This window comes from Rhodanobacter aciditrophus, assembly GCF_042679525.1.
Classification (GTDB): Bacteria; Pseudomonadota; Gammaproteobacteria; order Pseudomonadales; family Marinomonadaceae; genus Marinomonas; species Marinomonas aciditrophus.
In genome coordinates, this window is record NZ_JBHTMN010000017.1 from 57,672 (window position 1) to 115,342 (window position 57,671).

The 57,671-nt window shown below is 47.0% G+C and carries 50 protein-coding genes, 1 tRNA gene and 1 pseudogene (1 of these 52 only partly in view); 27 read left to right on the top strand and 25 right to left on the bottom strand.

What is annotated here, in order from left to right:
* Positions 1-598 carry the 3' portion of an MJ1255/VC2487 family glycosyltransferase gene (locus ACFQ45_RS14705; protein WP_377369017.1) on the top strand. The gene continues 479 nt to the left of window position 1, outside the view, so only the last 598 of its 1,077 coding nucleotides appear in the window; its start codon lies beyond the left edge, outside the window; its stop codon occupies positions 596-598.
* Positions 599-669: 71 nt separating this feature from the next.
* Here the strand turns inward: ACFQ45_RS14705 and ACFQ45_RS14710 are convergent, their stop codons facing one another.
* Complete coding sequence (locus ACFQ45_RS14710) at positions 670-1,569, bottom strand: dienelactone hydrolase family protein (RefSeq protein ID WP_377369019.1); 900 nt, start codon at positions 1,567-1,569, stop codon at positions 670-672.
* A gap of 126 nt (positions 1,570-1,695) precedes the next feature.
* Here ACFQ45_RS14710 and folM point away from each other — a divergent pair, with 126 nt between their 5' ends.
* Positions 1,696-2,469, top strand: a complete 774-nt coding sequence (gene folM, locus ACFQ45_RS14715) for a dihydromonapterin reductase (protein WP_377369021.1) — start codon at positions 1,696-1,698, stop codon at positions 2,467-2,469.
* A 53-nt stretch (positions 2,470-2,522) separates the two neighbouring features.
* Positions 2,523-3,206 carry a GTP cyclohydrolase I FolE gene (gene folE, locus ACFQ45_RS14720; protein ID WP_377369023.1) on the top strand — a complete coding sequence of 228 codons (684 nt, stop codon included), beginning with the start codon at positions 2,523-2,525 and terminating at the stop codon, positions 3,204-3,206.
* 68 nt (positions 3,207-3,274) lie between these two features.
* Here the strand turns inward: folE and ACFQ45_RS14725 are convergent, their stop codons facing one another.
* Positions 3,275-4,144, bottom strand: coding sequence for a carboxylate/amino acid/amine transporter (locus ACFQ45_RS14725; RefSeq protein WP_377369025.1), 870 nt, complete (start codon positions 4,142-4,144; stop codon positions 3,275-3,277).
* A gap of 194 nt (positions 4,145-4,338) precedes the next feature.
* Between ACFQ45_RS14725 and ACFQ45_RS14730 the strand changes: the two genes are divergently transcribed.
* Positions 4,339-4,423: transfer RNA gene (locus ACFQ45_RS14730), tRNA-Leu, on the top strand.
* A 123-nt stretch (positions 4,424-4,546) separates the two neighbouring features.
* On the opposite strand, the gene ACFQ45_RS14735 is transcribed toward ACFQ45_RS14730, so the two are convergent.
* Together ACFQ45_RS14735 and ACFQ45_RS14740 are read right to left on the bottom strand one after the other, a co-directional pair.
* Positions 4,547-5,779: an MFS transporter gene (locus ACFQ45_RS14735; protein WP_377369028.1), complete on the bottom strand. Its 1,233-nt coding sequence runs from the start codon at positions 5,777-5,779 to the stop codon at positions 4,547-4,549.
* Between the two features lie 127 nt (positions 5,780-5,906).
* Positions 5,907-6,815, bottom strand: a complete 909-nt coding sequence (locus ACFQ45_RS14740) for an AraC family transcriptional regulator (RefSeq protein WP_377369030.1) — start codon at positions 6,813-6,815, stop codon at positions 5,907-5,909.
* Between the two features lie 202 nt (positions 6,816-7,017).
* Between ACFQ45_RS14740 and exaC the strand changes: the two genes are divergently transcribed.
* On the top strand, positions 7,018-8,535 hold the full coding sequence (gene exaC, locus ACFQ45_RS14745) for an acetaldehyde dehydrogenase ExaC (protein ID WP_377369032.1): 1,518 nt from the start codon (positions 7,018-7,020) through the stop codon (positions 8,533-8,535).
* Positions 8,536-8,613: 78 nt separating this feature from the next.
* Here the strand turns inward: exaC and ACFQ45_RS14750 are convergent, their stop codons facing one another.
* The 6 genes from ACFQ45_RS14750 to ACFQ45_RS14775 are packed head-to-tail and all read right to left on the bottom strand — an operon-like array spanning position 8,614 to position 14,559.
* Positions 8,614-8,880, bottom strand: a complete 267-nt coding sequence (locus ACFQ45_RS14750; protein ID WP_377369034.1) for an amphi-Trp domain-containing protein — start codon at positions 8,878-8,880, stop codon at positions 8,614-8,616.
* Positions 8,880-10,205, bottom strand: a complete 1,326-nt coding sequence (locus ACFQ45_RS14755) for a metallophosphoesterase (RefSeq protein ID WP_377369036.1) — start codon at positions 10,203-10,205, stop codon at positions 8,880-8,882. Before ACFQ45_RS14755 ends, ACFQ45_RS14750 begins: the two co-directional genes overlap by 1 nt.
* A gap of 27 nt (positions 10,206-10,232) precedes the next feature.
* The gene (locus ACFQ45_RS14760) at positions 10,233-10,931 is read right to left on the bottom strand and encodes a histidine phosphatase family protein (RefSeq protein ID WP_377369038.1); all 699 of its coding nucleotides are present in this window, start codon (positions 10,929-10,931) and stop codon (positions 10,233-10,235) included.
* Complete coding sequence (locus ACFQ45_RS14765) at positions 10,928-12,001, bottom strand: HprK-related kinase B (RefSeq protein ID WP_377369040.1); 1,074 nt, start codon at positions 11,999-12,001, stop codon at positions 10,928-10,930. The genes ACFQ45_RS14760 and ACFQ45_RS14765 overlap by 4 nt, the downstream gene beginning before the upstream one ends.
* Positions 12,002-12,026: 25 nt before the next feature.
* Positions 12,027-12,926 (bottom strand): GAK system ATP-grasp enzyme, encoded by a 900-nt coding sequence (locus ACFQ45_RS14770; protein WP_377369041.1) that lies wholly within the window; start codon positions 12,924-12,926, stop codon positions 12,027-12,029.
* Positions 12,919-14,559 carry a phosphotransferase gene (locus tag ACFQ45_RS14775; RefSeq protein WP_377369043.1) on the bottom strand — a complete coding sequence of 547 codons (1,641 nt, stop codon included), beginning with the start codon at positions 14,557-14,559 and terminating at the stop codon, positions 12,919-12,921. The genes ACFQ45_RS14770 and ACFQ45_RS14775 overlap by 8 nt, the downstream gene beginning before the upstream one ends.
* Positions 14,560-15,120: 561 nt before the next feature.
* Between ACFQ45_RS14775 and ACFQ45_RS14780 the strand changes: the two genes are divergently transcribed.
* The 4 genes from ACFQ45_RS14780 (at position 15,121) to ACFQ45_RS14795 (ending at position 19,067) form a co-directional block, all read left to right on the top strand.
* The gene (locus tag ACFQ45_RS14780; protein WP_377369045.1) at positions 15,121-16,689 is read left to right on the top strand and encodes an inorganic phosphate transporter; all 1,569 of its coding nucleotides are present in this window, start codon (positions 15,121-15,123) and stop codon (positions 16,687-16,689) included.
* 103 nt (positions 16,690-16,792) lie between these two features.
* Entirely contained in the window at positions 16,793-17,491 is a 699-nt protein-coding gene (locus tag ACFQ45_RS14785; RefSeq protein ID WP_377369047.1) for a hypothetical protein, read from the top strand.
* Between the two features lie 70 nt (positions 17,492-17,561).
* Positions 17,562-18,350: a hypothetical protein gene (locus ACFQ45_RS14790; RefSeq protein ID WP_377369049.1), complete on the top strand. Its 789-nt coding sequence runs from the start codon at positions 17,562-17,564 to the stop codon at positions 18,348-18,350.
* A 99-nt stretch (positions 18,351-18,449) separates the two neighbouring features.
* Positions 18,450-19,067, top strand: coding sequence for a LysE family translocator (locus tag ACFQ45_RS14795; protein WP_377369051.1), 618 nt, complete (start codon positions 18,450-18,452; stop codon positions 19,065-19,067).
* Between the two features lie 20 nt (positions 19,068-19,087).
* On the opposite strand, the gene ACFQ45_RS14800 is transcribed toward ACFQ45_RS14795, so the two are convergent.
* The 3 genes from ACFQ45_RS14800 to ACFQ45_RS14810 form a co-directional block, all read right to left on the bottom strand.
* Positions 19,088-21,025, bottom strand: a complete 1,938-nt coding sequence (locus tag ACFQ45_RS14800) for a DNA topoisomerase III (protein WP_377369053.1) — start codon at positions 21,023-21,025, stop codon at positions 19,088-19,090.
* Positions 21,026-21,183: 158 nt separating this feature from the next.
* Entirely contained in the window at positions 21,184-21,669 is a 486-nt protein-coding gene (locus tag ACFQ45_RS14805) for a universal stress protein (protein WP_377369055.1), read from the bottom strand.
* 75 nt (positions 21,670-21,744) lie between these two features.
* On the bottom strand, positions 21,745-21,906 hold the full coding sequence (locus ACFQ45_RS14810) for a hypothetical protein (RefSeq protein ID WP_377369057.1): 162 nt from the start codon (positions 21,904-21,906) through the stop codon (positions 21,745-21,747).
* A 149-nt stretch (positions 21,907-22,055) separates the two neighbouring features.
* On the opposite strand from ACFQ45_RS14810, the gene ACFQ45_RS14815 reads away from it, so the two are divergent.
* Positions 22,056-22,676 (top strand): FKBP-type peptidyl-prolyl cis-trans isomerase, encoded by a 621-nt coding sequence (locus tag ACFQ45_RS14815; protein WP_377369059.1) that lies wholly within the window; start codon positions 22,056-22,058, stop codon positions 22,674-22,676.
* Positions 22,677-22,750: 74 nt separating this feature from the next.
* Here ACFQ45_RS14815 and ACFQ45_RS14820 read toward each other — a convergent pair whose 3' ends face one another.
* From ACFQ45_RS14820 to purB, 3 genes are all read right to left on the bottom strand, one after another.
* On the bottom strand, positions 22,751-23,170 hold the full coding sequence (locus ACFQ45_RS14820; protein ID WP_377369061.1) for a GNAT family N-acetyltransferase: 420 nt from the start codon (positions 23,168-23,170) through the stop codon (positions 22,751-22,753).
* A gap of 4 nt (positions 23,171-23,174) precedes the next feature.
* A complete protein-coding gene (locus ACFQ45_RS14825) occupies positions 23,175-24,368 on the bottom strand; it encodes a JmjC domain-containing protein (protein ID WP_377369063.1) in 1,194 nt (397 codons plus the stop codon).
* A 71-nt stretch (positions 24,369-24,439) separates the two neighbouring features.
* Positions 24,440-25,813 (bottom strand): adenylosuccinate lyase, encoded by a 1,374-nt coding sequence (gene purB, locus ACFQ45_RS14830; protein ID WP_377369065.1) that lies wholly within the window; start codon positions 25,811-25,813, stop codon positions 24,440-24,442.
* A gap of 205 nt (positions 25,814-26,018) precedes the next feature.
* On the opposite strand from purB, the gene ACFQ45_RS14835 reads away from it, so the two are divergent.
* From ACFQ45_RS14835 to ACFQ45_RS14885, 11 genes are all read left to right on the top strand, one after another.
* Positions 26,019-27,620 (top strand): methyl-accepting chemotaxis protein, encoded by a 1,602-nt coding sequence (locus tag ACFQ45_RS14835; RefSeq protein ID WP_377369067.1) that lies wholly within the window; start codon positions 26,019-26,021, stop codon positions 27,618-27,620.
* Positions 27,621-27,850: 230 nt separating this feature from the next.
* Complete coding sequence (locus ACFQ45_RS14840) at positions 27,851-28,831, top strand: dipeptidase (RefSeq protein ID WP_452600466.1); 981 nt, start codon at positions 27,851-27,853, stop codon at positions 28,829-28,831.
* Positions 28,832-28,929: 98 nt separating this feature from the next.
* On the top strand, positions 28,930-29,475 hold the full coding sequence (locus ACFQ45_RS14845; protein ID WP_377369069.1) for a DUF5943 domain-containing protein: 546 nt from the start codon (positions 28,930-28,932) through the stop codon (positions 29,473-29,475).
* 49 nt (positions 29,476-29,524) lie between these two features.
* The gene (dgcA, locus tag ACFQ45_RS14850; protein ID WP_377369071.1) at positions 29,525-31,588 is read left to right on the top strand and encodes a dimethylglycine demethylation protein DgcA; all 2,064 of its coding nucleotides are present in this window, start codon (positions 29,525-29,527) and stop codon (positions 31,586-31,588) included.
* An 86-nt stretch (positions 31,589-31,674) separates the two neighbouring features.
* Positions 31,675-33,588, top strand: a complete 1,914-nt coding sequence (locus tag ACFQ45_RS14855; protein WP_377369073.1) for a (Fe-S)-binding protein — start codon at positions 31,675-31,677, stop codon at positions 33,586-33,588.
* Positions 33,588-34,847, top strand: a complete 1,260-nt coding sequence (gene etfA, locus ACFQ45_RS14860; protein ID WP_377369075.1) for an electron transfer flavoprotein subunit alpha — start codon at positions 33,588-33,590, stop codon at positions 34,845-34,847. The genes ACFQ45_RS14855 and etfA overlap by 1 nt, the downstream gene beginning before the upstream one ends.
* Positions 34,837-35,607: an electron transfer flavoprotein subunit beta gene (etfB, locus tag ACFQ45_RS14865; RefSeq protein WP_377369077.1), complete on the top strand. Its 771-nt coding sequence runs from the start codon at positions 34,837-34,839 to the stop codon at positions 35,605-35,607. Before etfA ends, etfB begins: the two co-directional genes overlap by 11 nt.
* Positions 35,608-35,621: 14 nt before the next feature.
* Positions 35,622-35,858 carry a hypothetical protein gene (locus ACFQ45_RS14870; RefSeq protein ID WP_377369079.1) on the top strand — a complete coding sequence of 79 codons (237 nt, stop codon included), beginning with the start codon at positions 35,622-35,624 and terminating at the stop codon, positions 35,856-35,858.
* A 395-nt stretch (positions 35,859-36,253) separates the two neighbouring features.
* Entirely contained in the window at positions 36,254-37,831 is a 1,578-nt protein-coding gene (locus tag ACFQ45_RS14875; protein ID WP_377369081.1) for a BCCT family transporter, read from the top strand.
* 249 nt (positions 37,832-38,080) lie between these two features.
* Complete coding sequence (locus ACFQ45_RS14880; protein WP_377369083.1) at positions 38,081-38,560, top strand: DUF3015 domain-containing protein; 480 nt, start codon at positions 38,081-38,083, stop codon at positions 38,558-38,560.
* Positions 38,561-38,622: 62 nt separating this feature from the next.
* Entirely contained in the window at positions 38,623-40,482 is a 1,860-nt protein-coding gene (locus ACFQ45_RS14885) for an Lnb N-terminal periplasmic domain-containing protein (RefSeq protein WP_377369085.1), read from the top strand.
* 74 nt (positions 40,483-40,556) lie between these two features.
* On the opposite strand, the gene ACFQ45_RS14890 is transcribed toward ACFQ45_RS14885, so the two are convergent.
* The gene (locus tag ACFQ45_RS14890) at positions 40,557-41,828 is read right to left on the bottom strand and encodes an aromatic ring-hydroxylating oxygenase subunit alpha (RefSeq protein ID WP_377369087.1); all 1,272 of its coding nucleotides are present in this window, start codon (positions 41,826-41,828) and stop codon (positions 40,557-40,559) included.
* Between the two features lie 314 nt (positions 41,829-42,142).
* Between ACFQ45_RS14890 and ACFQ45_RS14895 the strand changes: the two genes are divergently transcribed.
* The 4 genes from ACFQ45_RS14895 (at position 42,143) to gbdR (ending at position 47,382) form a co-directional block, all read left to right on the top strand.
* The gene (locus ACFQ45_RS14895) at positions 42,143-43,270 is read left to right on the top strand and encodes an FAD-binding oxidoreductase (protein ID WP_377369090.1); all 1,128 of its coding nucleotides are present in this window, start codon (positions 42,143-42,145) and stop codon (positions 43,268-43,270) included.
* Between the two features lie 27 nt (positions 43,271-43,297).
* Positions 43,298-45,187: a DUF294 nucleotidyltransferase-like domain-containing protein gene (locus ACFQ45_RS14900; RefSeq protein WP_377369092.1), complete on the top strand. Its 1,890-nt coding sequence runs from the start codon at positions 43,298-43,300 to the stop codon at positions 45,185-45,187.
* Positions 45,188-45,190: 3 nt separating this feature from the next.
* On the top strand, positions 45,191-45,901 hold the full coding sequence (locus tag ACFQ45_RS14905; RefSeq protein WP_377369094.1) for a 3'-5' exonuclease: 711 nt from the start codon (positions 45,191-45,193) through the stop codon (positions 45,899-45,901).
* Positions 45,902-46,278: 377 nt separating this feature from the next.
* Entirely contained in the window at positions 46,279-47,382 is a 1,104-nt protein-coding gene (gbdR, locus tag ACFQ45_RS14910; RefSeq protein ID WP_377369096.1) for a choline metabolism transcriptional regulator GbdR, read from the top strand.
* 120 nt (positions 47,383-47,502) lie between these two features.
* Here gbdR and ACFQ45_RS14915 read toward each other — a convergent pair whose 3' ends face one another.
* From ACFQ45_RS14915 to ACFQ45_RS14940, 6 genes and pseudogenes are all read right to left on the bottom strand, one after another.
* Positions 47,503-49,722: an NADP-dependent isocitrate dehydrogenase gene (locus ACFQ45_RS14915; RefSeq protein WP_377369098.1), complete on the bottom strand. Its 2,220-nt coding sequence runs from the start codon at positions 49,720-49,722 to the stop codon at positions 47,503-47,505.
* 282 nt (positions 49,723-50,004) lie between these two features.
* Entirely contained in the window at positions 50,005-50,634 is a 630-nt protein-coding gene (gene hflD, locus ACFQ45_RS14920) for a high frequency lysogenization protein HflD (RefSeq protein ID WP_377369100.1), read from the bottom strand.
* Between the two features lie 14 nt (positions 50,635-50,648).
* Positions 50,649-51,758 carry a tRNA 2-thiouridine(34) synthase MnmA gene (mnmA, locus tag ACFQ45_RS14925; protein WP_377369102.1) on the bottom strand — a complete coding sequence of 370 codons (1,110 nt, stop codon included), beginning with the start codon at positions 51,756-51,758 and terminating at the stop codon, positions 50,649-50,651.
* A gap of 94 nt (positions 51,759-51,852) precedes the next feature.
* Positions 51,853-52,233 carry an NUDIX domain-containing protein gene (locus tag ACFQ45_RS14930; RefSeq protein WP_377369104.1) on the bottom strand — a complete coding sequence of 127 codons (381 nt, stop codon included), beginning with the start codon at positions 52,231-52,233 and terminating at the stop codon, positions 51,853-51,855.
* 97 nt (positions 52,234-52,330) lie between these two features.
* Positions 52,331-52,870 (bottom strand): annotated as a pseudogene (locus tag ACFQ45_RS14935) (pseudouridine synthase); the annotation flags it as partial.
* A 95-nt stretch (positions 52,871-52,965) separates the two neighbouring features.
* On the bottom strand, positions 52,966-53,208 hold the full coding sequence (locus tag ACFQ45_RS14940) for a cold shock domain-containing protein (RefSeq protein ID WP_377369106.1): 243 nt from the start codon (positions 53,206-53,208) through the stop codon (positions 52,966-52,968).
* 277 nt (positions 53,209-53,485) lie between these two features.
* On the opposite strand from ACFQ45_RS14940, the gene clpS reads away from it, so the two are divergent.
* Both clpS and clpA read left to right on the top strand, forming a co-directional pair.
* A complete protein-coding gene (gene clpS / locus ACFQ45_RS14945; RefSeq protein ID WP_377369108.1) occupies positions 53,486-53,833 on the top strand; it encodes an ATP-dependent Clp protease adapter ClpS in 348 nt (115 codons plus the stop codon).
* Positions 53,834-53,853: 20 nt separating this feature from the next.
* Entirely contained in the window at positions 53,854-56,118 is a 2,265-nt protein-coding gene (clpA, locus tag ACFQ45_RS14950; RefSeq protein WP_377369110.1) for an ATP-dependent Clp protease ATP-binding subunit ClpA, read from the top strand.
* Positions 56,119-56,199: 81 nt separating this feature from the next.
* Here clpA and infA read toward each other — a convergent pair whose 3' ends face one another.
* Both infA and aat read right to left on the bottom strand, forming a co-directional pair.
* Positions 56,200-56,418 (bottom strand): translation initiation factor IF-1, encoded by a 219-nt coding sequence (infA, locus tag ACFQ45_RS14955; RefSeq protein WP_055461515.1) that lies wholly within the window; start codon positions 56,416-56,418, stop codon positions 56,200-56,202.
* A gap of 123 nt (positions 56,419-56,541) precedes the next feature.
* Positions 56,542-57,288, bottom strand: a complete 747-nt coding sequence (aat, locus tag ACFQ45_RS14960; protein WP_377369113.1) for a leucyl/phenylalanyl-tRNA--protein transferase — start codon at positions 57,286-57,288, stop codon at positions 56,542-56,544.
* Positions 57,289-57,671: the final 383 nt, after the last annotated feature.

Consider the following 57,671-nt stretch of genomic DNA (forward strand, 5'->3'; position numbering starts at 1 on the left):
AAAGCCTATCTTGCCGCCAATTATTCAGCGGCACCCACAAATGGGGCATCCTCAAGATGATCAAGTGTTGGTCTATTTACCCTTTGAAAACAGTGAAGAGGTCATGGAGTGGCTAGAGCAGGTACCAGAGTATCGCTTTCGATTACATTGCAAGGATATTGAGCCCGGGTGCTATGGCAATGTAGAGGTGTTTCCGTTTAGTCGAGATGGCTTTCAAAAGAACCTTCAAGAATGCCAATCAGTATTGTGTAACGCGGGTTTTGAGTTGAATTCAGAAGCTTTGTATCTTGGACGTCGTATATTAGTGAAACCACTTCATGGGCAGGTTGAGCAGCTTTCCAATGTGATTGCTTTAGAACACTTAAAGTTTGCACAGGGAGCCTATGAGCTGAATGGCTCGGTGATCGCCAGTTGGTTGGCATCTTCTAAAGTAGTGAAGGTGGATTACCCTGATGTGGCGAAAGCTATCGCAGAATGGATCGCTGCCGGAGCAGAAGAACCCCTAGAAAGCATCAGTGAGCAACTGTGGCGCTCCATGACTGCCACCAAGAGCGTGGACTTCCATCAGCTCCCGATAAGTATGTCTATTGCAAGCTAAAGCGCATAGCTGGCAAAAGTTGGATCTAAACAAAAAAGGGCCCTTGAGGGCCCTTTTTTCATGCTGAGAATTTAGCTTAAATGGCTGTTGAAGAAGGATAGGGTGCGTTCCCATGCGAGCTCTGCACTGGCTTCATCGTATCGAGCTGTGGAGTCATTATGAAAGCCATGGTTAACTCGTTCATATTCATGGGCAGTGTAATCCACACCGAGTTCTTTTAGGGCCGCTTCGTATTCAGGCCAAGTGGCATTTACGCGCTGGTCTAGCTCAGCAAAATGGAGCAAAAGAGGGCCTTTCATTTGTGATAGATCTACTGTTGGTGGCGTGCCATAGAAAGGTGCTGCGGCGTTAATGACGTCTGGCATGGTGGCTGCCAGTTGATTGGACACATATCCCCCAAAACAAAAACCTACCACACCCACTTTGTCAGTGGTCAGTTCATGGGCTTTTAGGAATCGCGCTGCATCTGAAAAATCCCCCAGAATCTTGTCACGATCAAGCTCTCGTTGCATGGCGCGTCCTTGATCGTCATTACCTGGGTATCCACCTAAGGGGAATAGAGCATCTGGCGCAAATGCCACATATCCCGCCTTTGCTGTGCGGCGGGCCACATCTTCAATATAGGGGTTTAAGCCACGGTTCTCATGAACCACTAAGACCGCTGGCGCTGGGGTTTCTGCGGTAACGCCTTTGGGAATGACAAGATAGCCACGGGCTTTACCGTGACCATTCGGTGCGTCAATCTCCACATATTGAGCAGTGATATCAGGATCGTTGAAGGATACCTGCTCTGCTAAAGCGTATTTTGGGATTAAAGCAGATGAAATCGCTGATACAGTTAACCCGGCAACCCCTAAAGTAGACACGCGACGCAGAAATGTTCGTCGATCAATGTCACCGTGGGCGTATTCGTCATACCAGTCAAATGCTTGTTGTGGGATCTGCAAAGGGCGGATCTCTTGCTTATTCATGATGACGCTCCTGTCGAAAGGCAATAGTTGTGGAAAAGAGTAGTATTCAAATTAGACTAAAACTTGAACCAACACCTTATTTACTACGTAAATATCCTAAGTATGGATTCATTGAGTGCGCTTACTATGACAATAGAAACAACTAATTTGTGCCCCGCAAATGAGACTGCGACACTGCCAATATTGGTAACAGGTGGAGGGCGACGGCTAGGATTAGCCCTAGTGAATGCTTTGTTAAAAGAAGGGCAGACTGTTATTACCACCTATCGCACCCACACGGCTGTGATTGAAGATTTAAAAGCACAGGGGGTCCATTGTATTCAGGTGGACTTTAACGAGGCTGATGACGTAACCAGACTTACAGATGAGGTTTTAGCCGAGTACCAAGGCGGTCTCAGGGCTGTCATTCATAATGCTTCGGATTGGGTATCTGAGGAAGATGGTGGTGACCCGATGGCGTTAATGACACGTATGTGGCAAGTGCATGTTGCTGCGCCGTATCAAATCAATTTGGCGCTGGCACCTTTACTTGAGAAGGCCGAGTCAGCCTTGGGTGAAGCAACGGACATAATACATTTAACCGATTATGTGGCGGAAAAGGGGAGTGATAAGCATATTGCGTACGCATCTAGTAAAGCAGGCCTTGCCAATTTAACGTTATCCTTTGCCAGTAAATTGGCACCAAAGGTTAAAGTAAATGCCATTGCGCCATCCCTATTAATGTTTCATCCGGGAGACAATGAGGAATATCGGCAGAAAGCGTTAAATAAATCGATATTATCTATTGAACCGGGTGAACAGGAAGGGGTTGCAGCGGTACAATATGTCCTAAGTAGTCGTTACATGACTGGGCGGACATTGTCCTTAGACGGAGGTCGTCATTTGGCTCGGCGAGGTTAAACGATCCACCTTTGACGTCATGAATGAACGAATTAGCTAGTTAGGGTATTGATATGAAAACTGCGACGGCAGAAACCAACAAAGTAAGCACACTTCCTCTATCAGATGAGGCCGCACGCGTGCGTGATGCCTTGATTAAGCATGGTCTAGAAACGCCAATGATCGAAAATGGGCTTTCTACAGAGGAAAAATACCAACGTATCAAGGCGGCATTTGAAGATGTGGTATACACACTGGGTCTTGATATTAATGACGACAGCTTGTCCGAAACGCCACACCGTATCGCCAAAATGTACGTTAAAGAGATTTTCTCTGGTTTGGATTACAGCCAGTTTCCGAAGATCACTGTCATTGAAAACAAGATGAACGTGGACGAGATGGTAAAGGTCAGTGATATTTCTTTCACCAGCACCTGTGAGCATCATTTCGTCACCATTGATGGGTTGGCAAAAGTCGCTTACCTGCCAAAGAACAAGATTATTGGTTTGTCTAAGATCAACCGTATTGTACGTTACTTTGGTCAGCGTCCTCAGGTACAAGAGCGACTGACTCAGCAAGTACTGGTGACGCTGCAGACCTTGTTGGAAACCGATAACGTTGCGGTCAGCATTAATGCGACCCACTACTGTGTAAAAGCGCGTGGTGTGATGGATGCGAGTTCTTCGACCCAGACAACCGCTTTAGGTGGCTTGTTTAAACGCAGTGACAAAACTCGTAGTGAATTTTTGGCGAGCTAGTTGCCTAGACGTCTATAAAAAAGGGAAGCCATGGGCTTCCCTTTTTTGTTTAAGGCTAAGAGCTTGATTTAAGCCGCCACGGGTTGGCGATTTTTAGCAAACCATTGGTTGATGTACAGGGCGGAGATGATTACCGCACCGCCAATGACCAAGCGCACAATATCTGCATCTCGGTTCCAGAACACTAGATTTACCAAGATACCCGCAGGAATCAGTAGGTTGTTTGCCACAGCTAGTGCCCCCACATTGACCAAGGTGGCACCCTTGTTCCAAGCGAAATAACCTAAACCGGATGCAATCACGCCGAGGTAAACCAGAATGCCCCATTGCAATGAGGTGGTGGGAAGTTTTTCCATGTTGCCAAGGGCTAAAAAGCAAGGAACGACGACAATGAAAGCGCCGATGAAGAACCAGCCAAACAGCGTCAGCTGTGGCAATTGCGTCTGGCTGCTTTCAATCAAGCGCTTGTAGGCAACCTGACCTAAGCCAAAGCAAAGGTTTGCTCCTTGAACCATCAAGAAGCCTTGTATGAAGCCTTCATCAATACCTTGGTAGCGAATAGCTACCGCACCCGCTACGGCGATCAGAGCGCTGATGATAAAACCCACATTAAAGCGTCGTTCTAGTAAATCATTGATCAGAGTGATGTAGATAGGCGTCATCACTGTAAAAAGCAGCACTTCTGGTACCGATAGAAACAAGAATGATTGATAGTAAAAGCCATACATAGCCCCCAACTGGATTGCACCAATGGCCATCAGTTTTAGCGCAACAGGGCGAGGGGTTTGACGAAACTTGATGAAAGGTAAAAATACCAACATGGCGAGAGAAACTCGCATCAATACTGAAAACCAGGCATCCACTTGGCCAGCAAGGTAAACACCGATTAGGCTAAAGGAAAAAGCCCACAAGCCTGTTACGGCCAACAAAATCCACATAGTAACGACTCCTAAAAACAATGGCGGCATTATAGGGATTCGTATCTTATTTTGATAGTAAACTCATGGGTTAATGTTGGTTTACTAATGTGTGTTGTGTGAGTTTTGACAGTGGGTGTTAAAAATATTTAAAAATATTTCTGATAATCTCTTGACCCAAAAAATTTCATCCCTATAATGCACCACCATTCCAAGCGGGAGTGGTGGAATTGGTAGACACGCTGGATTTAGGTTCCAGTGCTTCACGGCGTGAGAGTTCGAGTCTCTCCTTCCGCACCAAATTTAAAAAAGCCGATCTATTTAGATCGGCTTTTTTTATGCCTGTCATATAAGAAACCAATCGCTAGGGCGTGTTTGAGCGTCACGAAAACCTGAACGAAAAAGCGCCCGAAGGCGCCTTTGTTATGCTTTATTCTCTGTTTCGTTTTCCAAGCTATTGCGGTGCAGTAGGTTAGGGAACAGATACATCCAGACCCCCACCACAGCAAGAGTTCCCACACCCCCAATCACTATGGCGGGAACGGTTCCAAAGAGCGCAGCGGTGGCGCCCGATTCAAATTCCCCTAACTGATTTGAACTTCCGATGAAAATTGAGTTAGCGGCACTGACCCGACCGCGCATATCATCTGGCGTTTCAAGCTGTACCAAGGTGGAACGAATCACCACACTGATCATGTCAGAGGCCCCTAGTACAAAAAGTGCGACCAGTGACAGGATCAAATGTTGTGACAAACCGAATACTATCGTCGCCACACCAAATATGGCGACGGCCCCGTACATGATCTTACCGACACTGTGTTTTAGGGGATGGCGGGCGAGGTAAATCGACATGAGTAATGCCCCCACCGCCGGCGCGCAGCGCAAGAGGCCCAATCCCCAAGGCCCAGTGTGTAAGATATCTTTCGCCACTATGGGTAGCAAGGCCGTTGCCCCACCTAGTAACACAGCAAACATGTCCATGGAAATGGAGCCAAGGATCAGCTTGTTGTTTTTAATGAACCGTAAGCCCCCCAAAAGATGGGCAAGATCCACAGGAGTCTTGTGTTTTACCACATAGTTATAGCGCAAGAAGAACATGATCAAGCATGACACAAGAAAACAAGTCATGCTGGTTAGGTAAAGAGTTGAGGCCCCCAAGAGGTAAATCAAGCCACCTAAGGCTGGCCCCACAATCACGGAGATTTCTCTCGCTGAGGCAATGGCACTCACGGCCCGCGACAAATATTGCGAGGGTACTAGGTTGGGTAAGATGGCCTGACTTGCTGGCATCTCAAACGCTCTGGCTGTTCCTAAAAGCACAGCGCAGGCGTAAATCATATTAGCCGAAAGGGTATCGGTGAGATTGCCAAAGGCAAGAATCCCCACCGTAGAAGCCATGGTTAAACGTGTACAGATACAGATAATGCGGCGGTTATAACGGTCTGCCACATGGCCGATGACCAAGGTTAATAACAGATGAGGTAAAAATTGAAACAAACCGACCAACCCTAGCGCTAATGCGCTGTTGGTAAGTTCATACATTTGCCAGCCAATTCCTACGGACAGCATTTGGAAGGCGAACGACGAGGCAATCTGCCCCACCCAAAAGTGAACAAAGTTACATTGCTTGAACAACGAGGTGTCGAGCGATGACATGGAATCCCTTAACGAAAGGTCTGGTGAAACCCAGTATGCGGTTAGTTAATTAAGTCAACTATACAAAGTTGCTGTCATAGAGGCCATAAAAAAGAGCCTCCAAAGAGGCTCTTCAGTTCGTTTTTGCTTAATTTACTGAGTGCTGGGCTTGTCTTGGGGTGATGCCAAAATGTTGATGGAAGCGACGGCTGAAATGGCTCAGGCTTTGATATCCCAGCTCAACACTGACTTCGGTTACAGACCGACGTTGTTTTAGTCGCTGTAACGCAATGGCCATGCGACGCTGGTGTTGATATTCATTAGGCGTGCAGCCTAGGTGGCGTTTGAATTCTTGGTAAAAACGGCTGCGGCTCATGCAAGACAAACGGCTAATCTGATCGATGTCTAAGGGTTGAGAAAGATTGTTTTCAATGTGGTTCAGCGCTTGGGTGAGGCCACTGGCATCGGGCATGGCTTTGGTAAATTGCAACAAAGCTTCTCGACCGTGATGACGCAAAATGCGTGTGACCAGTTCACTGACACCAAAATCTACCAGCAAGTCACGGTCTGGATCGTTTTGCACAAAGTCACTGACTAGCCGGTCGATGACTTGTTGCGTGGCTTGAGTATGAAGCGTATGCAGTGGCTTATTGGGATCCAGTGGTGCGATCTGTGATAACCCATTCGGATTCATCACATCGTTCATGCGATCGCAAATTTGCGCGATACGTTCTTTGGAAATCTCAACGGTCAGACAGGTAGTTGGTAGCTCTAAACGTGCCTCAGGGAAATCGATAAACACCTCTTCATCTGGGGCAAGGATGAAGGATTCATGGGGCATAAAAGGGATGTCTTCTTGGTAATGGGTATGCATTACCTTAGCGCCTTTGATCATGCCACAGTAAAGCAGAGAATCGGCTTTTAAACTGACCCGTTGGGCTTGCTCATAGGTATCGTAAATACTGAGCTCCGCATGGGGGCCAGCAAAACACACGCGGTTTTCTACCAGCTGAGTAGGCTGTCGTAGCGTGTTTAGGTTGGCTAAATTCTGAGTCATACACACCCCTATTATTTGTTGTTTTGGCGGTGATGTTTCGCGTAAAGACACTCATCATGTACCTAAGTATAGAAGCTGGTCAATAAGATATGGATTCAGAGACAACTTATTTAGACTCTCAGGCAAGTATCTTGTTTTGCATCCGTCTACATTGAAGTCATACACATGACATCCAAACAACAAAAACAATGGAGCAAACAGTATGATCTACGCTAAACCTGGTTCAGAAGGCAGTGTTGTTACCTTTAAGGAACAATACGGAAACTTCATTGGCGGCGAATGGGTCGCCCCAGTTAAAGGCCAATACTTTGACAATATTAGCCCTGTTGATGGCAAAGCATTTTGCCAAATCCCTCGTTCCACAGAAGAAGACATCAATCTTGCCCTAGATGCTGCCCATGCAGCTAAGTCCGCATGGGGTAAAACCTCCGTTCAAGCACGTTCCAAAGTACTCCTAGATATCGCTGACCGTATTGAGCAAAACCTAGAGCTACTGGCTGTAGCGGAAACCTGGGATAACGGTAAAGCCGTCCGCGAAACCTTGGCAGCAGACGTACCCTTGAGTGCTGATCACTTCCGTTACTTTGCTGGCTGTATGCGTGCCCAAGAAGGCTCCATCGGTGAAATCGATGAAAACACCGTGGCCTATCATTTCCATGAGCCATTAGGCGTGGTTGGTCAAATCATTCCTTGGAACTTCCCATTACTGATGGCTGCTTGGAAATTGGCACCTGCCTTAGCCGCTGGTAACTGTGTCGTACTTAAGCCTGCGGAACAAACTCCTGCATCGATTTTAGTGTTGGCGGATTTAATCAAAGATCTATTGCCAGCAGGGGTTCTAAACATCGTGAACGGCTATGGCGCTGAAGCCGGTCAAGCCCTAGCAACCAGCAAGCGCATTGCCAAAATTGCCTTCACTGGGTCTACGCCAGTGGGTTCACACATTTTGAAATGTGCGGCGGAAAACATCATCCCATCGACGGTCGAGTTAGGTGGTAAATCTCCGAACATTTACTTCAACGACATCATGAACGCAGAAGATGAGTTCATCAGTAAGTGTGTGGAAGGGACCGTTTTAGCGTTCTTTAACCAAGGTGAAGTATGTACTTGTCCGTCTCGACTGCTCGTGCAAGAAGATATTTACGATGACTTTATCAAGCTGGTGATTGACCGTATCGGTCAAATCAAACGTGGTAACCCATTGGATACAGACACCATGGTGGGGGCTCAAGCCTCTGAAGAGCAGTTTGATAAGATCTTAAGCTACTTGAAAATCGGCCGTGATGAAGGTGCTGAGGTGCTTATTGGTGGTGATTCGGAAGTCATTGATGGCTTCAACGATGGTTACTACATCAAGCCAACCTTGCTAAAAGGTTCCAACGACATGCGCGTGTTCCAAGAGGAGATCTTCGGTCCAGTCGTAGCGGTTACGACCTTTAAAGACGAAGCCGAAGCATTGGCGATTGCTAATGACACTGAATTCGGTCTTGGTGCGGGGGTATGGACTCGTGACACCAATCTTGCTTATCGAATGGGACGTGGTATCGAAGCGGGTCGTGTATGGATGAACTGTTATCACCAATATCCAGCCCATGCTGCATTCGGTGGTTACAAGAAATCCGGTGTAGGCCGTGAGACCCACAAGATGATGCTCGACCACTACCAGCAAACGAAAAACATGCTAGTGAGCTACGATATCAACCCACTTGGATTCTTCTAATCGTTAACTGTTCTGACACCCTCGTGAATTCCTATAATTCACCTTTAGCCCCTTCGGGGGCTTTTTTATTGTCTGATGTTAGGATATTTTAGGGCCTTTTTTAGGGAGTGCTTTGGGCTGTCGCTCCCAGCGTACCTTGATTTCAAACTGTTGTTTTTGTTCTTCTTCGCTGGCTTCTACTTTGACTTGTAGTAATCCTTCAGGCTCTATTTTTAGTGATCCTTCATGCTCGTCACTGAACTCTAGTTGGCCCTTACTCAGTCCATTTGAGAGAGCTTCTAACAAAGCACGGACATCATCTGTCGTTAACAAAGATTCGTGTTTAAATTCGGTTTTGGATTTCATTATGCTGCATACAATAGGGTGAATTGTTCGGGGTCTAGTACTTTGATACTGGGGTAATCACAACTGATTCCGACAATACCTTGTTCTTTATTAATCAAGGTGGCGCCTACGCCAGTGCCTTCTAAACCTTCTAATTGTCTTGAATTTCGATCTAGGGTGATGTCCGCCTCAATATGAATAAGGCCTTTTTTAAGGGCGAGCCGTTGGCCTTGTACGCGGTTTACGTGTCCTTGAACCACGGCTTTAACACCGGATTTATGGATGGCTTTCACGCCTTTTTCGGTTAAGGGTAGATCTGCATCTCGGTATTTAGTGCGGAAGGTGTTTGCAATGGAGCTGTAATAAAAACCAAACAAGTCGCGGCGCTTCAGATTTTTATGGAAAGCTTTATTAACGTACTTGGTGCCATTCTTTAGCAACATTTGACTCATGATGTCATCGAGTCCTGCATGTAAAAACAAGAATGAACCACGTTTGGTTACCAGTTCCATTTTGCGGAAGAACCAAGAGAATTCACCCTTTTTGCTTAGAAATAGCTTTTGGCAGTGGAGTGCGGCAGCGTAAACGTGGCGCAAGGATAACCCCGCATCCAGACAATGACGTTCAAATTTTTCGACCTTGGAGTGCATTTTTTTGACTTCACGATCAATCCCTTCAGCAGTTAGGAAGCCTGCTGCATGGAAGGGAAACTCGTTAAACCAGTGTTCATCTGGAAATAGCTTGCGGCGACAGGTGTCTTCATCTGGGATCTTTTTACCCCAATCCGTACCTTCTAGATACTGCTCAAAGACCTCTTTAAACAGTGGGACAATTTTTTTGCCCATACGCACAAATAAGTGTTGGTTACCAGCGTCCTTCTTGCGCTTCATGGAAAGTAGGCCCATTCTCAGGCGCAAGTCATGGTTGCCAGCCAGAAGCGTGATCTTGGCTTTGACCTTGTACAGGGCTTTTATGCTGCGTAGTAGGTCTAAATTGCTAGGGCCCTTGTCTAAGCAGTCGCCACCTATGATGACTTCTACGGATTTACCATAAGCTGTCAAACTGAAATCACCCAGCTGTTCCGAGGTCTTCTCGATCACTCCAGCAGCCACTAAGGACATTTCAAAGGCTTCTGCGTCAGCGTGGGGATCAGAGATAAACACCACAGGCTTCTTTGGCCATTGGCATTCTTTTTTATGCAAGGCTTTGGTCACAAGAGGCAAGTTGTTCGTGTGATCATTACGAGAGCCCTTATCTGTCGGCCAGTTTTCCCATTGGGTTGGCAAGCGTTGAATTACCTGTTGATGAAAGGGCGTATTTTCAATGGTTATAAACGTTGGTTGCATGATTTCGGACCTATTGGATTGGACGTTTCAGTCTGGTACATCATGGATTTGACGATGCTTCCAGTCGCCATACAGCTGTGCTGGTGGCTGTTGAGAATCGCTAAACTCCAAAACCACTGGGTGTCCATAGTGCATACTTAATTTTTTAATATCGCAAAATGGGATGACATTTAAGTGAAAAGCGGCGTGGCGCATGGCCGCACCATGGCCGACAAATAATTTAATCTGACCTGAGGCGTGTTGTAACTCAGCTGTTTGCCATTGTGTAATGTGCTGCGCAACACGATCTCCTGCTTGCATCAATGACTCAGCACCATCAAAAGGCAGGCAATAATGGCTATCAGATTTCCAGCCTGTAGGAGGCGCTGAAAAACGTGGATCCAACTCTAAGATACGCTCAATTTCGTCAATAGGTAGATTAGCTACTGCCCCAACACTTCGCTCACAGAGACAAGGAAGTTGAGAGAGGGTTACGTCACCCTGAAAATAAGGCGCTAACTCTTCTTTATAGATGTTAGCCGTTTGCCAAGCCCTAAGCAGGGTAGAGCAGTCAATAACAGGATGAAGTCGAAGGCCAGAGGTTTTGAGGAACTGGGCGAACTCTTGTGCTTGTCTCCGTACTTCTTGCACTCCACTGACGGTCAATCCATAGGGCTGCAGAGCACTGGGAGTATTGCTTAATTGTTCATAGGCTCCGTGACGAATTAGGGCGCATCGTTGGATCATAATTGCTCCATTAACTCATAGGCCCGATCAAAATCCACTTTCCCTGTTAGACGAAAAACCTTCACTCCTTTAAGTGCTTCATGGTATCGATCAAAGCTATCTATCTGGGTAAGATCTTCGGCAAATTGCCCATCTGAATTGAGATAAAAGGGCCCAGGGCGCTTTCGTAATCCATCAATGGCGGTCAGCTCTTCGGTGAGGTCAATTGGTTCCAAAGTGGTGTCTGATGTGCTGCTATGTGACCAATCCAGCATGATTAAGTTGGCCAGTTGTCCTTGAATCTTTACTCGCTCTGGCCCGTATTCTTGTTCAATTTGGACGTCGTATTTTTCTTCTAAATGCCAAAGTGCTTCAGAGCTTAGTTGTTCTAGTTCTGCTTGGCGATTAAGGGGTAATAGGTGTCGCAAACGAGGGGAGTTAAGTAGGGTGCCTGGATTGACGCGGGGCATTTTGGCTAAGCCAACTGCCCATGACTGGTTTGAAACTTGGTTAATCAAGATGCGGTCATTAGTAACAAAGTCTCGATCAGGGTGCTCCAGGCAGCGCAGCATTAAGGTCGATTTGCCTCCTCCAGAGCTGGCGGCTATTGCTGTTAGCTGATTACCTCGAGCAAACGCTGCAGCATGCCCCAGTGCATACCCTTGTTGTAAATAGTGGTTTAAAAATTGGTTGTTGATGAAGTTTACAATCTGAGCCACATTCTCTAAGCAGGGGCCGACAGCAAGGGGGTGGCTTAGGTTCTGTAGAAAGCACATTCCTGTCTTAAACTTGTGAATCCAGCGGCCTTTATCGGTATCTATATAGCCTTCTTTTTTACCTTGTTTTCCACCTTCTCGAGGTACGTCTAGCCAGTCGTTTGACAGACCCATGGCAGGTTGTTGCACAAGCGTCAGTGTCAGAGTTTGGGTGGGCGTTAGGCTAAAATTAAAGTAGCTGCAGTAATAGGTTTCAAGTTCGTCTAAAAGTGCTGAGGCATTGGTATATACCAATACCTCAACATGACCAAACCGAAATGATCTGGTAAAACGACATTCCGTTAACGCTGATTGAATTTGATGGCTGTTGTTCAAGTCGGAAATCATTGTGATTATTTAGTTACCTAGATTTGTTCTCTAATTGATCCACTACATATTCAGCATATTGCTTTGCAACATCAATGCCGCAGCCTTCCTTGGCACCTTTGAAACCGCCGAACGCAGACACTTCGAAGATGAAAGGTCCCTCTTCGGTAAGGGCGATATCGACAGTGGTGAAACTTAAGTCATAGCAGCCTTGAGCTCGGCGACCTAATTCGATGAGCGCCTCATCTGGCTGGTAGTTTTCATAATGTCCGCCACTATGAATAGTGGTGTTCCAAGCCCCCGCCGCGCCAACTCGAGCATAGGTACAGACGTACTCTCCGCCTAAAAAAACCATCCCTAAATCTTTGCCATTGAGCTCGATGGTTTGTTGGATGTAAAACAGCCCTTGTTCAGTTTTGAATTGCTCTAATGCTGCCAATGCTTGAGCATCGTCCCAACTATCATCAATCATCTGCATACCACGGGCTTTAGTGGAGTACAGGGGTTTCAGTATGGCGGAGCCAAATAAGCGCACCGCTTTTAAAGCTTCTTGAGTATTTTCAGTGATACGAGTATTGGGCATGGGGATCTTGCCTTGCTGAAGAGCCAAGGTGCCGCTCAGCCGATTGATCATTTGTGCAACCGTATGGGAAGGGCTAAACACCCGAACCCCTGAAGCCTCTAAGTAACTTAGGATTCGGGTTCGATCTTCTGCCTCAGGTGAATACACTTCGCTGATTTTCTTAATAATGATCCCGTCTAGTTGGCTTAGATCTAGACCTTTGTGCATGACCGTCTGAGTATCAAACGCTAGTGTTACGTCTGCCATATCAATGACGGCTCGAAACCCTGTTAACGCTTCTAGTCGGTCTGCTAGCACTTCCGTTGACCATTTGCCTGGTATGCCGACCACGGCAATTTTTAGATTAGTCAAAGTATAGCTCCTTCAGTGGGATTCTGTAGTTTTGCGCTGTGTCCGCGGTCTCGCGAGCAAGTTGGTCAAGCAAGAAACGTGATTTCAAATACATTTTTTTCGCCTGTTTTTTGTCGTAGACGAATCGGGTCGATGTGGCGAAGGAGCGGGCGAGTCCAGCGGCTAAACGCACTTCAAAGAAAGAGTCTTTCTGCTTTTGAGCAAAACGGCGACCAAACTTATAAATCTCCAAAATACAGGCCATCATCACGGCTCTGGTTTTTTTGGGGGCGCCTTGTAGGCGATAGATAGAGATCATCAATACGGATAGATCTTGTACGTAGTCAAAATGTCTTGAGCGGTGAAGGTCGATAAAATAGAACTGACTTTCCAGCTCATCAAATAGTAAATTGTCCACGTTAAAATCCCCGTGAATAAGCACTGAAAACGGGGCATTCCAGTGTCGCTCTAGTGACTCGACTTGGCTAATAAGCTGCCCAAATCCAAGGCGTTTTACTCCGCAGATTGTTTGAGTTTCATGGAAAAAGTCTGGATGAATGGATTGGCAGTCGGCAAGCCGTCCGCTTAACTGGCCCATGAAAGTTGTATTGGGGTTTTCGTAGGTCAGAGTCTTTTTCCAAATTTTTTCTAAGCTCGAAAACAAAATTTTAAAAGTTTTCTGTAAGCGTTCAGAGCTCCCTTCGAACAATATGGACTCTAGGGTGACGCCATTTAGGTGTTCAATTAAAAGCGCGGAGTTGTCTGTATCCGTTTCAATATGAGAAATAACTTTTGGGGCCATCTTTGGTGCGATACGTCGCCACTTTTCTACCCCTTGAAGCTCTTCCTCTATTTTTTGTTGCTCACCTTCTTTGAATACTGCTAACACATCACCTTCTTTGCTATCTCGATGGGAGAGAGAGGCGATGGCGCTGCCTGAGCGGGTCAGGGCTAGGCGTTTTAATGCCAACTCATCCAACGAGCTGGCTAAATTGGCACTGGAACGTTTTAAATGAGGGTAGTTTTTTACGGTAGCAACGGGCCCTACATCTGCTTGAATCAAGGCTTCCCCGACTTTTTCAATGTGCATGCAAAGGCGTTTTAGTAGGTAGTTCGTTATCCAGTACGCTTGCACATCTGATCGTGTATCTTGATTGGGTTGTTCCATGGTTGTGGACTGTATGCGCTGATGCAGATCGAGGTACTTTGCGGATCTTCGAATGAGTTTCAGGCCGGTGCGACGCTGACTATTGCTTAAGCCTATTTTCGCCAACATCAGTGCTCGCTTCAGGCGACGAACGAGTTTGGCGCAGTCCTTTTGCGCAGGGTGGGGGATTTCCTCACTAATGGAGGTTTCTCTGATGATCTCAAGGCACAGCATGCTGTATTCGCTCAGAATGACAGCTAATCCACCTAGGGCTGAGACTTCATGGAAATACTGGGTGCCAGATTTGCGTCTTTCTTTGAGGTTGGTGCATTCGTTTTCTACTTTCTCGCACAGGGTATTGGAGTAGCCTTGCCGAATCTGAATGCGCTTGAGGAGATCCGTTGGCGGCGCCTCATTAAAAAGGGTCTCAACGAGCTCGGTCTGCTTTTCGAGTTCACTCAAAAGAAAGTAGAGGTTTTCTTGTACCGATGAAAACTTAGACCCCATGTTACCTCTTGTTCATCATTTTTGAGAGCGCACTATACCGCTTATGGTTGCCATTTTTGTTACAGAACCGTTAAAAGATAAGTGTAGTGCTTTTTGATGGGGGTAATGTATCCATTTTTCCCTGAGAGAAGTGAAGTCCTCCACAAGATTACTTTTAGAGTCACTAGGCTTAGTTAAACTCGCTTGCTCAGTCGCGGTTCGACGTAAAAGGTGATTAGCTCAATGGTTGCGGCTCAATCATCAGTTCTAGCATGGGCTATCAGTCACAAACTTTATTCGGTTTTCTCAAAACTGAGAAAATGGCTAATATGAATAGGCTGTAACAATTCTGTCATCTAAATGTCTTATAAATGCCATCAAATTGAAATGTAGCTAAATGAATCGACTTGTAGGGATTCTTTTGCATTTGGGTTTTTATGGAAAAGCTCTCAGTGTAGAATGGCGCTCGTTTCAGTACGATGAACTATTTTTGACGGATTAATGAAATTTCCAGGGGTGCTGATGTCAAGGTCGGATGGCCTGTCAGACTGGTTTTGTTTAATTAATTAAGAAGACTCTTTTATGGATCTTGCAAACTACGGTACAACCGATAAAACCACTCGTGGTGGTGAAATTGTCAAAGTCTTAATCGCACTAGCATTTGTTGTGGTGGTTGGGTTTTACGCGTCTATCCATGGGGATGGCGTCTCGAATGTTTCTATTCTTGTGATCGCAGCGGCGTTTGGTGCTTATATGGCCCTAAACATTGGTGCGAACGATGTAGCGAACAACGTGGGACCTGCAGTGGGTTCTAAAGCGTTATCCATGACCGGTGCGATTTTGATCGCTGCTGTGTTTGAAGCGGGTGGTGCTTTGATTGCTGGGGGAAGTGTTGTCGGTACCATCAAAAAGGGCATCATTAATCCTAATGCAATCGGCGATGCAGAAACCTTTATTTGGGTCATGATGGCAGCTTTGCTGGCGGGTGCTTTATGGTTGAACCTAGCAACTTACCTTGGTGCGCCAGTATCGACTACTCACTCTATTGTAGGGGGAGTTATGGGTGCGGGTATCGCAGCAGGCGGCTGGGATATTGCCAACTGGGATAAAGTCAGTGCTATCGTTGCCAGCTGGGTAATCTCGCCTGTGTTGGGAGGATTGATTGCTGCGTTGTTCCTCATCTATATCAAGCGCTCGATAACCTACAAGAGCGACATGATCCAAGCGGCGAAGAAGGTTGTGCCTTTGTTGGTTGCTATGATGGTGTGGGCATTCTCGACCTACTTGATTTTGAAAGGTCTTAAGAAGCTTTGGAAGCTGGATTTCGTTACCGCTTTGTTAATCGGCTTCGCAATTGCTTTGACGGTTTATTTCCTTGTTCGACCACTGATCGACCGTGCTGCACAAGCTCTTAAAAACGAAAAAGAAGCCGTCAATAATCTATTTACGATTCCTCTGATTGTTTCTGCGGCATTGTTGAGTTTTGCGCATGGTGCTAATGATGTGGCTAACGCGATTGGACCTTTGGCTGCTATTAACGATGCTCTGTTACATGGTGGGGTATCTTCTAAAGCGTCGATTCCTCTTTGGGTGATGTTAGTAGGTGGTATTGGTATCGCTGTTGGCTTGGCCTTGTTCGGACCTAAGCTGATTCGTACCGTTGGATCTGAAATCACTGAGCTAGACAAGACGCGTGCATTCTGTGTGGCCATGGCGGCAGCGATTACAGTAATCATCGCTTCCCAGCTTGGTTTGCCAGTAAGTTCTACGCACATTGCGGTGGGTGGTATCTTCGGTGTGGGCTTCCTACGTGAGTACTTGAAACAGTCTTACGAGAAAAAGCTGAAGAAAATCATCAAGCACTCTGAGCGTGCTGGTTTCAACCTAGATGAAACACAAGCATTCGTTGATCGTTTCAAGAAGGCAGACGTGGAAGAGAAACGTGCCATTCTGCGTGAAATTAAAGAGTTGAGTGCAGCTGCGCCGATTAGTAAAGAAGAGCGTAAGAGCTTGAAAAAAGCGACTAAGCAGGAGCTGGTTAAACGTTCTGCACTGCTTAAAATCGCAGCGGCTTGGGTAATCACTGTACCTGCTTCCGCGATCCTTGCGTCTATGATCTTTTATATGCTTTTAGGCTTCTCAGTCGCATAAATGTCATTGAATTAATGAAAAGCCGCTCAGGTCTCTGGGCGGCTTTTTTTTTATTCTCGTATAATAGTATGCTGAGAAGTCGAAAATTTTAAACGGTGTTCATGTGCCCCATGATTTGATTGTGTCACTGAGTATTATCTTAGTGGTTGTCTTTGTTGCGCTGGTTGTGGCGGTGTCTTTGTTACGCTTTTTTAAATTGCGTCGTGCGCGTCAGCAGCAAGAAATTGAGGCGTTAGTTAAACGATGTCATCGCATTGATCGATTATTAAATATTGTGCCTGATCGTTATCTGCCGTTGATCACTAAAACAGTCTTAATGGAATATATGGTTTCAAGTGTTAGCTTGATTAAGAAACACAGGGAGGAACGAGAGTTGGTGGGGGCTTTGCCTCATTATTTACAGTCTTTATCTGAGTTGAAAGCTGGCCAGCAGGCCACTTTAAAAGACAGAGTTCAGACGTCCCAACAACTTGAGTTGATCCAAAATGCCCTGCAATCATTACCTCTACTGTTACGAGGGCTAGTGGGGAAAAGTGTGCTAGATAAAGCCACTGCCAAAGAGCAGGCAGCTCAAATACGTTTTGGTTACTTTCTGGCGCATCACGATCTATTAGTGCGTGAAGCGCGGCTTGATTTGGATATCGATAAAAAGGCAAGAGCGTTAGAAAAACTTCGCCTTGCTTTGGCAGAAATGGAAAAGGTGGCGGCCTACACCGCATCAGAACCTGTGATAAAACGATTGAATAAGGCGATAAAGCAGGTGGAATCGGAACTATTCGGAAAAAAGGCTAGAGTGGACTAAGTTGTTTTGCTATAAGGAATTATCAATGACATATAAATTTACTAATTAAGATGTATTGGGATCCGAATTAATGACCGCAGTTTTCGTAACATTGTTGTTATTGGTAATTGGCGGTTTTATTGCTTTTGCAATTTATCTTCAATTAAAAGAACAGGCAAGAATAGAGCGCCTGCGCAAAGTTGCGCTCCTCAATAACCAGTTGCGTCAAGAACGTAGGTTTCTAGATGAGCTTCCTGCGCAATACCAGCCAAAAGATATGCGCTTATGGCTGTTCTCAAGGTTGATTGCGACCTCAGATGAGCTGCTGAAGATTCAGCCTGATGATGCCCTGTCTCGCCGTCGCCGTTTTCTGCAAGAGGAAATGGTGCAGTTTCAAGGCAGTAAAGAAAAGCGCCGTGCGAAGCCTGTTATTGACGATGTCCAGATTCTTGAGCTGAAGCGAATGTTTGATTCGTTTGCCTCCTACATAATTAACTGCCGTTCAGATAAAAAGATTGATCCAGACTCGGCTGACCGATTTGAGTCTTTGCTCCACCTTTACAAGTATAAAGTGACTTCTGATTATCACTCATATCTTGCACGACAATTTTTCTTAACTCATAAAATGGATGAAGCCATTGCGGAGTATCGTGAAGCCATTGCTCAGCTGCAACCTATTCACGAGCAAACAGAAGCAGCAGAAACCATTACCAAGTACGAAGAAATCATCCAAGAAATTGAAGATGATCTAGCGTTGCAACAACGGGAGGCGGAAGCAGAACTGGCCAATCAAGAAGATTCTGCAGCGGAAGAAGAGCTAGAAGATGAGTGGCAGAAGTTTATGGATGATGGAGAATTTCAGCGCAAAAAACATTTTTAGAGTCATTGCTGTATCCTTATATTTTCCACTATCTGTACGTTGTTTCCCTGTCCCAATACTGGCATTTTAGCCCTTCTTTTTATTAATTGAGTTTTGGTTATGAGCTTCGGCCTGCTATCTGTTTTTGTACCGACCTTTTTCTTTGTATCGATTACACCGGGTATGTGTATGACCCTTGCCATGACCCTGGGAATGACGATTGGAGTGAAACGTTCCTTGTGGATGATGGTGGGTGAGTTGATTGGCGTCGGGCTGGTAGCCATGTTGACGGCTGTCGGTGTGGCCACCTTGTTGCTGAACTATCCTGCCGCGTTCATGGTGTTTAAATATCTTGGTGGTGTTTACCTAGCGTATTTAGGCGTTCAAATGTGGCGATCTAAAGGCAAAATGGCGATCAAAGCAGAAGGTGACGAGCGCCGTGCCAGTGCTTATGAGCTCGCTTCCCAAGGCTTCGTTACCGCTGTTGCAAATCCAAAGGGCTGGGCGTTTTTTGTGGCCTTGCTGCCTCCATTTTTAAACCCTGATACGCCGCTGTTTCAGCAGCTAGCGAGCTTGATTGCGGTGATCCTCATACTCGAATTCACCTGCTTATTGATCTATGCCACAGGCGGGCGAACGATGCGTTCTGTACTGATGAAAAGTGGTAACGTGCGCATGATGAACCGTATTGCAGGCACACTTATGATCGGTGTTGGCATCTGGTTAGCGCTTGGCTAGAGCTTGGCGCTTGGCTAGCGCTATGACTGTGCTTTAGGGCGGCGTGTTTTACCTGGGCTGGACTTTTTACGAGTGCGTTTAAAGCCGGACTTTGATCCCTTACTACTGGGTTTAGGCAGATTGGCAAAGTTACCCATTTTGCCAGTGCGGGCATGGTCAATTAAATGGCTTAGACCGCCGGTTAATTCATCCATAAAGGTCTGGTAATGCTCGGTATTCTGACTAATACCATTAAGCATAGCTTCCCATTTAGCGGTCATGTCTGGCACGCTGGTGCTTTCAGGAAGGGCTTCTATTAAGGCGCGACCGGTGGCGGTTGCGTGAATCTGCTTCCCTTGCCGCGTTAAAAAACTTCGTTTAAACAGCAACTCTATGATCCCCGCACGAGTTGCTTCTGTGCCAAGTCCATCGGTCTCTTTTAATATTGCTTTGATGCTTTTATCGCTGACAAATCGACTAATGCCTGTCATGGCTGCTAACAGGGTTGCATCGGTAAAGGCGTCTGGTGGCGTAGTGACCTTGTCCAATACTTCACCCTTGTCACAGTGCAGTGTTTGTCCTTTGTTGACCACGGGAAGCAAGGTTTCGTCTTTTTTACTGGCGGGCATTAATGCTTTCCATCCCATTTGCTGAACACTCACTCCTGTCGCTGAGAAGTGTCCTCCCTCTATCTCTAAAATAATCTTGGTCGCTAAATACTCATAGTGAGGCATGAATTGAATCAAATACTGACGTGCCACCAATTCAAAGATTTTCTTCTCATCTTGATTGAGCTTGTCGTAACCGTTTAGCTGTGTGGTTGGGATGATGGCATGGTGAGCGCCCACTTGCTTGTCGTTCCAGGCTTTTGATTTTTGACGGCTGTTGGCTTGAGTCGCCGCTTGCTGATATGGCAACGGTAGGGCTTGGAGCTTACTGACAATGTGTGGTGCTTGAGCAAACTGTTCCGTTGGTAAATAACGGCAATCAGATCTTGGGTAAGTGATCATCTGATGTCGCTCGTACAGTGACTGACAGGTATCTAGTACCTTTTGAGCCGACATGGAGAAGGCTTTGGCGGCATCGATCTGCAAGGCGCTTAGATTGTAAGGCAGTGGCGGTGCTTGTTTTTTTAGGGCGCTCTGATAGTCGCTTACCAGCGCAGGTTTATCGGTAATGCGCTGTGCCACATTCTCTGCAAGAGGGCGGCTGAGCACTCTGCCTTCACTGTCTTGGTAGGGCTGGCAAGCCTCACTGGGGAGCCATTTAGCAGTAAACGGCACAGATGCCCCTTGAATGTGGGCAAGCACTTGGTAATAGGCTGTCGGAACAAAGTTTTCCCGATCTAAATCTCGGCGCACCACGAGCCCCAATACAGGGGTTTGTACTCGGCCAACAGACAATACCCCCTGATAACCCGCTTGGCGGCCTTTTACCGTGTAAGCTCGAGTGAGATTAATGCCATACAGCCAATCTGCTCGAGAACGAGCCAAAGCGGACCGAGACAGGGGGGCAAACTCTTTGTTTGAGCGTAAGGTGTTGAGGGCTTTTTTCACCGCGCTGGTCGTCAAATCGCTTATCAAAAGGCGTTGAGTGGATTCAAGTTTGTACTTGGGCACCTTGGCATAGTGCAACACTTCGTCCACCAGCAATTGGCCTTCTCGATCTGGGTCCCCTGCGTGAACGATCTGAGTGGCCTCTTTAAGAAGCTTTCGCACCACACTGAGTTGTTTTTTTGTCCCTGATTTGGCTTTCCATTGCCATTCGCTGGGGATGATGGGGAGATGGTCTAAATTCCACTGTTTGTAACGATCTGAATAATCTTGCGGCTCCGCTAATTCCAGTAGATGGCCGATGCACCAGGTCACACAGTCACCATTTGGTAGTTGAATATAACCGTCGTGTTTTTTTTGCGGGGTAGGAAGTCCGGCAGCAATAGCACGAGCCAAACTGGGCTTTTCAGCGATGTATAAAATCATAAACAGCGAGCAAGATGGATACCGATAAAGTTATGGTTATTTATACAGTAATTGTGGTGTTTGTGTCTAATTTAAGAGCGCAGTATTGGGGAGTAAGATTGAAAAATAAGAACGCCCAAGCGAGTAGTGGCTACTTGCTCGGGCTGGGTTGTTTGAGGTTATTTCAATATTGGAACAACTAATACCGGGATTCGGCTGTGGTGAACAACTTTGTTCGCAGTGGAGCCGATGACCATTTGACCAATTTTGCTGTGGGTGCGGCTGTTCATTACGATCATGTCGGCACCGACTTTTTCCGCTGTTTTTTCAATCGCTTCCGCAGGGATCCCACTGACAACTTCCAGTTGCGGTTCGCTGCCTAGGTCACGCATGTCCTCTGGGTGTGACTGGGTGAACTCCTCTAGAAAAGCTTTCATTCGCTCACGAATAGAGTGGATTGCTTCTTCGCGCATGGTCTTCACTGTCTGCTCAGACATGTAGTTGTAGATCATATTAGAAGCTTGCGCGCTGATGGGCTCCAGAGCGTGCATGATGATCACTTTTGCTTGGTTAGCGATGGCTAGGTTCATCACCATTTCCATGGCCTGAGTTGTTTTGGGCTCTAGGTCACAGGCGTATAAGATGGTTTCAATTTTAGGTAGCATCGTGAATCTCCTTTCGGGCTTGCTATAGGTTTGACTCTAGTCCTTTTTGAATAAAACGAGCTGACCTATATCAAGCTACTGACTCGAGAGATAAGAATTCTGAATGTTTATGGCCTCATGTTGACTGGAGACAAAGCCAAACGCTGTGACGCATAAAATCACGGTGACAAATGCAAGGGTCGGCCACTTTGATGTGGATACAGGTTTGTTGGTTGGGCGAGTGAAAATCTTAGACATAATCAAAGCCTCCTATCGTTTATTTGGTTTAAATGATAATCAATATCATTTATTGAGTCTATAGTTTTGTTTTAATTGCATTGGTCGGCATAGGGGGTTGGATGTGATATTCTGTGCGCCTATTTTTAACGACACAAAGAGATTGAACTATGTCTGAATTGTCCTTCGCGACGAATGAAGCAAAAATTGCTTACGGTATCGGTCGTCAGATCGGTGATCAACTACGTGGCAGCGATCTAGGTGAGCTGTCTCTAGACCACCTTTTCGCAGCGATCAAAGATGCTCTAAATGAGCAGCCAATGGCGGTTCCAGCAGCTGAGTTGGAAGCAGCATTCGCAGAGCTTCAAGAAAAAATGGAAGCGAAATCTAAAGCTGCAGCAGCAGAAACAGTTGCCGCTGGCGAAGCTTTCCTAGCCGAAAACAAAGCTCGTGAAGGCGTTCAAGTGACTGAGTCTGGTCTTCAGTATGAAGTTTTGGAAGAAGGTACAGGCAACCAGCCAGTAGCGTCTTCTACTGTACGTGTTCATTACGAAGGTCGTCTAGTAGACGGTCAAGTATTTGACAGCTCTATTCAACGTGGCGAGCCAATTGAATTCCCTCTATCTGGCGTTATCGCTGGTTGGACTGAAGGTGTTCAATTGATGAAAGAAGGCGCGAAATACCGCTTTGCAATCCCTGCAGAGCTTGCTTACGGTGCACAAGGTGCAGGCGCTTTGATTCAGCCTCACTCTGTATTGGTATTTGATGTGGAACTTATTGCGATCCTATAATCGCTTTATGTGAAACGAAAAAAGGAGCCTGTGGGCTCCTTTTTTGTGTCGGTAACTTATGGTCTAGAAATGAATTAGACTTTGCGTGTCATTTTGATGTGAGGTTTGCCTGCCTCCATAAAGATCAGGCCATCACTCTCGAATCCGTGGGCGTGATAGAAGGGCTGAACATCTACCATGGCGTGTAAGAAGACTTCGTCTAAAGACAGTTCCCGGGCCACTTGGATAGCTTTGCGCAGCAGTAATTTACCGTAGCCTTGCTGGCGGTAGCTTGGCAGGACGGCAAGGCGACCGATTTGCCCGTCTTCAGTAAGTCGACAAACCCCCACCGGCACCGCTGTGGTACCAAAGGCCACGAAGTGGGTGGCGACGGCATCTTGATCGTCCCATTCGTCTTGCTCATCGATACCGTGTTCGATGACAAATACTTGGTGGCGTACAAAGGTCAGCTGGTCACGGCTGCTTTGCCAGTCCGATGTCAACACACTCATCATAATGTTAGTCCTCGTCTTCGTGTGGGAGCGCAACAACCGCCTGGTGTTGTAACAAGAAGTTAAACAGCAAAGGTAAGTCTGGATGCTGGTCGAGTTTTAAACCACTAAAGTCAAATTCTTCCTGATCGCAAATGGCTTCTACAAAGTCTACCAGCTCACTGGCGACAGGAATTTGTTGGCCATTGCAAAATACTAGGCAAGTGCCTTTTTCAACCTGATTATAGTAACAAATACGGGCATCTCCCGGACGGATAAAGGTATCCCCAGAGAGTGCTTGCTCAAGTGTTTCTGCCAGCTCTTCTTGATTTAGCTGAACCGCATACTCAGGGTATTTAGATTCACTCATGGTTTCGCCCAACCAGCTGGCAAGTTGTGTTGGGGAGTCAATTAGCTCAATAAGCTTTTGGCGAAGATGGTCAATGTCGCTGGTTTGAATCTGCGCGTGATGATCTCTTTCTAAGGGTTCAGGTGCTGCAAAGCGGTTTTTCTCGTTGACCTCTTCGCAGAGCTTATCGGTGAGACCTTGTAGAGCTGCTTGTGCGGATGGGGCACGAAAGCCTACGGAGAAGGTCATGCATTCGTTATCAAGGGCGCGACCATTGTGCGCGAAATTAGGCGGTAGGTACAAGATATCCCCCGCCTCCAGTTCATAATCTTGCAGAGGGTCTACGGGGAAATTATCCAAGATATGGAGCTGTACCCCTGTTAATGATGAATCCTGATATTGCTCTGGGGACAGCACTTGCCAACGGCGCTTACCCGCCATTTGTACGAGGAACACATCGTATTGATCATAATGGGGGCCCACGCTGCCGCCTTCGGTGGCATAGCTCACCATGATGTCGTCTACGCGCCAGCTAGGTAGGAAGTTGAAGCGTTCTCTTAGGGCTTGAGCCTCGGGAACCCAATGGTCCACTGCTTGCACTAGCAGGGTCCATTCTTGTTCTGGCAAAGACGCAAAGGTGTCTTCAGAGAAGGGGCCTTGAAGCAGTTCCCACGGAGTGCTGCCTTGCTCTATGACAATACGCGACTCCACTTCTTCTTCCATGGCCAAACCGGCCAATTCATCGGCGGTGATAGGGAGCTCAATGTCGCTGGCTCCGCCGCGAATGAGCAGGGGCTTTTTTTGCCAATACTCTTGGTAAAAGGTTTTGGCGCTCATGCCGCCAAGGATGGAAAGTGGCGTATCGATATTCATAGTTCTTCTCATCAAAAAAAAGAGCCGTTATAAAACGGCTCTTTGTATAAGAAACAAGGTTGCTTATTGGGTTAGCCGCGGATCGCTTTTGCTTGAGCGACAGCGTTACCAATGTAGTTTGAAGGAGTCAGGGCTTTCAACTCTTCTTTAGCTTGCTCAGGAAGTTCAAGCTTATCAACAAACTCTTGCATGATTTCTTGGTTGATCGTGCGACCACGAGTAAGCTCTTTTAGCTTCTCGTATGGCGCTTCGATGCCGTAACGACGCATAACGGTCTGAATTGGCTCAGCAAGCACTTCCCAAGAGCTGTTAAGATCTTCGTCTAGGCGAACAGCATTGATTTCTAGTTTGCTAATACCTTTTAGAGAGGCTTGGTAAGCGATCAGGCTGTGTGCAAGACCTACACCTAGATTACGTAGAACCGTAGAGTCGGTTAGGTCACGCTGCCAGCGAGAGATTGGCAATTTAGCGCTTAGGTGACCCATGATGGCGTTGGCGATGCCCAAGTTACCTTCAGAGTTTTCGAAGTCGATTGGGTTAACCTTGTGGGGCATCGTAGAAGAGCCGATTTCACCCGCAATGGTTTTTTGCTTGAAGTAACCAAGGGAGATGTAACCCCAAACGTCACGGTCGAAGTCGATCAAGATAGTGTTGAAACGGCAAATCGCATCGTACAACTCAGCGATGTAATCGTGTGGCTCGATTTGAGTTGTGTATGGGTTGAAGGTTAGACCCAAAGAGGTCACGAATTTTTCAGCGTGAGCTTGCCAATCCACTTGTGGGTACGCAGAAAGGTGAGCATTGTAGTTGCCCACAGCGCCGTTGATTTTGCCTAGGAATTCAACCGCTTCTACTTGTTTGATTTGGCGTGCAAGACGTGCTGCAACGTTCGCCATTTCTTTACCTACCGTACTTGGCGACGCTGTTTGGCCATGAGTACGAGATAAAATAGATTGCTCTGCATGTTCGATCGCCAATTCTTCGATGGCAGCCAATACGGCTTTCATCTCAGGCACAATGGCTTCAGCCAAAGCTTCGTTCAGCATCAAGGCGTGAGAAAGGTTGTTGATGTCCTCAGACGTACACGCAAAGTGTACGAATTCAGAAACCGCTGCCAGCTCAGCGTTGTCGGCAATTTTACCTTTAATGAAGTACTCAACCGCTTTTACATCGTGGTTGGTGGTTTTTTCGATGTCTTTGATCGCTTGAGCATCGGCTTCAGAGAAGTTCGCTGCCAAGTCGTCAAGAATCGCATTTGCGTCAGCACTCAGTGCTGGTACTTCGATAATTTCAGGGTGCGCTGCAAGCGCTTGAAGCCAACGTACTTCCACGATAACGCGCATACGTAGTAAGCCGTACTCACTAACAGAGCGGCGTAGCGCATTTGTCTTAGAGCCGTAACGACCGTCGATCGGGGAAATCGCATTTAAGCTGGTTAATTGCATTGAGTAAACGCCTCGAACATGGTTTTTCAGGGAGCGCACATTATAGGGGAAAGGGCGCATGATCGCCATGCCGGAGATGCTTCGTTGGCTAAAAAGTGAATAATTCCACACTGACAAAAGTCTACACGATTAAGTCTGTCATAACTGTTTGATATTACTTACTATCGTGTTCAGCCAAATAATAGAAAAATTAACGGAGCAATTCATGACGATCAGCAGACTTTTTTCGGTAGGCATTCTGGTTGCGGTCATCGCATTGGTGGGGCTTTTTAGTATCAGCACCTATGGCCTGAAACAGAACGAACAAGCCATCGAAATGGAAGTGCGTTTGGCAAATGCCATGGGGGTCATGAAAGATGCCCGTTATTACACTGTGCAAGTGCAGCAATTCCTAACGGATATGGGGGCGACCCGAGATGACGATGCGTTAGGAGAAGCCCAGTCCAGTCTAGCAGGCGCTAAAGCGAGCCTAGATGAGTTGGCCGTGATTCTACCTGAATACCGCAAAGATGTTGCCGCCCTTAAAGGCTCGGTCGATGCCCTGTATAACACTGGCTATAAGATGGCTATGGCCTATATCAATCAGGGTACAGAGGCAGGAAATAGCTTGATGAAAGGTGCTGGTGGTTTGGATGAATCTTCAGCAAATTTGTCTGATGCCCTAGAAAAGGTGGCCAGTCAAATCTCGGGACGACTGGAAGTGAGCTCTGACAAGTCAGTGGCCTATATTGCTAAAGCGGAGGCTTTGTCTTTAGCGAGTAGTTTGATTTCGGCCATTTTAATCATAGGGGTGATCTTACTGCTGCGTCACAAAACGCTTCCTGACCTACGTAAACTGGAAGCGTCTTTGCATGATATTGCCGCTGGAGCCCGTGATCTGACCGTTCGTCTTGATGACAAAGGCAACGACGAATTGGCGGATGTGGCAAAGAACTTTAACCACTTTATTGGCAATCTGAATGAGCTGATCCGAACGATTCAGGTGCAAGCCACGTCTATGTCGACGGTTGGTGAACAGATGAAAGAGGCTTCAGAGCGCACTCGTTCAGGTATGGAAGAGTTGCAAAACGAAACCCAAGGTATTGCCAGTGCCGTCGATGAGATGCAAGGCACCATCCGCTACGTGGCGGAAGGCGCTGACGAAACAGCAAAGGTTGCTAAGGAGTCAGATCAATATGCCAAAGAAGTGGAAGTGATTGTTGAGGATAACGCTCGATCTATTGGCAACTTAGCCAACGGCGTGGAGCGTGCTGCGGCCGCATTGCAAGAGCTGGAAGCGAAAACCGCCAGCGTAGGTTCCATCTTAGATGTGATTCGTGACATTGCCGATCAAACTAACTTGCTAGCATTGAACGCCGCTATTGAGGCTGCTCGGGCGGGCGAGCAAGGACGTGGTTTTGCAGTGGTCGCCGACGAAGTGCGCACTCTGGCGCAACGAACTCAAGAGTCGACGGAACAAATCCAAGACATGATTACCCAGTTACAGAGTGGTGCCCACAGTGCCGTAATGGTTATGGGTGAGAGTAAGCAACAAGCTGAGGAAACAGTGGTGAAATCTCAAGCGGCTACGGAAGCCCTTTCGAAGGTGTCTCTAGCCATTGGCGGTATGTCTGCCAAAGCCACCGAAATCGCCACCGCGATGGAACAACAGGCCGCTGTAGCGGAGAACATTGACCAGCGAATTCGCTTGATCCGTGATGAGGCCATAGCCACGTCAGCCAACGCCGAACAGTCGAATCAAGCCAGCTTGGAAGTAGGTGATAAGGCTCAGGGTCTAAGCACCTTGGTGTCTAGTTACCGCGTATAAGATTAAAATCTAATCCGCAATTTTAATGGGAGCCTTGGGCTCCCATTTTTGTATTTATTAATAATTCGTTTGCGGCAGATCCCATGTGTCGCAAACGAAGTCGGTTTTGGTAATTCCGAAGTCGTTTCCAGCCTCTTATCGTTCTTTCCTAAAACATACACTGAGTCAATCAAAGAGGACTTTCCTCTTTCTTGCCTGATTCAACTTGTTAAGCATTTGCGAAGGAATTAATGATGAACGCAGCGGAATTACATGACGAAGCGATAGTGATCGATGGTTTGATTTGCGCGAAATGGAACCGTGAATTATTTGAAGACATGGCTAAAGGCAAGTTGACCGCTGCGAACTGTACTGTGTCGTTCTGGGAAAACTTCGAAGGCACTGTGCGTAACATCGTCGAAATGAACCAGCTTATTGAAGCCAACAGCGACCTTTTGACCAAGGTGTACACCACTAAAGATATCCTACGCGCGAAACAAGAAGGCAGAACTGGCGTCATGATGGGCTTCCAAAACGCCCATGCGTTTGAAGACCAAATTGGCTACGTGCAGATCTTTAAAGACTTGGGCGTGGGCATCGTACAGATGTGTTACAACACGCAAAACCTAGTAGGCACGGGCTGTTACGAGCGTGACGGTGGCTTGTCTGGTTTTGGTCGCGAGATCGTTGCAGAGATGAACCGCGTTGGAATGTTGTGTGACCTATCACACGTAGGTCCTAACACGGCAAAAGAAGTCATCATGGAGTCAAAAAAACCTGTGGCTTACTCACACTGCCTTCCTTCTGGCTTAAAAGAACACCCACGTAACCGCTCTGACGAAGAATTGAAATTCATTGCTGACAATGGCGGCTTTGTAGGGGTGACCATGTTTACACCTTTCCTACGCGCCGGGGTTAACGCAACCGTAGACGACTATGTAGAAGCGATTCAATACGTTTACAACATCGTGGGTGAGGATGCCATCGGTATTGGTACAGACTTCACCCAAGGTCATGGTGAAGACTTCTTTGAGTACCTGACTCACGACAAAGGCTACGCACGTCGCTTAACGCGCTTTGGCGAAATCATTAACCCGAAAGGTATTCGTACTGTGGGTGAGTTCCCGAACCTGACAGAAGCCTTGCTACGTCATGGCTTCACAGAGCGTCAAGTGTGCAAAATCATGGGCGAAAACTGGGTCAATCTATTACGCGAAGTTTGGGGCGAATAAGCCAGACTTAGCACTGCATTCACGACTGGACGGGTTTTGTGGAAGAAACCAGACCAGTCACCGATCAACGAATTTATAACGATTTATTTGAGGTTTTTATGAGCTCACACGCACCTGAAATGCCGATCCAAGTGGATGATGAAACCGGTGTTTGGACAACCGATGCGTTGCCAATGTTGTACGTACCTCGCCATTTTTTCGTCAACAACCACATGGGAATTGAAGACGAGATTGGTGCAGAGCGTTACGCGGAGATTCTTTATAAAGCAGGTTACAAGTCTGCTTACTTCTGGTGTGAACAAGAAGCGGCTTGCCACGGCATCTCTGGTGCTGACGTTTGGCACCACTACCTAAAACGCCTTTCTCAGCGTGGTTGGGGCTTCTTCATTACAGAAGAGCTGGACATCGAAAAAGGCACCGCCAAAGTGCGTTTGGAAAACTCTGCGTTCGTTTATCACTACGAAAAAATCCACGGCAAAAAAGTAAATCGCAAAGTCGATTACATGTTCACGGGTTGGTTCGCGGGTGCATTGGATCAAATCGCGGAAGCGCAAGGTCTGCCAGTTCGCACTAAAGCAGAGCAAACACAATGTGCAGCCGAAGAAGGTTGCGATGTGGGTTACTTCGAAGTAACGCCGCTATAACTATTAAATAATTGTCAGTCTATCGTTTTAAAAAAGGCGGGGTTCCACTATGTCCCAGTTTGATGTGCTGTTTCAGCCACTAAATATCAATAAATTAACCATTCGCAACCGTATTGTCAGTACGGCCCATGCGGAGGTTTACGCAACTGACGGCGGTATGACAACCGATCGTTACGTGAAGTACTACGAAGAAAAAGCGAAGGGCGGTTGCGGCTTGTGTATTTGTGGTGGATCCAGTGTGGTATCCATTGACAGCCCGCAAAGCTGGTGGAGCTCTGTTAACTTATCGACAGACCGTATCATTCCTCATTTCCAAAACCTTGCTGATGCGGTGCACAAGCACGGCGGCAAGATCATGATTCAAATCTCCCACATGGGGCGTCGTTCCCGTTGGGACGGTGAAAACTGGCCGAACCTAATGTCTCCGTCTGGTATCCGCGAGCCGGTACACCGTGCTACCTGTAAAACCATCGAAGTGGAAGAAATCTGGCGTGTCATTGGTGACTTCGCACAGGCTGCTCGTCGTGCAAAAGAAGGTGGCCTTGACGGTGTGGAATTGTCTGCTGTGCACCAGCACATGATTGACCAATTCTGGTCCCCTCGTGTGAACAAGCGTACCGACGAATGGGGTGGCACGTTTGAAGGTCGTATGAAGTTCGGTCTAGAAGTAGCAAAAGCTGTCCGCGCGGAAGTGGGCCCAGATTTCGTTGTGGGGATGCGTATTACCGGCGACGAGTTCCATCCGGACGGTCTAAACCATGACGACATGAAACAAATTGCTAAGTACTACGACGACACAGGTCTGATCGACTACTTTGGTGTCGTAGGTTCTGGTTGTGACACTCACAATACGCTAGCAAACGTCATTCCAAACATGAGCTACCCACCAGAGCCATTCCTACACTTGGCAGCGGGTATCAAAGAAGTCGTTAGTGTGCCTGTGATTCACGCGCAAAATATCAAAGATCCAAACCAGGCAAAACGTATCGTTGAAGCGGGTTATGTGGACTTTGTAGGGATGACTCGTGCACACATTGCTGACCCGCATTTCATCGCTAAGATCAAGATGGATCAAGTGGATCAGATCCGTCAGTGTGTGGGAGCAAACTACTGTATCGACCGTCAATACCAAGGTCTTGATGTGTTATGTATTCAAAACGCTGCGACGTCTCGAGAATACATGGGCATGCCTCACATTATTGAAAAAACCGAAGGTCCTGTTCGCAACGTTGTGGTTGTGGGTGGTGGCCCTGGTGGTATGGAAGCGGCCCGTGTTGCCGCAGAGCGTGGTCATAAAGTGACCTTGCTGGAGCGCAATGAGGAGCTAGGTGGTCAGATTACGATTGCTTCCAAAGCCCCTCAGCGTGATCAGATCGCAGGTATTACTCGCTGGTTAGTCATGGAGTTGGATCGTCTTGGTGTAGACGTCAAAACTGGCGTCGCAGCAGACGCTTCGATCATCCGTGACTTGCAGCCAGATGTTTGTATCTTAGCCACAGGTGGCCGTCCGTTCGTTGAGCAAAATCCAGAATGGGGCGCAGAAGAAGGCCTATGTGTGTCGAGCTGGGATGTGTTGACAGGCAAAGTTGAGCCGGGCAAAAACGTTCTAATTTACGACACCATCTGTGAATTCTCAGGTATGTCTGCGGCAGATTTCTTAGCGTCAAAAGGCTCTCTTGTTGAGCTTGTGACTGATGATATCAAACCAGGTGTCGGCATCGGTGGTACGACTTTCCCGACTTACTACCGTTCTTTGTACGAAAAAGAAGTCATCATGACCTCTGATTTCCTACTGGAGAAAGTTTACCGTGAAGGTGAAAACCTCGTCGCAGTGCTTGAGAACGAGTACACAGGTCAGCGTGAAGAGCGTGTGGTCGATCAGGTGGTGATTGAGAACGGTACCCGTCCGAACGAAGAACTGTACTACGAGCTAAAAGGTGAATCACGTAACAAAGGTCAGATCGATGTGGAAGCCTTGTTCGACATCAAACCGCAGCCAGTTCTTGCTGAAAGCGGCGAAGGCATGATCTTGTGGCGTTTGGGGGACTGTGTGTCTCAGCGTAACACTCACGCAGCTATGTACGATGCTCTACGTTTGTGTAAAGACCTTTAATCGTTTAGCCATTCAAAACTAAACCAAAATACTGAACCCAAGAGGCGGCAATACGCCGCCTCTTTTCTGCTACTCGAGGGTGAAAGATGGTTATCGACTGGTTACCTTCTCTTCTTATCGTTGTTCTCTTGCTACTAGGTGTGGTGGGCATGATGCGCCGTATCAACCTATGGCGTGCAGGACAACCCGAAAAAGTTAATCTCATCGCTGGTCTTATGGCGATGCCAGGACGCTACCTTAAAGATCTGCACCACGTTGTTGAACGTGACAAATACATGTCCAGAACCCACGTCGCCACTGGCGGTGGTTTTGTTCTGTCCATGGTATTGGTGTTGGTCGTGCACGTACTTAACGTGAAGCAGCAGATTGTTGCTTGGGCGTTGCTAGGGGCCTTAGCGCTCATGCTCGTTGGGGCATTCTTTGTCTTTAAGCGTCGTTTGAACCCACCTGAGCGCCTGTCAAAAGGCCCATGGATGCGTTTGCCGAAAAGCCTCATTACCTTTGCTGTGACGTTCATTCTTTTAACATTGCCTGCGACTGGTGTGCTGCCGGAAGGCACTGGCGGTGTATTGCTTATCGCGGTTCTCAGTGTGGGCATTGTGATTGGTCTAGGCGAATTGTTATTTGGCATGGGCTGGGGCGGGCCAATGAAGCATGCGTTTGCTGGTGCTTTACATCTTGCCTTCCACCGTCGTCCAGAACGCTTTGGGGGCGGCCGCTCCACGGGCCTTAAGCCTGTGGATTTAACATCTGCTGTGATTGGCGTGGCTAAGCCAAGTGATTTTAAATGGAACCAACTTCTCGGATTTGATGCTTGTGTACAGTGTGGTAAGTGTCAGGCAATGTGTCCTGCTTTTGCTGCGGGTCAGCCTCTAAACCCGAAAAAGCTTATTCAAGATATGGTTGTCGGTCTTGCGGGTGGTACGGATGCGAATTACGCAGGCAGTCCTTACCCAGGCAAAGAAGTTGGCAACGCGAAAGGCAGTCCAGACGAGATCATTACTGCAGGTCTTGTAAGCCAAGAAACCCTTTGGTCTTGTACAACTTGTCGCGCCTGTGTGGAAGAGTGTCCGATGATGATCGAGCACGTGGATGCTATCGTCGATATGCGTCGCTTCCTAACCATGGAAAAAGGCGAGACCCCTAACAAGGGCTCTGAAATCCTAGAAAACATCATCGCAACGGACAACCCTAACGGTTACGCACCTGGTAGCCGTACTAACTGGGCAGCGGATCAAAACCTTGCGGTAATGAAAGACAAAAAAGAAGTGGACGTTCTATTCTGGGTGTCTGATGGTGCTTTTGATATGCGCAGTCAGCGTATCCTTCGTGCTTTCGTTAAGCTGATGAAGGCTGCTGACGTTGATGTGGCCATCTTGGGTGACGAAGAGCGTGACAGCGGCGATGTGGCTCGTCGTCTTGGGGATGATGCCACTTTCCAAAGCCTTGCTAAGCGCAACTTGGCAACATTAGGTCAGTACAAATTCAACAAGATTGTGACAACAGACCCTCATGCTTATCACTGTCTGCGTAACGAATACGGCGACTTTGATGATAATGGTGCGCTGAAAGATGTCGAAGTCTTGCACCATACAACCTTCTTGAATCAGTTGGTTCAGTCTGGCGTCCTCAAATTGGATGCCTTTAAGGGCGGTAAAGTGACCTACCATGATCCATGTTACCTAGGTCGTTACAATGGTGAGTATGAAGCTCCCCGTGATCTGTTGCGCGCTTTGGGAATTGATATTGCAGAAATGGAACGCTCAGGTTTCCGCTCACGTTGCTGTGGCGGTGGCGGTGGTGCACCGATTACCGATATCCCAGGTGAACGCCGTATCGCTGACATGCGTATGGAAGACGCCAGTGCCACGGGTGCAGACTTGGTCGCCGTAGGTTGTCAGCAATGTACAGCGATGTTGGAAGGTGTTGTCGAACCACGTCCAGAAGTGAAAGACATTTCTGAAATCCTAGTAGATCAATTGGTCGAGGAGGTTCACTAATGAGTGACATCATTCGTCGTGACCCCCGTGCAGAGTGGATCATTCGTAACCGTTTGCACCCACTGCATGAGCAATATGCGAATCAAGACGAGGGCGGCGAAGTACGCGGTCCGTCGGGCTTGTTACGAAAATTTCCCCATAAAGTAGGCTTCATTGGCCCGAACGGTATTAAGCGAATTGACCGATTAAAAGGCAATTCTTCAGCACCGAAAGGTAAGCGTTCTGGTGCGACCCAAGAAGTTCAGCTGCCGCTGCATACTGTTGTGAATCCAGACTATTTTGTGATGGTGGTACCAGATATGGTCGGTGGCCGTTTGACGGGGCATGACAAAGATATCTTGGGCCTAGCTCATAAACTTATTGCAGAGCAAGGTGGCAATGGTGCCGTGGTTGCGGTGTGCTTTGGTGAAGTGAAAGAAGAGCACTTTGATACGGCCGGGGTGGATCGCCTGTTACACATCGAAGGGGAAGCCTTTGAAGGTTACGCTCCAGAGGCTCGCATGCAAGCCTTGGCGAAAGTCGATGAGCTATATTCTGTGAAGCACTGGCTCTTCCCAGACAGCATTCATGGGGGGGCAGACCTTGCCTCTCGTTTGTCCGCTCGCTTAGGCGAACGCCCAGCAACCCAAGCTTGGCTCGTTAATGGGGAGCAAACGGTAAGCCGTGGCGCATCAGCAAGCTTAGACATCACGCGCCAAACACCGAAGATTCTGATGCTGCTCGAAGAGTGTGCTGAGGCGATTGACGAAACGCGTCACGAGGCGACTCCTCTTACACTAGAAGATTTCTCGGTTGCCGCAGCTACGATCCAAGATCAAGGCTTGATGGAAGTGGATCCTAATGCGATCCCAATGGCAGAAGCTGAATTTATCCTCTCAGCAGGCAACGGTATCCATAACTGGGATCAATTCCACGAGGCTGCAAAAGTACTTGGTGCAACTGAGGGCGCTAGTCGTGTGGCGGTGGACGATGGCTTTATGCCTCGTGCTCGTCAGGTCGGTGCAACGGGTACTTGGGTCACCGCTCGGGTATACGTTGCAGTGGGGATCTCCGGTGCGATCCAGCATATGCAGGGTATTGGACAAGTAGACAAGGTGGTGGCGATTAACACTGATGCGGGTTGTGACATGGTGAAACGTGCTGCCCTAAGTGTGATCGGTGACAGTGAAGAGATTCTTGCGGAATTAATGAAGCTGGTTGCCGAGCATAAAAAGACCAGCTTAGCTGGACAGGCTGAGGAGAATAGCAATGCCGCATAAAGTCATTTCTCTTATTTCAGTGGGGCGTCATCCTCAATCCGGTCGTTCTCGCCGTGCCGATCAAGATGGGCGAGCAGTGGAACTAGGACTAAAGCTGGCCGGTAAACAGCTGGATGTGGTGCATGCGGGTAACGCTGAAGAGCCTGTTTTGCGTCAATATGCCGGGATGGGGCTCGCGGAAGTCACCATTCTTGAGCAAGAAGACAGCGTGGATGCTGTGGCGTCATTGTCGGCTTACCTTTCTAAAGCAAACGCAGATATCGTGTTAACGGGTGTGCGCGCCGAAAGTGGTGAGTCTTCAGGTATGGTGCCTTATCTGTTGGCAGAGACACTAGGCTGGCCGATCGTTGCTCGCGTGGCGGATATTGTTGAGATTAAGGGAGATGAAGCTCAGGTACTGTTAGCTTTGCCCCGTGGTCAACGTCGTCAAGTATCGGTAAAACTGCCTTTTATTGCATCCATTGATAACGCGGCAGAAATTGCCCGTCAAAGTGCTTTTGGTCCAGGTATGCGCGCCACTATGGCGAAGCAAGCGGGGGCAGACAGTCTTGATATGTTGCGTGCCGACTGGCAAGAAGCCCCAGCGAAACCTCGTCCGAAACGATTGAAAGTGGTGAAAGCGAAAACCGCCGCAGATCGATTTAAAGCGGCCACTGCCAAACCTGCTGGTGGTTCTGGTAAAGTGATGAAGAACGAGACGGCAGAAGAAAAAGCAAAAGCAATTTTTGATCTGCTGATAGAGGAAAAAGTCATCCGCTAGGTGGTACCCGATTTATGATGATCGTTGATTTGATAGACGAAGTAGATTTCAAAGAAAAACTGGTAGGGATTGGTGCACCCATATCCGCCCAAGAGCCTTTGGACGATGCAAAAAACAAAGTGCTAACATGGCTAGGTGATCATCCTGACCAGAAAGCGTCTTTGGTGACAGCCATGGACGAGCTTGAAAATACAGGGGCGACGATCTTGCCCGAAGTATTGACGGTAATGAAAGCGTTGAGAGACGCCTGAGCCATTTTTCAGAGCGATGTCAGCTTCGGCTATTTAAAAGCGTGTTAATCGGATTAACACGCTTTTTTTGTGCTTTATGAATGCTAATTCACTTTCTTTGGTCTTCTTGCTAAAGGTTGTTTTTTCGAGATTTTTAGCCATTAGTTTGACCTCAAATAAACTTGGTCGTCAACGGATAGTTAGCCTCTAAATTGTTGTCGTTTTGAGTCATATCTTGAACAGGTAGTCAGCGTACTATTCAGCTGAGGGTGTGCAAAATTTACCCTCTGCCATAGTAAGTGAGGTCTGCTTTCTATGCGCCCCAATGTAGCAAATCAAACAAAGCAAGTAAGGTAGCCAACTCTCACAAAAGGAACGCTGGCTGCCTATATTTGCACTACGAGGTGGAGTTAAAGATGGATCCTAAAGTTCAAAAACGCCCTAAATCGTCGGACTATACGTCTGACTATAAGGCAGGGCAGGACAACGTTCAGATTCTAGGTATGGACGTAAACAACCCAGTGTTTACAACCAGCGCTGTGGCGATCATTGCGTTTATCGCGTTTGCATTGATTTTCCCTGCGGAAGCGAAGGAGTGGTTGAATGGTGCCAAAGGATGGGCGATTGGCTCATTTGACTGGTTGTTCATGATTGGCGGAAATATTTTCGTTTTATTCTGTTTAGCACTGATCTTTTTACCGGTTGGTAAAGTGCGTTTGGGTGGTGAAAGTGAGCGCCCTGAGTTCAGCACACTCTCTTGGTTCTCTATGTTGTTCGCAGCAGGTATGGGGATTGGCTTGATGTTCTGGAGTGTGGCAGAGCCTGTGGCTTATTTCACGGATTGGTGGGGTACTCCTCTAAACGTTCCTGCGAACACACCAGAAGCAATGGATGCTGCAATGGGCGCGACCATGTTCCATTGGGGCTTACACCCTTGGGCGATTTATGGCGTTGTGGCATTAGCACTGGCGTTTTTCTCTTTTAACAAAGGTCTACCTTTGACAATCCGTTCGGCTTTCTACCCATTATTAGGGGAGCGCTGCTGGGGACCTATTGGTCACGTGATTGATATTGTTGCGGTGATTGCGACAATCTTTGGTTTAGCAACTTCTCTTGGTCTTGGGGCAACGCAGGCTGCAGGCGGCTTGAATTTCCTGTTCGGTATTGAAAACAGCATTTCTACTCAAATTGGCATCATCATAGTCGTGACCTGTATCGCAGTGTTGTCTGTTATGCGTGGTCTGGATGGCGGTGTTAAAGTCTTAAGTAACATCAATATGATCATGGCTGGGATTTTGGTCTTGTTTGTGATCATTTTTGGTTCCATTACTGGCTTCTTCGGCCATGTTTTCAACACAACGGTATCCTATGTTGAGTACATCATCCCGTTAAGTAACTGGGTAGGACGTGATGACAATAAGTTCTACGAAGGTTGGACGGTATTCTACTGGGCTTGGTGGGTAAGCTGGTCACCATTCGTGGGTATGTTTATCGCTCGTGTGTCTAAAGGGCGTACGGTTCGTGAATTTATGATTGCTGTTTTGCTCGTACCGACCTTGGTTTCCATCATTTGGATGTCTGCATTCGGTGGTCAAGCATTAGATCAAGTGCAAGGTGGAGTAGGTGCTTTAGCAGGCGGCCTTGGGGATGTGTCTAGTGCCATGTTCCAAATGCTTGAAAACCTACCATTAGCAATGTTGACGTCTATCGTTGCTATTATGTTGGTATTGGTATTCTTCATTACCTCATCTGACTCTGGTTCTTTGGTGATCGATTCTATTACTGCTGGTGGTAAAGTGGAAACACCTGTGCCTCAGCGCATTTTCTGGGCTGCTATGGTGGGGCTCATCGCAGGCGTTCTTCTGTTTGGTGGCGGTGCTGATGCATTGAGCTCCCTGCAGGCGGGTGCTGTCACCACAGGTTTGCCTTTCACTGTTATTTTGTTACTGATGTGTATCAGTATTTACAAAGGTCTACGGTCTGAGTTACGGTAAACGTTATCGTTGTATTGGTTGATTAATCAGCCTTCAGTAAACCGCCGAAGTTTAGCTTCGGCGGTTTTTTTATGGCTAATTGATTGATCTTTAAACAGATTTTTTCATTTGAATTTATGACGTTTTTTGTCATTTTTTATTGCATGAAAAAATGCTCGCCCTATACTTTAAGGGCACACTTGGTAATCTCTAATGGAGAAGCCTGGATGCTGACAATTTAAATCAAGAATGGAATTTAAGGACTTAATGATGAAAAAGATTCTACTATCGGCAATGCTTGCTACAGCTTCTGTATCGTCTTTCGCGGCATACGGCCCAGCGGGTTGTGGTTTGGGTACAGCAGTTGTATTCCAAGATGCTAACGAGTGGCACGAGCATGTATTAGCGGCAACCACAAACGGTACTTCTGGTAACCAAACTTTTGGTATGACATCAGGTACTCTAGGTTGTGACATTCCTGACGCTCCTCTAGCGGGCGGTGTTGCTATGTTTATCGATGGAAACCTAGAGCCATTGGCAGTTGATTCTGCAAAAGGCGAAGGCGAAACTTTGAATGCTTTGGCTGATTTGATCGGTGTTGAAGCCGCTGATAAAGCCACTTTTAACCAAGAAATGCAGGCAAACTTTGATGAGATCTTTGCGTCTGCTGACGTGACGTCTCAAACTGCTTACGAAGACATCGTAACAGTGATGGAGAAATCTCCTTCTTTGTCTAAATACCTAGGCTAATACTGACTAGCCTTATGTAAAAAAGAGCGGCTTGTCCGCTCTTTTTGTTTATATGGATGTTTATGCGCAGTTTTGTTTATCGAATCGGCCTGTTATGCAGTGTCCTTCCCGTCTCTCTTTACGGGGCAACTTATTCTCCGTCTATTTCTGATCTAGCGAACAAACCTCAATGGCTCAGCTTGTTACATTACAATCAAGTGGGCGTTATTAAGCAGGACGGTAGCCAGATTGAAGACCCTAGTTTTTTCTTGTCGCCAATGGGGCAAACCTCAGCCGAAGCGGAGTTAAATGCAACCTTAGAGGCTCTGTCGGAACCAGTTTCCACTGTCTTAGATCCCAATCAGCATGCCCAATGTCGTTTTCCAGCTCGGCAGTCCTTTATTGAACATGCTTTACCTGAATTGGCTCTACCTGAGGTGGTCTGTCCTGACTTTGATGAGTGGCGAGGCCAACTTGATGCTGAAAAGGTCGTATTGGTGTTTCCAGCTGCCTATTTAAATAGCCCATCTTCTATGTATGGGCATACCCTGTTTCGAATAAAAAAAGCCGGTAATGACACCCCTTTATTGGACTACGCGGTGAATTATGCGGCCAATACGGACCCTACTGATAATCAGTTGGTGTTCAGCTATAAAGGGCTTACTGGTGGTTACCCTGGGGTGGTGTCTGTGATGCCATTTTACGAGAAGGTCAAGGAGTATAATTTCCTTGAGAACCGCGATATCTGGGAATATGAGTTGTCGTTACCCCCTGCAGAGGTGGACATGTTTGTGCGTCATGTGTGGGAAATGAAGGGCACGTCCATGCCATATTATTTCTTCTCACAAAATTGCTCGTATCAATTGTTAACCATGCTGGATGCCGCCAGTCCTCGCTTGCAACTGGCGGAACAATTTTCAATATGGGCTATCCCTGCAGATACGGTACGTGAGATCAAGCGCCAAGGTTTGATAGAAGAAGCCACTTACCGTCCTTCCACTTTGAATAAAATTGAAAACATGCTTGATCAGGTCTCCGAGGAGCAGATTGAGGTGTCGAAGAGACTGGTGGAAGACGTGACCCTTGACCCTAGTTTATTGGTAGGGTTCAGTGAAAAAGAGCAGTTACAGATTCTTGATGTGGCCTATGAGTACAGTCGCTATTTGTCTGCTCGAAAGAAGTCTTCATTAGCCCATTTAGGACGACGTTCTATTCAGTTGTTGTCTATGAGAAGTAAGCTGCCCAGTCAGCCTGTTTTTGAACCTGTTGTTGCGCCAGCTGTACGGGACGATCAAGGGCATGCTACAGCCCGCCTGAGTGTCGGTTTGGATCATCGAGATGGAACGAATTATGGGGTATTGGAGTATCGTCCGTCCTATCACGATGTGCTGGATCCTCAAGGGGGCTATTTAAGAGGTGCTGAGCTCTCTATGTTTAGTGGTGCTTTGCGTTGGAGCCAAGAGAGAGAGGTGGAAGTGGATTACTTCAACCTGGTTAATATTCATTCTATGGCACCAACGAATGCTCTTATGACACCTAAATCCTGGCATGTGAATGCAAGCTTTTTGCGAGACATTACCATGGGGGATGAGTTGGTGTTCCGCCTTCAAGGGGGCGCTGGTGTTACTTGGCCAATGGGACAATCCTTGCTGGGTGCCTTTTGGAACGGTAGTGCGTCAGTGGATGATGTGTATGACAAGGGGTATCAATTTGAGACAGGGCCTGGGGTTAAATGGCTATGGACTGGCGAAAAGACTAATTTCATGGCGCGGTATCAGTACTGGTGGGATGTGGATCAGCACAATAGCACCCAACAAGAAGCTGAGTTAGCCGTGGCGAATGAGTTTGCCCGTGATTGGCAGTGGCGTTTGAGTGTCGGTCATGTCCGTACTGAAGAGGATGATTGGGAGCTTGGGAAGGTGTCGCTATTACACTTTTTCTAGTTCTTACAAGATGTCTTCGGGTAAAAAAAAGCCAGCACAAGGTGCTGGCTTTTGGCTTTCATAGGGGAGCAAGACTACTTGCTTAGGTTTTTCTTGATGGTTTCAGAGTACCACTCAAGGAAATTCATAACGCCGAACTCATAGGTTTCAGAGTATGGACCCGGCTGATAACCGATAGAATTGATCCCTAATTGGTTTTGTTCGCCCAAAATACGGTCTTGGTCGTTAGTGGCGTCCCATACTTGGCGCAGGCGCTCAGGATCGTAATCAACCCCTTCTACTGCATCTTTATGGACGAACCATTTTGTTGTGACCATGGATTCTTGTGCGGAAATCGGTAGTACGCGGAACACAATGAAGTGGTCAGACTGCATATGGTTCCAAGAGTTAGGTAGGTGCAAAATACGCATGGAGCCAAGCTCAGGGTTTTGGATGTTCCCCATTAGCTTTTTACAACCTTCACCACCATCAATGGTCATTACCTTGACGCCTTTTTTCAATGGCATACGTACGATACGGTTGCGACGGCCTGGACCGTAGCTTTTGTGCTCGTGAGGGATGCCTTCCGCATCCCACTTTGCAGCTTGAGCGGCGTAGTGGTCTAGGAAGTCTTGTGGTGCCCGTGGGTCGTTAGTGTCGTCCCATTCTAACAGGGTGTTAAGCAGCTCAGGGTGGCTGCCCGCACAGTGGTAACACTCACGGTTGTTTTCCAGTACTAGCTTCCAGTTAGCACGCTCGTACATATTGGATTCAGCAGCCAGCTTAGTGTTTTCAACGTCGTAAGGTGCCATGTATTCATCAAGAGTTGCTAGGAACTCATCAAAGTCACCCTGTGGTGCTTCTTCTGCAAGGGAGACAAAAATAAAGCCCCCAGCATTTTTACAATGAGCTTTCTTCAAACCATGTTTTTGCTTCTCAAACGAGTCACCCATCTCGGTGCCAGCAAACAGCAAGTTGCCTTTTAGGTCGTATGTCCACTGGTGGTAAGGACACACCAGGTTAGCAACCTTGCCACGATGCTCAGTACAGATGCGTGAGCCACGGTGACGGCAAGTATTATGGAACGCGTTCACAGAACCGTCTGCATCACGAATGATCAAAACAGGGTTTTGGCCGATTTCAACCGTGATGTAATCACCGCGTTTCGGGATTTCACTGGTCATGCCGACGAACAGCCATTCTTTCTGGAAGATTTCTTCCATGTCTACGCGGAACATGTGTGGGTCGTTATAAAGCGGCGCGTCCAACGAGTAGTTAGCAGGGCGTGCTTCAAGCATTTTATACATGTCTGTGCGAGCTTCTGTGATGGTCGCATAGCGCATATTTAGCAGATCATTTTGGTTCATTTGGTGATCCTTACGTAACAAAGGCCGAGTTGATGTTGCTTCTCTCGTCGGAGCAAACAGCGTTTGATGGGATTTACCCACATCAAGATTCGTTATAGTAATGACGCTATGCTCTCCCAAGTTGCTCTTGGTGGAATGACTAAACACGACATCATCAAGTCATAAATCGACTAGTTGCTCTGCCTAAGGGCTGTACAGGGATAGGGATGGTCGCCATGAGCAACTAAATGTCGTAAACGGTTAACTGAAAACTCAAAACTAGAACGACAATGGCTCGAAAGGTGAAACGTCAACGCCATAAAGAGAGAACGAATATGACTAACCCTACTCCAGCCAACACCACGGCTGATTACTTCGCTCCGGTCAACACCCAAACATGGGTAAACGGTCGTCACAATGTTCGCTGTGTACGAGTTATCCAAGAGTCTTGGGACGTTAATACGTTCTGCTTTATGGCGCAGCAACCGGTGATGTTCTTCTTCAAGCCCGGTCAGTTTGTGACCCTAGAGCTTGAAATTAATGGTCAGCAGGTGATGCGTTCTTACACCATCTCGAGTTCTCCTTCTGTGCCGTACAGTTTTTCTATCACTGTGAAACGTGTTCCAGGTGGTTTGGTGTCCAATTGGTTGCATGACAACATGGACGTAGGCGTGGAGTTGGCGGTGCACGGCCCCGTAGGTAATTTCAACTGTATTGATTACCCTGCTGACAAGGTCTTGTTACTTTCTGGCGGTGTTGGGATTACACCTTTGATGTCTATGACACGTTGGTGGTTTGACACCAGTGCGGATGTGGACATTGCTTTTGTTCACAGTGCTCGTTCTCCCCGTGATTTGATTTACCCTCGTGAACTGGACCATATGGCGTCACGGGTTAATAACCTAAGTATTCATACTATCGTTGAGCACATGCACAACGGTCTAGCGTGGCATGGTTACCGAGGCTTTCTTGATGAAGCCAAGCTGATGATGATGGCGCCAGACTTTATGGAGCGTGAGATCTTCTGTTGTGGGCCTGCTCCATATATGAAGGCCGTCAAGGCGCTTCTGAAAGCTAGAGGCTTTGATATGAGTCGCTACCATGAAGAATCCTTCGGTGCGACGCCAGATGCTGTCGTAGAAGATGCGTTGGAAATGGCAGAAGTTGCTCAAGCAGAAGCGGAAGCGATTAGCACTGAAGACCTGATGCGCGTCGAATTTGCCAACTATGGTCGTAGTATCCAAGTGGCTCCAGGGGAGACCCTTCATAATGCCGCCGCTAAACTTGACCTGCATATTCCGAAAGCTTGTGGTATGGGGATTTGTGGTACTTGTAAGGTGCTTGTTAAAGAAGGCGAAACCACTATGGAGCATAACGGTGGTATTACTGAGGAAGATGTAGAAGCGGGTTACGTTTTGTCTTGTTGTACCGTTGCAAATTCTGATGTGGTTATCGAATACTAATTATTATCCTCACTAAGGGGCGCCCAGATGGAAGCTGAACAACTAGAAATTGCTGAGTTTCTTGGGCGCTTTCCTCCTTTCTCTTTTTTATCTGAGAAGACCTGCCAAAAAGTCGCTTGCGCAATCGAAATAGCCTATTTTCGAGAAAACAGTGACATCTTTCAATTTGGTGATGAAATCCATGACTTATGCGTAGTACGCAGTGGCGCGGTGGAAATCTATCGACGTAATGGCAATTTATACAATCGCCTAAGTGAAGGGGATGTGTTTGGGCAGTTAGGCTTGCTCATGTCTAATCGTGTACGTTTGCCAGCACGAGCAATGGAAGACTCCTTAATATATTTTGTACCAGAAGATGTATTCACAGAGCTGTGTGAGGAGTACGAGGAATTTGCTTACTATGTGGAGGTAGACGACCATCGTAAACTCAATAAGGTGGTTGATGAGCATCGGGGAAGCGATATGCTTTCCAGTGAAAAAGTGTCTTCTCTTATTGCTCGTCCGCTGGTGACAATTTCTACCGATGCCACCATTCGGCATGCGGCCATGCATATGACAGAGGAGGGCGTTTCTTCTTTGTTGATTGTAGACGAAGAAGCGCCCATAGAAGATGAAGGTCAAACCAGATTGAAACTGGTGGGGATTTTAACGGATCGAGATCTGCGAACTCGGGTTGTGTCTGAAGGGATAGATTTAAATCTTCCTGTGACTGAAGTAATGACTAAGTCCCCTAAGACTATTGATAAAGACACCTTTATTTTCGAAGCTATGTTGTTGATGTTGCGTTGTAATTTGCACCATCTGCCAGTGATGGACCATGGCGAGCCGAAAGGGGTGATCGCGATCTCCGATATCGTTCGCTACGAGTCGAAAAACAGCTTATACATCGTCAGTTTAATCCACCGCCAGCAAAATCAGGCTGAGCTGGCGCAAGTGGCGAAAGATGTGCCGGACTGCTTTGTCCGTATGGTACGCCAAGAGTCCAGTGCTCATATGATTGGCAGTGCGATGTCAGTGATTGGGCGTAGCTTCAAACAGCGCTTGCTAGAGTTGGCGGAGGAGGCGTTAGGGCCGCCGCCAGTACCGTATTGCTTCCTAGCGTTAGGGTCTATGGCTAGGGATGAACAACTGCTGATCACGGATCAAGATAATGCTTTGATCTTGTCAGATGAATTCATTTCGCATCAGCATAGCGCTTATTTCGAAGCCTTGGCGGCTTTTGTAAGTGATGGGTTAGACCAATGCGGATATCCCTACTGTACAGGGCGCATCATGGCGACCAATCCTCGCTGGCGTAAAACCCTTTCTGAATGGCGTGATTGTTTTGCAGACTGGATTGATGTGCCAAATCCAGATGCATTATTAAACAGCTCGATTTTCTTCGATTTGGAAGGCGTCTGGGGACGAACAGAGTGGGCGGATGAGCTGAATGAATTCGTGGTCCAGCGCGCGAAGAGCAGCTCTAAGTTTCTCGCTAGCTTGGCTCGTAATGCCTTACTTAGAACTCCGCCCCTGGGATTTTTCAAAGAGTTTGTAATGGAGCAAGACGGTGAGCACCGGCGAACAATCAATCTCAAGCGTCGAGGCACGGCACCGTTAGCTGACTTGATTCGCGTACACGCGTTGGCGGTGGGCTCCACCGCACGTAACTCCTTTGAACGATTAGATGACATTATTGAAGCCAATATCTTGCCTGATAAGCGCGGTATCGAGCTTAAGTATGCCTTGGAATACCTTGCTATGGTGCGTATTCAACATCAGGTTGAAGACATTGAGGAGGGCCAGGCACCGGACAACAATATTGAGCCGGACACCCTCACTGATCATGAACGTCGTAATCTCAAAGAAGCCTTTAATGTGTTAAGCAATAGTCAGCGCTTTCTTAAATATCGCTACCCATTTGGTAAGGTATCTTGAGTGATGGGGGCAAAGAAAGAGGATTTCGACTGGCATGCTTACATGGCAAGGAGAGCTCAGGATCATAACCGTCCAAGCCTCGAAAGCTTCTATCACTCACAACAATTCCCTCCTGATTTAGTCGTCGATCAAGCGGATTTTGTCGCCCTTGATTTCGAAACAACAGGACTGAATGCAAAGGAGGATGAAATTATCAGTATTGGACTGGTGCCATTCACCATGAATCGGATAAAAGTGGCCCAAGCTGGCCACTGGTTAATCCGGCCTAATCAGTCCCTTAATGATGAGTCCGTAGTGATTCATGGTATCACCCACTCAGAAGTATCAAATGCCCCAGATTTTTTAGATGTCATAGATGAGGTGTTGACTCATTTAGAGGGGAAAATAGTGGTGGTGCATTTTCGATATATTGAGCGGGAGTTTCTTTACGAATCTATCCAGTCTCGACTCAATACAGAGTTATTGTTTCCTGTCATCGACACCATGGCCATTGAAGCCATACGACATCGAAGTGGTTGGCGTTCTTTTGCCAAGCGTGTGCTAGGACAACCTCAGCCTTCTATTCGGCTAGCTGATAGCCGTCTGCGCTATGGTTTGCCCCGTTATCATTTGCACAGTGCAGTGACGGATGCCATTGCGACCGCTGAATTGTTTCAGGCTCAAATCCGACATCTTTATCATGGTGATACTCGAGTCTCTGCGCTCTGGTTGTAGTGAGTATTTTTGGGGCGTTTGTGGTTGTTTTTGGTGCATTTTTCGAGAAAATTAGAACAAATTCGCCTGTTTATCTGTGTTTGGTGGTATTTTTGAGTGTTTTTTATACAGACTAGGGTGTAAGTTGGCAAAATACTCTTTGTCGTTTTTGGCTGTTTTTTGTTTATTTTGAGTCGCTAATGGGATGTTTTTGCTCTGCACGTAAACTATCATACAGGTCTCTTTTCGAACAAATGATCTTCGGTTTGAGTGGTTCCCATTACAAGGCCAGTGTCTGAATGAATCAGCGTTGGTTAACTATAATAAAAAGTGTGGGTAATACGCTTTTGGCCTAGAAATTGCCTCAGCGTAAGTATCACAAATGAGAGGGTTTTCACATGGTTTCCACATCCCCTGCCATGACTCCCAGCGGTAAAAAGACCACCCGCGTGGGCTTCTTACTTTTAGATAATTTTACCATGATTGCCTTGGCATCAGCCCTCGAGCCCTTGCGTATGGCAAACCAGCTCTATGCAGAAGAGCTGTATACTTGGCATATGATCACTGAGACCGGTGAGGCGGCCGTTGCCAGTGATGGACTAAGCATTGCGGCGGATTGCTCCATGAGCGATTGCCCCGATTTGGATATGGTGATTGTTGCGGGTGGTTTAGATATAACCCGTGCGTACACCAACAAGCAGATGAGCTGGCTACAACAGCGTGCTCGCAAGGGTAATGTATTAGGCGGCATTTGTACGGGAGCATTCGTTTTAGCTCATGCTGGGCTGTTAGACGGTTATAACTGCAGTGTTCACTGGGAATGTATGACTGCGTTACAAGAAAGCTACCCGAAAGTACGATGTAACAACCGTTTGTTCTCTATGGATGAAGGGCGATTTACTGCTACGGGCGGTAGCGCTCCCTTAGATATGTTCCTGACTATTATCGCTCGCGACCATGGGGCGAAATTGTCCAGTGCTGTATCAGATATGTTTATTTGTGATCGTATTCGCAGTGAGTCAGACCAGCAGCGAGTGCCATTGCGCCAGTTAAACAAAGGCGGTTGTAAGCCTAAACTGGTGGATGTGATCGAACTTATGGAAAACAATCTTGAAGAGCCCATTGATTTGGATGAGCTAGCAATCTTTGTGGATGTTTCTCGACGTCAATTAGAGCGCATGTTCCATAAATATTTGGATTGCTCCCCATCACGCTACTATCTGAGATTGCGTCTTGACCGAGCACGTCAGTTGTTGAAGCAGTCGAGTATGTCGATTGTAGAGATCTCTGCCGCGTGTGGCTTTATCTCAACGCCTCACTTTAGTCGTTGTTATCGTAAGCATTTAGGCGTGTCTCCTAGGGATGAGCGTAAAGTGGCTTGGATGGGTAATCTCACGCCTATTGAGGATGGAACGAGCAGTGTTATGTATATGCCGCATTCTGCCCGAGCTTTGAATAATGCTTGCTCAGAGCCAAGTTATGGGTCTATTGTGGCGTCTTAGGATTTAACCAAACATTCTATTTTGCAAGCAAATAAAAAGGAGCTCATTGAGCTCCTTTTTTATGCTTAATTTTCTAGCTTGAAGAGTTAGCCGATGACGTATCATCGGCTGTCTCGTTGCTTACAGGGATTCTAGTGCTGCATTCAGTGTTGCACTTGGGCGCATCACTTTGAATACTTCTTCAAGATCCATGTGGTAGTAGCCTTTCAGTTCAGCAGGTTTGCCCTGAACTGCTGCAAGCTCTTCAACAATCTTAGCTTCGTTGTCTGTCAGTGTTTTCGCTAATGGCGCGAATTTCGCTGCCAACGCTGCATCGTCAGACTGTGCTGCCAATTCTTGTGCCCAGTACATTGCTAGGTAGAAGTGGCTGCCACGGTTATCGATGTCACCGATTTTACGAGAAGGAGACTTGTTGTTTTCAAGCAATTTGCCAGTCGCTTTGTCCAGTGCTTGTGCTAGGACTTTTGCTTTTGCATTGCCTTGTTTAATGCCAAGCTCTTCGAAAGAGACTGCCGTCGCTAGGAATTCGCCTAGGGAATCCCAACGTAGGTAGTTTTCTTCTTGTAGCTGCTGGACGTGCTTAGGCGCAGAACCACCTGCACCTGTTTCGTACATGCCGCCACCGTTCAACATTGGCACGATAGATAGCATTTTCGCAGATGTGCCTAGTTCCATGATTGGGAACAAGTCTGTTAGGTAGTCACGTAGCACGTTACCTGTAACAGAGATGGTGTCTTCGCCACGGATGATACGTTCCATTGAGAAACGGATCGCTTCGTTGTAAGACATTAGGCGGATATCTAGGCCTTCAAGATCGTGATCTTTTAGGTAAAGTTCTACTTTCTTACGTAGCTCATTATCGTGGGCACGTTCTTCGTCTAACCAGAATACGGCTGGCGTGTCAGAGTTGCGTGCACGAGTCACACCCAGTTTTACCCAATCTTTGATTGCTGCGTCTTTGGTTTGACACGCACGCCAAATATCGCCTTTTTCAACGTCGTGTTGCATCAAGACGTTGCCTGCAGCGTCAACTACACGCATTACGCCGTTTGCTGCCGCTTCAAAAGTCTTGTCATGGGAGCCGTATTCTTCGGCTTTCTGAGCCATCAAACCAACGTTTGGAACCGTACCCATTGTGGTTGGGTCGAACGCGCCGTTTGTTTTACAGAAGTTGATCACTTCTTGGTAAATACGTGCGTAAGTAGATTCAGGCATGACAGCTTTTGTGTCTTTAGTCTTGCCGTCACGTCCCCACATTTTGCCAGAGTTACGGATCATTGCAGGCATAGAAGCGTCAACGATTACGTCAGATGGCACGTGTAGGTTAGTGATACCACGTACAGAATCAACCATGGCGATTTCAGGACGGTGCTCGTAGCAATCGTGGATTGCTTGTAGAATTTCGTCTTGCTGAGATTGTGGAAGTGTCTTGATCTTGTCGTAAACACTGCCTAGACCGTTGTTAGGGTTAACACCGATCTCTTTGAATAGGTCACCGAATTTGTCCCACACTTCTTTGTAGAAAACGGTCACAGCGTGGCCGAATACGATTGGGTGAGAGACTTTCATCATGGTCGCTTTAACGTGAAGAGACCACATGATGCCAGCGTCTTTGGCTTCTTGAAGAGATGCTTCAAAGAATGCACGCAGTTTGCTAGCACTCATGTTCATGCTGTCTAGCACTTCGCCTTCTAGCAAAGGTAGAGTTTTCTTCACTTCTACGTTGCCAGCTTGGTCAACGAATTCAATGCGAACGTCTTGTGCCTTGTCCATGGTTACAGACTGCTCAGAAGAGAAGAAGTCCCCATCGCGCATGTAGTCTGCGTGAGTTTGAGAAGTCTTTTTCCACTCGCCCATAGAATGTGGGTGCTTGCGAGCGAAAGCTTTAACTGCTGCAGGCGCGCGGCGGTCAGAGTTACCTTGACGAAGAACAGGGTTAACCGCACTGCCTAGTAATTTAGCGTAGCGTGCTTGTACTTCTTTTTCTTCGTCGGATTTTGGTGCTTCAGGGTAGCTAGGGATGTCGTAGCCTTGTCCTTGTAGCTCTTTGATTGCTGCATTTAACTGCGGAATAGAAGCAGAAATGTTTGGCAGCTTGATGAAGTTTGCTGTTGGTTCAGCTGTCAATTCACCTAGGAACGCTAAACCGTCTTCAACGCGCTGATCTTCAGGAAGACGATCAGAGAACGCAGCAAGAATACGACCTGCTAACGAAATGTCGGTCAGTTTAAGTTCAATGTCGGCTTCTTTGGCAAAAGAGCTGAAAATTGGCAGTAGTGAAGCAGTTGCTAAAGCGGGTGCTTCATCTGTCAACGTGTAGTAAATCGTTTGTTTTGACATGTAATTCCCCTAACGTTCTGGCTAGATAGCCTTTTGGTAGAAGGTGACTTTTGGCCGCCATTCTTAATGTAATCAAATCATTTGATCGGAATTTTGGCCAATATAGTACTCTAAATCAGCTGCTTAGATACATCGACCGTAAATATACTCAAGATTGATATGAATGATTGTCTACAAAAAAGTAGAAAGAATCTGTTCAAACGGCAAGCATCTGGGGGGAATCAGGCAAAGAAAAGCCGAGCAGTGTGCTCGGCTTTGTCAGTCATCAGAACCTAGTTTTCATTAGAAGCGTGCTTCTAACTGTTTCATCAAAGCTTTACGTTTGAAGATCAGGTGCCAGCGACGGCCACCCAGTTGACGCCAAAGCATGGCTGCGCGAACGCCTGCCATCAGTAGCGCTCGGACTTGGTTGGCTGTCTGAGGCTGTTGTAAGAAGCGGCTGTCCCCATGCACTTGGATGCGAAATGACATCTTACTTAAGGTCTCTTGGTACATACCTGAGATACCTGCAATGAGATTTTCATGCATCACTGAGTCATAGTGCTCTAGTTGGCGCTCCACTTGGCCTAGATGTTGGCCTATGGCGCTCAACATGGCATCGTCTTTTTGCAGTTTGGATTCGAGGTGAATCAAACTCAATGCATAGCGAATGGTATCTGGGTTCACCGCGTTACGGTCTTTGCCCATGACTTGCTTGGCGATACGACGACCCATTGCCAGATTGCTCTGACAATCAAACTTTCCGCCATACACGTCTTCGGTGGTGGGGGCGTTGACCATCAATATGCTTTTTAGCAATGGCTCTGCATAATCTTTGTCCAGCTCGCCTTTGCGTGCTAGTTGTCCTACTAACTCAGCTGCTTGGAAAATCGCCGCAAGCGCAATGGCCTGTTCTCTTTCATCGTGTTGCATGGGGTCTCCAAGGCTTATTTGTTAAAGGCAACGTTTATGATGCCGCCACCAAGACATAGTTCATCCACATAGAAGACGACAGATTGTCCAGGTGTAATGGCACGTTGTGGCTCTTTAAAGCTTACCTCTACCCGACCGTCTGCAAGCTCACTGATGGTACATTCTTGGTCTGGTTGGCGGTAGCGGCACTTAGCCATGCAGGTGAGTGGCATGCTTGGCTTTTCTCTAGCCACCCAATCAAAGTTGTCTGCTATCAAGTGGGTTTTGTATAGGGACTCGTGTTGCCCACCTTGTGTGACCACTAACACATTGCGTTGTAGGTCTTTTTCAACCACGTACCAAGGTTCATCTGGGTAATTAGATAAACCGCCAATGCCAAGGCCTTGGCGTTGTCCTATGGTGTGATACATCAAGCCGTGGTGTTTACCAATAATGTCCCCTTCCAGCGTCTCGATGTTGCCTGGCTGTGCGGGTAGGTACTGCTCTAAGAAATCTTTAAAACGGCGTTCGCCGATAAAACAAATACCCGTGCTGTCTTTTTTGTTGTGGGTGACAAGGTCATGCTCTTCGGCAAGACGTCGTACTTCAGGCTTTTCTAGTTCTCCTACTGGGAAGAAGGTGCGCCCAATTTCATGTTTGCCCACGGCATACAAGAAATAGCTTTGGTCTTTGTTGTTATCTAGGCCTTTAAGCAATACAGGTTCGCCGTCCTGTTCACCACGACGAACATAGTGGCCTGTGGCAATGTAGTCGGCACCCAGCTCTAATGCATATTCCAAAAAGGCTTTAAACTTAATTTCTTTGTTGCAAAGGATGTCAGGATTTGGCGTTCGACCAGCTTTGTATTCCGCTAGAAAATGCTCAAATACGTTGTCCCAGTATTCTGCTGCAAAGTTGGCGGTATGAAGATGGATGCCGAGCTTTTCACATACGGCTTGGGCGTCGGCCAAGTCTTCTTTTGCGGTGCAGTATTCGGTGCCGTCGTCTTCGTCCCAGTTCTTCATGAACAGGCCTTCCACTTGGTAGCCTTGTTGCTGTAACAATAGGGCGGATACAGAGGAGTCGACGCCGCCGGACATGCCGACGATCACTTTAATAGATGCGTTTTGGTTATCTTTACTCATTTAAATTCTCTAATAGTTGGAACGGGGTAAAGGCCCGTCATTAGAAGGTGGGTGGTATTGTATCGGAACTGTTCAATCAGGTCTGCAAGTAACCTTATATGTGCGTATTTTCTATCAATTCAAGAGGGGCGTATTGGCCTTTCTCGAAGTCTTGGATGCATTGCAAAATTAACGGGCTACGCTGGGGAAGTGCGCTAATCTCATCTTTAGTGAGCCACAGTGATTCTATGATATCTGGATCCAGAGCTAGGCTCTTTTGCTCGACTGGGTCACATATAAAACACACTCGATGATAGGTGTCTGCTCCGTCAAAGGGGGTAAAGGCATAGAGACCTAAGATGGCTTTTGGTAACACTTGCCATCCAGATTCTTCTAGGGCCTCACGGATCACCGCCTGCTGCAGAGTTTCACCGTTTTCCACGTGGCCGGCTGGTTGATTCAGCACGATTTTTCCGTCCTGGTACTCTTTGATCATGAGGTACTTTCCTTGGTCCTCGATGAGTGCTGCGACGGTTAGGTGAGGCAGTTTTTCGCGCTTTTTTTCGTTCAAAATCTTGTACCTGCTGTAAAAGTGAATCGGTAATCTGGCTTTCCTGTGTTTCTCCGGGTGCAAGGCCTTCAATTGAATAAGGGCCGATGGCAGCCCGGATCAAGCGTAGTGTTGGGAAGCCAACTTTCGCTGTCATACGTCTGACTTGGCGATTCTTGCCTTCGGTAATCTGTAATTGGATCCAGCTAGTGGGGATATTTGCCCGTTCTCGTATGGGGGGAGTGCGTGGCCAGATATCGGGGGCGTCAATGGCTTGGCATTGGGCCGGTTTGGTAATGCCATCTTTTAATTCAACGCCACGGCATAGAGCATCAATGGCTTCCTGTGTGATCGCGCCTTCCACTTGTGCCCAGTAGGTTTTCGGCATCTTAAAGGCGGGGGAGGCAATCAAGTGCTGTAAAGCGCCGTTATCCGTTAACAGCAATAGGCCTTCAGAGTCATAATCAAGACGGCCAGCCGCATAAACGCCCGGTTGGGAGATATAGTTCGAGAGGGTGTCTTTGTCGTCGTCGGTGGTAAATTGGCTTAACACTTGAAAAGGTTTGTTGAGTAACAGCAGCATATACAGGATCAATTAGGTGAAAGGGTAGGCACAACAAAGCACCTTTGATACCTGAGTGTATCAAAGGTGGGAGTTGAGCGGCAGAGCAGAGATCGTTACGCTGTTTGAGTAATGCGTTCTTCTGCAACTGTCTCTGACACAGGCGTAATGTCCGTTGCATGCAAACCACGTTTGCCGGGCGTTACGTCAAATGTCACCGTTTGTCCTGCTTTAAGGGTTTTGTATCCTTCCACATTGATGGCAGAGTAGTGGATGAACAAATCTTCATCAAAACTGTCTGACACTATAAAGCCGTATCCCTTTGCGTTATTAAACCACTTAACGGATCCACGATGCATGAGTCACTCCTTCTATACTCTCTGGGCTCGATGAGTCGAACCGCAAATTAAGTGCTACGGAAAAATCGGTTCAATATACCTAGCCAAAGTCGTGGTAATATTCCCATTGTGTCTGCAATGACGACTTAGGGTTTAAATGTGCAACTTTTGACCATACAGTTGAGAGTAGAACTCTATTGGTGATTTGTAAAATTCTTATTGTTTTCGTCTTTTTGGTGTGAAAACCGATTGTGAAAGCAGTCTTTAACGTGAATATTTGTAGTTCTTAGAGGTCGAGATGTTTGCATCCAAGCAAATTAGTCTAAATTTAGAAGACGACGATCAAGGTCATTCCTCTGTTGCCATTGCGCCTGAGGATACGGAGTTGAAACCACCCTCCATGTACCAGGTGGTTCTTTTTAATGACGATTACACGCCAATGGATTTTGTCGTGTTTGTTCTTCAACGCTTTTTCAACATGGACGCAGAGAAGGCCCAGCATGTAATGATGGAAGTGCATACCAAAGGAAAAGGTGTCTGTGGCATTTATCCTTACGGTATTGCCGAAACCAAAGTAGCTATGGTGCAGCAGTTTTGTGAGCAAAACGAGCACCCCCTAATGTGCGACTTGCAACAAGTCGACTGATTTTTTGAGAGGGATAAGCGATGCTAGATAAAGAACTAGAGCAAACCTTAAACAGCGCTTTTAAAGCCGCCCGCGACAAGCGTCATGAGTTTATGACGGTTGAGCATCTACTGTTGGCTTTAATTGATAACGTTGCTGCCGCGAAAGTACTTGAAGCGTGTGGCGTCACCTTAGACGTTCTTAGTAAAGAGCTGGAAGAGTTCGTAAACAGTACTACACCCCTTATTCCCCAAGATGATGAAGAGCGTGAAGTTCAGCCGACGTTAGGCTTTCAGCGCGTGCTTCAGCGTGCTGTGTTCCATGTCCAATCATCTGGCAAGCGCGAAGTCACTGGTGCCAATGTACTCGTGGCTATTTTTAGTGAGCAGGAAAGCCAAGCGGTGTATTTGCTTCGTCGTCATAATGTGGCCCGAATTGATGTGGTGAATTTTGTTGCCCACGGTATTTCCAAATTGGGTGATGCTTCTTCTCAAGAGGACTCCATCGAGCAAGAAGACGAAGATGGTGAAGATACAGCGAAAGCACCATTGCAGAAATACGCCACTAACTTGAATGAAGAGGCGAGAGAGGGGCGTATTGATCGCTTGATCGGTCGTCAATATGAAGTGGAGCGTGTGGTTCAGACCCTGTCTCGTCGCCGTAAAAATAATCCGCTTTTAGTGGGTGAATCTGGTGTTGGTAAAACTGCCATAGCGGAAGGCTTAGCCCGCCGAATTGTGGACGGTGAAGTGCCAGATGTTATCGCTGATGGTGTGGTGTACTCCCTCGATCTTGGCGCATTGCTAGCGGGAACCAAGTACCGTGGTGATTTCGAGAAACGCTTGAAACATTTGTTAGGTGAATTAAAAAAACAACCAAACGCGATCTTATTTATTGATGAAATTCACACCATTATTGGTGCCGGCGCTGCCTCTGGCGGTGTGATGGATGCTTCTAATCTGCTGAAGCCAGCGTTGAGTTCAGGTCAGTTGCGTTGTATTGGTTCAACCACCTTCCAAGAATTCCGTGGGGTGTTTGAAAAAGACCATGCATTAGCTCGTCGTTTTCAAAAGATCGATGTTAATGAGCCCAGTGTTGATGATACCTATGAAATTCTTAAAGGCATCATTGGCTCTTTTGAAGAGCATCACAAGATCAAGTATGACGATGCCGCTTTAAAAGCTGCTTCAGAGCTGGCCCAGCGTTATGTGCCGGATCGCCATATGCCTGATAAAGCGATAGATGTGGTAGATGAGGCGGGGGCTTATCAGCGTCTTCAGCCAGAAGAGTCCCGTAAGGAAGTGATTACGGTTGAGGATATCGAAGAGATTGTCTCTAAGATCGCTCGAGTACCTGTTAAATCGGCAAGTACGGATGATAAACAAGTGTTAGCCAACCTCGAGCGCAACTTGAAAATGGTGGTATTTGGTCAAGATCAAGCGATTGAATCTTTATCCGATGCCATTAAGCTCTCTAGGGCCGGTCTAAAAGCCGATCAGAAGCCCATAGGCTCTTTCTTAATGGCTGGCCCTACCGGTGTAGGTAAAACAGAGGTAACTCGTCAGCTGGCCAAGATCCTTGGCTTAGAATTGATTCGCTTCGATATGTCTGAGTACATGGAGCGCCATGCGGTGTCTCGTTTAATCGGTGCGCCACCAGGATACGTGGGCTTTGACCAAGGGGGCTTGTTAACAGAAGCTGTGACCAAGAATCCTCACAGTGTTGTCTTACTGGATGAAATCGAAAAAGCTCATCCAGAAGTCTTCAACTTGCTGCTGCAAGTGATGGACCACGGTACCTTGACAGACAACAACGGCCGAAAAGCGGACTTCCGTAACGTTATCTTGGTTATGACATCTAATGCAGGGGCAGAGGTGTTAGCGAAGCGCTCTATTGGTTTCTCTATGCAGGATCATTCTACAGACGGTATGGAGGTTATTAACAAGACCTTTACACCAGAGTTCCGAAATCGCTTAGATGCTGTGATCCAATTCAAACAATTGGATGAGCAGGTGATCTTCAATGTTGTCGATAAGTTCCTAGTGGAGCTGCAGGCTCAGCTTGACGCCAAAGGTGTCATGATTGAAGTGTCTGATACTGCGAGAGGCTGGTTGGCTAACAAAGGCTATGACCGCCAAATGGGCGCACGTCCAATGGCTCGTGTGATTCAGGAGCATCTGAAGAAGCCATTGGCGAACATGATTCTATTTGGAGACCTGGTAGAAGGCGGTGTGGTGAATGTCTCGTTGGATGAAAACAAAGACGAGTTGGCCTTTTCTGTGAAGAAAGAAGCTATTAATTGCTAAGTTAATGGCTTACGCCCCATAAACGCAAAAGCCGCGTCAGCAATGCTGATGCGGCTTTTTTGTGCTTGCGTACTGGCTGAATTAGCGTGAACGATACACAATGCGACCTTTAGACAAATCGTAAGGCGTTAGCTCTACTTTTACTTTGTCACCGGTTAGAATTCGAATGTAATTTTTGCGCATTTTACCAGAGATGTGTGCTGTCACAACGTGACCGTTCTCTAGTTCTACACGGAACATAGTGTTAGGTAACGTATCAACGATCGTACCTTCCATTTCAATGCTATCTTCTTTTGCCACAATCAGTGTCCTGTCTTAATTAAGGTGAAGCATTTTCTCGCTGTCTGGGATTGTAGTTGGCGAGATTGCTAAAATTTCGGCCGTATTCTGCCCAAATAGTGCTTAAAAAGCAAATAATGCACGCTAAATCACGATTTTAATTGGTGCTTCATGTTGTGCTAAAGCAATTAATTTCTGGTTTTTAGTGGGCTCTGGAATGAGCTGTTTTAAATCCGCTACGAAACATTCCTTAGTGCGCATTTGTGCGCCAAGGGAAAGGATGTGGTCAGATTCAACCTGACAGTCTATTTGTTCAATGCCTAAGCTCTCACAAAGTGCACAGAACTGCATGAGGGCCACCTTTGAGCCATTTTCTTTCAATGAAAACATCGATTCACCAAAGAAGAATTTCCCCATGGCAATGCCATAAAATCCCCCAGCAAGCTCCCCGTCACAAAACACTTCTATGGAAAAACCATACTCTAACTTATTGAGCCCAGAGTAGGCTTGAATGATGTCTTCAGTGATCCAGGTGCCTTCTTTTTGTGCGCGAAGCTCGCTGCAGAGTTGTATTGTGCGCTGGAAGTTTGCATTGATCTGGTAGCTCCAAGCGTTTTTCCGTAGGGCTTTTTTTAGTGATCGACTGCAATGGAACTCGCTGGGAATCAAAGTGCATCGCTCTAACGGGTGCCACCAAAGTATCGGGTCCGCTTCGCTAAACCATGGAAAAAAGCCCCGCTGATAAAGATGGATAAGACGCTCGGGCTTAAGGTCGCCCCCAATTGCTGATAAACCCTCAGGGTCTGTTAATGCCCGAAAAGGATCCGGAGTGTCGTAGATGGATTCCGTAAGCAGTACTAATTCAGGTTCGAGATGCTTTGTTTTGTCCATTATTTGCATAATTGATTGATTTGGGTAATGATCTTCGTCATTGGGTTATCCATAGTTTATACGCTATTGGTCTAGGTTTTGAACTTGATTTACACGATCTCCATAGAAAAATAATTGAGTTGATTTAAAAGTGACCGTTTTTGTCCTTTTAGATAGTGCTTTCATGCTTTTCTTGTGATCTATGTATAAATCAAATGATAAAAATGCAAAAAAAACCGAAAAAAAGTGTTTGTAGTGCTTGACCAGTAAAGGAAAACTTGGTTTTAATCAGGTTAGTTCAGAGCGACGAGTAAAAAACTATTCGGATAACGTTTTGCGAACTAAATTTTTTTTCAGTGTTTTGACAATGTCACAAAACTGAAATTGAAGGGTTTTAGTATATC

Bases quoted from the DNA above. Each gene is read 5' to 3' on its own strand.
- ACFQ45_RS14710 (WP_377369019.1), bottom strand. From the start codon at position 1,569: ATGAATAAGCAAGAGATCCGCCCTTTGCAGATCCCACAACAAGCATTT.
- folM (WP_377369021.1), top strand. From the start codon at position 1,696: ATGACAATAGAAACAACTAATTTGTGCCCCGCAAATGAGACTGCGACA.
- folE (WP_377369023.1), top strand. From the start codon at position 2,523: ATGAAAACTGCGACGGCAGAAACCAACAAAGTAAGCACACTTCCTCTA.
- ACFQ45_RS14725 (WP_377369025.1), bottom strand. From the start codon at position 4,144: ATGTGGATTTTGTTGGCCGTAACAGGCTTGTGGGCTTTTTCCTTTAGC.
- ACFQ45_RS14735 (WP_377369028.1), bottom strand. From the start codon at position 5,779: ATGTCATCGCTCGACACCTCGTTGTTCAAGCAATGTAACTTTGTTCAC.
- ACFQ45_RS14740 (WP_377369030.1), bottom strand. From the start codon at position 6,815: ATGACTCAGAATTTAGCCAACCTAAACACGCTACGACAGCCTACTCAG.
- exaC (WP_377369032.1), top strand. From the start codon at position 7,018: ATGATCTACGCTAAACCTGGTTCAGAAGGCAGTGTTGTTACCTTTAAG.
- ACFQ45_RS14750 (WP_377369034.1), bottom strand. From the start codon at position 8,880: ATGAAATCCAAAACCGAATTTAAACACGAATCTTTGTTAACGACAGAT.
- ACFQ45_RS14755 (WP_377369036.1), bottom strand. From the start codon at position 10,205: ATGCAACCAACGTTTATAACCATTGAAAATACGCCCTTTCATCAACAG.
- ACFQ45_RS14760 (WP_377369038.1), bottom strand. From the start codon at position 10,931: ATGATCCAACGATGCGCCCTAATTCGTCACGGAGCCTATGAACAATTA.
- ACFQ45_RS14775 (WP_377369043.1), bottom strand. From the start codon at position 14,559: ATGGGGTCTAAGTTTTCATCGGTACAAGAAAACCTCTACTTTCTTTTG.
- ACFQ45_RS14780 (WP_377369045.1), top strand. From the start codon at position 15,121: ATGGATCTTGCAAACTACGGTACAACCGATAAAACCACTCGTGGTGGT.
- ACFQ45_RS14790 (WP_377369049.1), top strand. From the start codon at position 17,562: ATGACCGCAGTTTTCGTAACATTGTTGTTATTGGTAATTGGCGGTTTT.
- ACFQ45_RS14795 (WP_377369051.1), top strand. From the start codon at position 18,450: ATGAGCTTCGGCCTGCTATCTGTTTTTGTACCGACCTTTTTCTTTGTA.
- ACFQ45_RS14800 (WP_377369053.1), bottom strand. From the start codon at position 21,025: ATGATTTTATACATCGCTGAAAAGCCCAGTTTGGCTCGTGCTATTGCT.
- ACFQ45_RS14805 (WP_377369055.1), bottom strand. From the start codon at position 21,669: ATGCTACCTAAAATTGAAACCATCTTATACGCCTGTGACCTAGAGCCC.
- ACFQ45_RS14810 (WP_377369057.1), bottom strand. From the start codon at position 21,906: ATGTCTAAGATTTTCACTCGCCCAACCAACAAACCTGTATCCACATCA.
- ACFQ45_RS14815 (WP_377369059.1), top strand. From the start codon at position 22,056: ATGTCTGAATTGTCCTTCGCGACGAATGAAGCAAAAATTGCTTACGGT.
- ACFQ45_RS14820 (WP_377369061.1), bottom strand. From the start codon at position 23,170: ATGATGAGTGTGTTGACATCGGACTGGCAAAGCAGCCGTGACCAGCTG.
- ACFQ45_RS14825 (WP_377369063.1), bottom strand. From the start codon at position 24,368: ATGAATATCGATACGCCACTTTCCATCCTTGGCGGCATGAGCGCCAAA.
- purB (WP_377369065.1), bottom strand. From the start codon at position 25,813: ATGCAATTAACCAGCTTAAATGCGATTTCCCCGATCGACGGTCGTTAC.
- ACFQ45_RS14835 (WP_377369067.1), top strand. From the start codon at position 26,019: ATGACGATCAGCAGACTTTTTTCGGTAGGCATTCTGGTTGCGGTCATC.
- ACFQ45_RS14840 (WP_452600466.1), top strand. From the start codon at position 27,851: ATGATGAACGCAGCGGAATTACATGACGAAGCGATAGTGATCGATGGT.
- ACFQ45_RS14845 (WP_377369069.1), top strand. From the start codon at position 28,930: ATGAGCTCACACGCACCTGAAATGCCGATCCAAGTGGATGATGAAACC.
- dgcA (WP_377369071.1), top strand. From the start codon at position 29,525: ATGTCCCAGTTTGATGTGCTGTTTCAGCCACTAAATATCAATAAATTA.
- ACFQ45_RS14855 (WP_377369073.1), top strand. From the start codon at position 31,675: ATGGTTATCGACTGGTTACCTTCTCTTCTTATCGTTGTTCTCTTGCTA.
- etfA (WP_377369075.1), top strand. From the start codon at position 33,588: ATGAGTGACATCATTCGTCGTGACCCCCGTGCAGAGTGGATCATTCGT.
- etfB (WP_377369077.1), top strand. From the start codon at position 34,837: ATGCCGCATAAAGTCATTTCTCTTATTTCAGTGGGGCGTCATCCTCAA.
- ACFQ45_RS14870 (WP_377369079.1), top strand. From the start codon at position 35,622: ATGATGATCGTTGATTTGATAGACGAAGTAGATTTCAAAGAAAAACTG.
- ACFQ45_RS14875 (WP_377369081.1), top strand. From the start codon at position 36,254: ATGGATCCTAAAGTTCAAAAACGCCCTAAATCGTCGGACTATACGTCT.
- ACFQ45_RS14880 (WP_377369083.1), top strand. From the start codon at position 38,081: ATGAAAAAGATTCTACTATCGGCAATGCTTGCTACAGCTTCTGTATCG.
- ACFQ45_RS14885 (WP_377369085.1), top strand. From the start codon at position 38,623: ATGCGCAGTTTTGTTTATCGAATCGGCCTGTTATGCAGTGTCCTTCCC.
- ACFQ45_RS14890 (WP_377369087.1), bottom strand. From the start codon at position 41,828: ATGAACCAAAATGATCTGCTAAATATGCGCTATGCGACCATCACAGAA.
- ACFQ45_RS14895 (WP_377369090.1), top strand. From the start codon at position 42,143: ATGACTAACCCTACTCCAGCCAACACCACGGCTGATTACTTCGCTCCG.
- ACFQ45_RS14900 (WP_377369092.1), top strand. From the start codon at position 43,298: ATGGAAGCTGAACAACTAGAAATTGCTGAGTTTCTTGGGCGCTTTCCT.
- ACFQ45_RS14905 (WP_377369094.1), top strand. From the start codon at position 45,191: ATGGGGGCAAAGAAAGAGGATTTCGACTGGCATGCTTACATGGCAAGG.
- gbdR (WP_377369096.1), top strand. From the start codon at position 46,279: ATGGTTTCCACATCCCCTGCCATGACTCCCAGCGGTAAAAAGACCACC.
- ACFQ45_RS14915 (WP_377369098.1), bottom strand. From the start codon at position 49,722: ATGTCAAAACAAACGATTTACTACACGTTGACAGATGAAGCACCCGCT.
- hflD (WP_377369100.1), bottom strand. From the start codon at position 50,634: ATGCAACACGATGAAAGAGAACAGGCCATTGCGCTTGCGGCGATTTTC.
- mnmA (WP_377369102.1), bottom strand. From the start codon at position 51,758: ATGAGTAAAGATAACCAAAACGCATCTATTAAAGTGATCGTCGGCATG.
- ACFQ45_RS14930 (WP_377369104.1), bottom strand. From the start codon at position 52,233: ATGATCAAAGAGTACCAGGACGGAAAAATCGTGCTGAATCAACCAGCC.
- ACFQ45_RS14940 (WP_377369106.1), bottom strand. From the start codon at position 53,208: ATGCATCGTGGATCCGTTAAGTGGTTTAATAACGCAAAGGGATACGGC.
- clpS (WP_377369108.1), top strand. From the start codon at position 53,486: ATGTTTGCATCCAAGCAAATTAGTCTAAATTTAGAAGACGACGATCAA.
- clpA (WP_377369110.1), top strand. From the start codon at position 53,854: ATGCTAGATAAAGAACTAGAGCAAACCTTAAACAGCGCTTTTAAAGCC.
- aat (WP_377369113.1), bottom strand. From the start codon at position 57,288: ATGGACAAAACAAAGCATCTCGAACCTGAATTAGTACTGCTTACGGAA.